This is a genomic window from Porticoccus sp. W117 (assembly GCF_030341905.1).
GTDB lineage: Bacteria > Pseudomonadota > Gammaproteobacteria > Pseudomonadales > Porticoccaceae > SCSIO-12696.
Genome location: NZ_JATAAF010000007.1, coordinates 1 through 57,671, shown reverse-complemented (window position 1 = coordinate 57,671; position 57,671 = coordinate 1). Strand labels below are relative to the sequence as shown.

The 57,671-nt window shown below is 53.1% G+C and carries 49 protein-coding genes (1 of these 49 running past the window's edge); 19 read left to right on the top strand and 30 right to left on the bottom strand.

Annotated elements, in window-relative coordinates; translation table 11 throughout:
• The 5 genes from QSV34_RS07110 to QSV34_RS07090 all read right to left on the bottom strand — a co-directional run.
• Nucleotides 1-388, bottom strand: partial view of an N-acyl-D-amino-acid deacylase family protein gene (locus tag QSV34_RS07110; RefSeq protein ID WP_289153240.1) — the 5' portion only. The gene continues 1,211 nt to the left of window position 1, outside the view; 388 of the gene's 1,599 nt are visible here — the first part of the coding sequence; its start codon is at nucleotides 386-388; the stop codon falls past the left edge of the window.
• 7 nt (nucleotides 389-395) lie between these two features.
• On the bottom strand, nucleotides 396-2,156 hold the full coding sequence (gene ggt, locus QSV34_RS07105; protein WP_289153238.1) for a gamma-glutamyltransferase: 1,761 nt from the start codon (nucleotides 2,154-2,156) through the stop codon (nucleotides 396-398).
• Between the two features lie 105 nt (nucleotides 2,157-2,261).
• The gene (locus tag QSV34_RS07100) at nucleotides 2,262-3,581 is read right to left on the bottom strand and encodes a type III PLP-dependent enzyme domain-containing protein (RefSeq protein WP_289153236.1); all 1,320 of its coding nucleotides are present in this window, start codon (nucleotides 3,579-3,581) and stop codon (nucleotides 2,262-2,264) included.
• 49 nt (nucleotides 3,582-3,630) lie between these two features.
• Nucleotides 3,631-4,830: a M14 family metallopeptidase gene (locus tag QSV34_RS07095; RefSeq protein WP_289153234.1), complete on the bottom strand. Its 1,200-nt coding sequence runs from the start codon at nucleotides 4,828-4,830 to the stop codon at nucleotides 3,631-3,633.
• Nucleotides 4,831-5,105: 275 nt separating this feature from the next.
• Complete coding sequence (locus QSV34_RS07090) at nucleotides 5,106-8,222, bottom strand: TonB-dependent receptor domain-containing protein (RefSeq protein ID WP_289153233.1); 3,117 nt, start codon at nucleotides 8,220-8,222, stop codon at nucleotides 5,106-5,108.
• Nucleotides 8,223-8,497: 275 nt separating this feature from the next.
• On the opposite strand from QSV34_RS07090, the gene QSV34_RS07085 reads away from it, so the two are divergent.
• Nucleotides 8,498-9,427, top strand: a complete 930-nt coding sequence (locus QSV34_RS07085; RefSeq protein ID WP_289153231.1) for a LysR family transcriptional regulator — start codon at nucleotides 8,498-8,500, stop codon at nucleotides 9,425-9,427.
• Nucleotides 9,428-9,506: 79 nt separating this feature from the next.
• On the opposite strand, the gene QSV34_RS07080 is transcribed toward QSV34_RS07085, so the two are convergent.
• The 4 genes from QSV34_RS07080 to QSV34_RS07065 all read right to left on the bottom strand — a co-directional run bounded on the left by QSV34_RS07080 (nucleotide 9,507) and on the right by QSV34_RS07065 (nucleotide 14,790).
• The gene (locus QSV34_RS07080) at nucleotides 9,507-11,024 is read right to left on the bottom strand and encodes a TAXI family TRAP transporter solute-binding subunit (RefSeq protein ID WP_289153229.1); all 1,518 of its coding nucleotides are present in this window, start codon (nucleotides 11,022-11,024) and stop codon (nucleotides 9,507-9,509) included.
• A 29-nt stretch (nucleotides 11,025-11,053) separates the two neighbouring features.
• Nucleotides 11,054-12,259, bottom strand: a complete 1,206-nt coding sequence (gene gltS, locus QSV34_RS07075) for a sodium/glutamate symporter (protein WP_289153227.1) — start codon at nucleotides 12,257-12,259, stop codon at nucleotides 11,054-11,056.
• A gap of 141 nt (nucleotides 12,260-12,400) precedes the next feature.
• On the bottom strand, nucleotides 12,401-13,780 hold the full coding sequence (locus tag QSV34_RS07070; RefSeq protein ID WP_289153226.1) for an FGGY family carbohydrate kinase: 1,380 nt from the start codon (nucleotides 13,778-13,780) through the stop codon (nucleotides 12,401-12,403).
• A gap of 14 nt (nucleotides 13,781-13,794) precedes the next feature.
• Nucleotides 13,795-14,790, bottom strand: a complete 996-nt coding sequence (locus QSV34_RS07065) for a D-cysteine desulfhydrase family protein (RefSeq protein ID WP_289153224.1) — start codon at nucleotides 14,788-14,790, stop codon at nucleotides 13,795-13,797.
• A gap of 79 nt (nucleotides 14,791-14,869) precedes the next feature.
• On the opposite strand from QSV34_RS07065, the gene QSV34_RS07060 reads away from it, so the two are divergent.
• Both QSV34_RS07060 and QSV34_RS07055 read left to right on the top strand, forming a co-directional pair.
• Nucleotides 14,870-15,139, top strand: a complete 270-nt coding sequence (locus QSV34_RS07060; RefSeq protein ID WP_289153222.1) for a DUF4160 domain-containing protein — start codon at nucleotides 14,870-14,872, stop codon at nucleotides 15,137-15,139.
• 41 nt (nucleotides 15,140-15,180) lie between these two features.
• Complete coding sequence (locus QSV34_RS07055) at nucleotides 15,181-15,423, top strand: DUF2442 domain-containing protein (RefSeq protein ID WP_289153220.1); 243 nt, start codon at nucleotides 15,181-15,183, stop codon at nucleotides 15,421-15,423.
• A 20-nt stretch (nucleotides 15,424-15,443) separates the two neighbouring features.
• On the opposite strand, the gene cysS is transcribed toward QSV34_RS07055, so the two are convergent.
• Both cysS and QSV34_RS07045 read right to left on the bottom strand, forming a co-directional pair.
• On the bottom strand, nucleotides 15,444-16,823 hold the full coding sequence (gene cysS, locus QSV34_RS07050; protein WP_289153218.1) for a cysteine--tRNA ligase: 1,380 nt from the start codon (nucleotides 16,821-16,823) through the stop codon (nucleotides 15,444-15,446).
• Nucleotides 16,824-17,003: 180 nt separating this feature from the next.
• Nucleotides 17,004-18,665, bottom strand: a complete 1,662-nt coding sequence (locus tag QSV34_RS07045) for a glutamine--tRNA ligase/YqeY domain fusion protein (protein ID WP_289153216.1) — start codon at nucleotides 18,663-18,665, stop codon at nucleotides 17,004-17,006.
• Nucleotides 18,666-18,898: 233 nt separating this feature from the next.
• Here QSV34_RS07045 and QSV34_RS07040 point away from each other — a divergent pair, with 233 nt between their 5' ends.
• The 3 genes from QSV34_RS07040 to QSV34_RS07030 all read left to right on the top strand — a co-directional run bounded on the left by QSV34_RS07040 (nucleotide 18,899) and on the right by QSV34_RS07030 (nucleotide 20,963).
• Complete coding sequence (locus tag QSV34_RS07040) at nucleotides 18,899-19,408, top strand: peptidylprolyl isomerase (RefSeq protein WP_289153214.1); 510 nt, start codon at nucleotides 18,899-18,901, stop codon at nucleotides 19,406-19,408.
• 74 nt (nucleotides 19,409-19,482) lie between these two features.
• Complete coding sequence (locus QSV34_RS07035; protein ID WP_289153213.1) at nucleotides 19,483-20,205, top strand: UDP-2,3-diacylglucosamine diphosphatase; 723 nt, start codon at nucleotides 19,483-19,485, stop codon at nucleotides 20,203-20,205.
• 47 nt (nucleotides 20,206-20,252) lie between these two features.
• Nucleotides 20,253-20,963 (top strand): tetratricopeptide repeat protein, encoded by a 711-nt coding sequence (locus QSV34_RS07030; RefSeq protein ID WP_289153212.1) that lies wholly within the window; start codon nucleotides 20,253-20,255, stop codon nucleotides 20,961-20,963.
• Nucleotides 20,964-21,083: 120 nt separating this feature from the next.
• Here the strand turns inward: QSV34_RS07030 and QSV34_RS07025 are convergent, their stop codons facing one another.
• The 5 genes from QSV34_RS07025 to QSV34_RS07005 all read right to left on the bottom strand — a co-directional run bounded on the left by QSV34_RS07025 (nucleotide 21,084) and on the right by QSV34_RS07005 (nucleotide 24,503).
• A complete protein-coding gene (locus tag QSV34_RS07025; protein ID WP_289153210.1) occupies nucleotides 21,084-21,752 on the bottom strand; it encodes a TIGR04283 family arsenosugar biosynthesis glycosyltransferase in 669 nt (222 codons plus the stop codon).
• Complete coding sequence (locus tag QSV34_RS07020; protein ID WP_289153208.1) at nucleotides 21,749-22,396, bottom strand: hypothetical protein; 648 nt, start codon at nucleotides 22,394-22,396, stop codon at nucleotides 21,749-21,751. Before QSV34_RS07020 ends, QSV34_RS07025 begins: the two co-directional genes overlap by 4 nt.
• A 67-nt stretch (nucleotides 22,397-22,463) precedes the next feature.
• A complete protein-coding gene (locus QSV34_RS07015; protein ID WP_289153207.1) occupies nucleotides 22,464-22,955 on the bottom strand; it encodes a paraquat-inducible protein A in 492 nt (163 codons plus the stop codon).
• Nucleotides 22,955-23,605 carry a MiaE family protein gene (locus QSV34_RS07010; RefSeq protein WP_289153206.1) on the bottom strand — a complete coding sequence of 217 codons (651 nt, stop codon included), beginning with the start codon at nucleotides 23,603-23,605 and terminating at the stop codon, nucleotides 22,955-22,957. The genes QSV34_RS07015 and QSV34_RS07010 overlap by 1 nt, the downstream gene beginning before the upstream one ends.
• Nucleotides 23,606-23,855: 250 nt before the next feature.
• Nucleotides 23,856-24,503, bottom strand: a complete 648-nt coding sequence (locus tag QSV34_RS07005; RefSeq protein ID WP_289153205.1) for a glutathione S-transferase family protein — start codon at nucleotides 24,501-24,503, stop codon at nucleotides 23,856-23,858.
• A gap of 262 nt (nucleotides 24,504-24,765) precedes the next feature.
• On the opposite strand from QSV34_RS07005, the gene acnB reads away from it, so the two are divergent.
• A complete protein-coding gene (acnB, locus tag QSV34_RS07000; RefSeq protein WP_289153204.1) occupies nucleotides 24,766-27,381 on the top strand; it encodes a bifunctional aconitate hydratase 2/2-methylisocitrate dehydratase in 2,616 nt (871 codons plus the stop codon).
• A gap of 104 nt (nucleotides 27,382-27,485) precedes the next feature.
• Here acnB and QSV34_RS06995 read toward each other — a convergent pair whose 3' ends face one another.
• Together QSV34_RS06995 and QSV34_RS06990 are read right to left on the bottom strand one after the other, a co-directional pair.
• Nucleotides 27,486-27,881 (bottom strand): hypothetical protein, encoded by a 396-nt coding sequence (locus tag QSV34_RS06995; RefSeq protein WP_289153203.1) that lies wholly within the window; start codon nucleotides 27,879-27,881, stop codon nucleotides 27,486-27,488.
• 47 nt (nucleotides 27,882-27,928) lie between these two features.
• Complete coding sequence (locus tag QSV34_RS06990; protein WP_289153202.1) at nucleotides 27,929-29,524, bottom strand: AbgT family transporter; 1,596 nt, start codon at nucleotides 29,522-29,524, stop codon at nucleotides 27,929-27,931.
• Between the two features lie 218 nt (nucleotides 29,525-29,742).
• Between QSV34_RS06990 and QSV34_RS06985 the strand changes: the two genes are divergently transcribed.
• Complete coding sequence (locus tag QSV34_RS06985) at nucleotides 29,743-30,786, top strand: sensor domain-containing diguanylate cyclase (protein ID WP_289153201.1); 1,044 nt, start codon at nucleotides 29,743-29,745, stop codon at nucleotides 30,784-30,786.
• Nucleotides 30,787-30,850: 64 nt separating this feature from the next.
• Nucleotides 30,851-31,324, top strand: a complete 474-nt coding sequence (locus QSV34_RS06980; RefSeq protein WP_289153200.1) for a J domain-containing protein — start codon at nucleotides 30,851-30,853, stop codon at nucleotides 31,322-31,324.
• 652 nt (nucleotides 31,325-31,976) lie between these two features.
• On the opposite strand, the gene QSV34_RS06975 is transcribed toward QSV34_RS06980, so the two are convergent.
• The 4 genes from QSV34_RS06975 to rlmKL all read right to left on the bottom strand — a co-directional run bounded on the left by QSV34_RS06975 (nucleotide 31,977) and on the right by rlmKL (nucleotide 37,392).
• Nucleotides 31,977-32,189 carry an RNA-binding S4 domain-containing protein gene (locus QSV34_RS06975; protein ID WP_289153198.1) on the bottom strand — a complete coding sequence of 71 codons (213 nt, stop codon included), beginning with the start codon at nucleotides 32,187-32,189 and terminating at the stop codon, nucleotides 31,977-31,979.
• Between the two features lie 2 nt (nucleotides 32,190-32,191).
• Nucleotides 32,192-34,798, bottom strand: a complete 2,607-nt coding sequence (gene ppdK, locus QSV34_RS06970) for a pyruvate, phosphate dikinase (protein ID WP_289153197.1) — start codon at nucleotides 34,796-34,798, stop codon at nucleotides 32,192-32,194.
• Between the two features lie 144 nt (nucleotides 34,799-34,942).
• Complete coding sequence (locus QSV34_RS06965) at nucleotides 34,943-35,173, bottom strand: glutaredoxin family protein (RefSeq protein WP_289153195.1); 231 nt, start codon at nucleotides 35,171-35,173, stop codon at nucleotides 34,943-34,945.
• A gap of 2 nt (nucleotides 35,174-35,175) precedes the next feature.
• Nucleotides 35,176-37,392, bottom strand: a complete 2,217-nt coding sequence (gene rlmKL, locus QSV34_RS06960) for a bifunctional 23S rRNA (guanine(2069)-N(7))-methyltransferase RlmK/23S rRNA (guanine(2445)-N(2))-methyltransferase RlmL (protein WP_289153193.1) — start codon at nucleotides 37,390-37,392, stop codon at nucleotides 35,176-35,178.
• A 182-nt stretch (nucleotides 37,393-37,574) separates the two neighbouring features.
• On the opposite strand from rlmKL, the gene rmf reads away from it, so the two are divergent.
• Nucleotides 37,575-37,781, top strand: coding sequence for a ribosome modulation factor (gene rmf, locus QSV34_RS06955; RefSeq protein ID WP_289153191.1), 207 nt, complete (start codon nucleotides 37,575-37,577; stop codon nucleotides 37,779-37,781).
• 21 nt (nucleotides 37,782-37,802) lie between these two features.
• Here rmf and QSV34_RS06950 read toward each other — a convergent pair whose 3' ends face one another.
• Nucleotides 37,803-38,858 carry a quinone-dependent dihydroorotate dehydrogenase gene (locus QSV34_RS06950; protein WP_289153189.1) on the bottom strand — a complete coding sequence of 352 codons (1,056 nt, stop codon included), beginning with the start codon at nucleotides 38,856-38,858 and terminating at the stop codon, nucleotides 37,803-37,805.
• 291 nt (nucleotides 38,859-39,149) lie between these two features.
• The gene (locus QSV34_RS06945) at nucleotides 39,150-43,982 is read right to left on the bottom strand and encodes an NAD-glutamate dehydrogenase (protein WP_289153187.1); all 4,833 of its coding nucleotides are present in this window, start codon (nucleotides 43,980-43,982) and stop codon (nucleotides 39,150-39,152) included.
• 239 nt (nucleotides 43,983-44,221) lie between these two features.
• Between QSV34_RS06945 and QSV34_RS06940 the strand changes: the two genes are divergently transcribed.
• The 6 genes from QSV34_RS06940 (at nucleotide 44,222) to QSV34_RS06915 (ending at nucleotide 51,632) form a co-directional block, all read left to right on the top strand.
• Nucleotides 44,222-45,220, top strand: a complete 999-nt coding sequence (locus tag QSV34_RS06940) for an AAA family ATPase (protein WP_289153185.1) — start codon at nucleotides 44,222-44,224, stop codon at nucleotides 45,218-45,220.
• 246 nt (nucleotides 45,221-45,466) lie between these two features.
• Nucleotides 45,467-46,408 carry a DUF58 domain-containing protein gene (locus QSV34_RS06935; protein WP_289153183.1) on the top strand — a complete coding sequence of 314 codons (942 nt, stop codon included), beginning with the start codon at nucleotides 45,467-45,469 and terminating at the stop codon, nucleotides 46,406-46,408.
• Complete coding sequence (locus QSV34_RS06930; RefSeq protein WP_289153182.1) at nucleotides 46,405-46,932, top strand: DUF4381 domain-containing protein; 528 nt, start codon at nucleotides 46,405-46,407, stop codon at nucleotides 46,930-46,932. The genes QSV34_RS06935 and QSV34_RS06930 overlap by 4 nt, the downstream gene beginning before the upstream one ends.
• Nucleotides 46,925-47,923, top strand: a complete 999-nt coding sequence (locus tag QSV34_RS06925; RefSeq protein ID WP_289153181.1) for a VWA domain-containing protein — start codon at nucleotides 46,925-46,927, stop codon at nucleotides 47,921-47,923. Before QSV34_RS06930 ends, QSV34_RS06925 begins: the two co-directional genes overlap by 8 nt.
• Nucleotides 47,916-49,805: a VWA domain-containing protein gene (locus QSV34_RS06920; protein ID WP_289153179.1), complete on the top strand. Its 1,890-nt coding sequence runs from the start codon at nucleotides 47,916-47,918 to the stop codon at nucleotides 49,803-49,805. Before QSV34_RS06925 ends, QSV34_RS06920 begins: the two co-directional genes overlap by 8 nt.
• 171 nt (nucleotides 49,806-49,976) lie before the next feature.
• Nucleotides 49,977-51,632, top strand: coding sequence for a BatD family protein (locus tag QSV34_RS06915; RefSeq protein ID WP_289153177.1), 1,656 nt, complete (start codon nucleotides 49,977-49,979; stop codon nucleotides 51,630-51,632).
• 39 nt (nucleotides 51,633-51,671) lie between these two features.
• Here the strand turns inward: QSV34_RS06915 and QSV34_RS06910 are convergent, their stop codons facing one another.
• Nucleotides 51,672-52,256, bottom strand: coding sequence for an HD domain-containing protein (locus QSV34_RS06910; RefSeq protein WP_289153175.1), 585 nt, complete (start codon nucleotides 52,254-52,256; stop codon nucleotides 51,672-51,674).
• Between the two features lie 164 nt (nucleotides 52,257-52,420).
• Between QSV34_RS06910 and QSV34_RS06905 the strand changes: the two genes are divergently transcribed.
• Nucleotides 52,421-52,666, top strand: coding sequence for a type II toxin-antitoxin system CcdA family antitoxin (locus QSV34_RS06905; RefSeq protein WP_289153173.1), 246 nt, complete (start codon nucleotides 52,421-52,423; stop codon nucleotides 52,664-52,666).
• Complete coding sequence (locus QSV34_RS06900; protein WP_289153171.1) at nucleotides 52,666-52,983, top strand: CcdB family protein; 318 nt, start codon at nucleotides 52,666-52,668, stop codon at nucleotides 52,981-52,983. The genes QSV34_RS06905 and QSV34_RS06900 overlap by 1 nt, the downstream gene beginning before the upstream one ends.
• 41 nt (nucleotides 52,984-53,024) lie before the next feature.
• Here the strand turns inward: QSV34_RS06900 and QSV34_RS06895 are convergent, their stop codons facing one another.
• The 3 genes from QSV34_RS06895 to QSV34_RS06885 all read right to left on the bottom strand — a co-directional run bounded on the left by QSV34_RS06895 (nucleotide 53,025) and on the right by QSV34_RS06885 (nucleotide 54,175).
• On the bottom strand, nucleotides 53,025-53,444 hold the full coding sequence (locus QSV34_RS06895) for a hypothetical protein (RefSeq protein WP_289153169.1): 420 nt from the start codon (nucleotides 53,442-53,444) through the stop codon (nucleotides 53,025-53,027).
• Between the two features lie 78 nt (nucleotides 53,445-53,522).
• Nucleotides 53,523-53,789, bottom strand: a complete 267-nt coding sequence (locus QSV34_RS06890) for a hypothetical protein (protein ID WP_289153167.1) — start codon at nucleotides 53,787-53,789, stop codon at nucleotides 53,523-53,525.
• Between the two features lie 89 nt (nucleotides 53,790-53,878).
• Nucleotides 53,879-54,175 (bottom strand): hypothetical protein, encoded by a 297-nt coding sequence (locus tag QSV34_RS06885; RefSeq protein ID WP_289153165.1) that lies wholly within the window; start codon nucleotides 54,173-54,175, stop codon nucleotides 53,879-53,881.
• Between the two features lie 481 nt (nucleotides 54,176-54,656).
• Between QSV34_RS06885 and QSV34_RS06880 the strand changes: the two genes are divergently transcribed.
• The gene (locus QSV34_RS06880) at nucleotides 54,657-55,811 is read left to right on the top strand and encodes an IS110 family RNA-guided transposase (RefSeq protein WP_289153164.1); all 1,155 of its coding nucleotides are present in this window, start codon (nucleotides 54,657-54,659) and stop codon (nucleotides 55,809-55,811) included.
• Nucleotides 55,812-56,594: 783 nt separating this feature from the next.
• Here QSV34_RS06880 and QSV34_RS06875 read toward each other — a convergent pair.
• Together QSV34_RS06875 and QSV34_RS06870 are read right to left on the bottom strand one after the other, a co-directional pair.
• Entirely contained in the window at nucleotides 56,595-56,939 is a 345-nt protein-coding gene (locus QSV34_RS06875; RefSeq protein ID WP_289153163.1) for a hypothetical protein, read from the bottom strand.
• Between the two features lie 83 nt (nucleotides 56,940-57,022).
• The gene (locus QSV34_RS06870; RefSeq protein WP_289153161.1) at nucleotides 57,023-57,439 is read right to left on the bottom strand and encodes a hypothetical protein; all 417 of its coding nucleotides are present in this window, start codon (nucleotides 57,437-57,439) and stop codon (nucleotides 57,023-57,025) included.
• Nucleotides 57,440-57,671: the final 232 nt, after the last annotated feature.

Below are 57,671 nucleotides of genomic sequence, written 5' to 3'. Positions count from 1 at the left end.
TGCCATTAAAGACTGTGGTAACACCCTGAGTGAGATAATTTAGGTTGGCGTTTTTGCCGTTGTCGCGCAAATCCGTGAAATCGCTGAGGCTGTGGGTATGGGGGTCAATCAGACCGGGGGCGACGACTTTACCTGCCGCATCAATGGTACGTGCCGCCACCAGGTTTTGGCCTTCAGGATCACCAACAAAAACAATGCGATCTCCTTTAACACCGATTGCTACCTGACTGGCTGGCTGGTTTTTGCCAGCATAGACATTGCCATTAACAATCAGGGTATCGAGGTTTAACGCTTCACTTTGCTTCTCTGGTGTACACGCACACAGGGCTAACAGAGTGGTGCACAGTGCCGCACAAGCCGCTTTTAATTTCGCCGCTTTTAACTTCATAGTTTCCTCACTGAGCCGCTACGGTACCCGCATCCGGGCGGCGGGGATCAGAGGCGCCATAAAAACGGCCATCTTTCCACATAATGGTTTGCACACTACCCATGGTCTGGCCTTTTTGCACTTTCTGACCTTTTTGCTTGAGCAGCTTGATGGTATCCGGGCTGTAACCCGGTTCCAATTCCAGCTGATCCGGCAACCACTGGTGGTGAATTCGAGGCGCGTGAATGGCTTCTGCCATATTCATGTTGTGGTCCATCACATTCACCAACACCTGCAATACGGTGCTGATAATACGGCTGCCACCGGGGCTGCCAGTTACCACAAACGGCTTGCCGTCTTTAAGGATCATGGACGGAGTCATGGAACTTAGCGGGCGCTTGGTAGGCTGAATAGAGTTCGCCTCGCCGCCCACCAGGCCAAAGGCATTGGGAACGCCGGGTTTGGATGAAAAATCATCCATCTCGTTGTTCATCAAAATGCCGGTGCCGGGAATCACAATTCCAGAGCCGTAGGAAAAATTCAGGGTGTAAGTATTGGATACCGCATTACCCTGGGCATCCATCACCGAAAAGTGGGTGGTGTCAGGGCTTTCGTAAGGCGCGGGGTTTCCAGGTTTGATTTCATCAGAAGACAGCGCCTTATCCAGTGAAATTTTGCCCGCCAGTTCTTTGCCGTAAGCTTTGCTGGTCAATCCCTTGATGGGCACCGGGTAATGATCCGGGTCGCCCAAATGCTCACTGCGATCCGCATAGGCCAGCTTCATCACTTCCGCCAGCAGGTGGGTAGCATCAGCGCTGCCCGCTCCCATTTCACCGATGGGGAAATGCTCAAGAATATTGAGCATCTGAGCAACATGCACGCCACCAGAACTGGTGGGAGGCATGGAAATCACTTCGTAGCCACGGTAGCTGGTGGACACCACTTCCCGCTCGGCCACTCTAAAATTGGCCAAGTCTTCCATGGTAATCAAGCCGCCATTGGCTTTCATATCTGCAACGATTTTTTCGGCGATTTTGCCTTTATAAAATTCTTCCGGGCCGTACTTTGCCAAGCGCTTCAACGACCATGCCAATTCCGGCTGACGCATTATTTCACCGGGCTCGTAAGGCACACCGCCTTTTTTGTAATAGGCTTTAGCAGTAGCCGCGTTGCCAGTAAGCCAGACTTTGCGCTTTTTCAGGTTCTCTGCCAGGTCGTAGGAAACCACAATGCCTTTTTGCGCCAGTTTGATAGAAGGCTTGATCACGTCTTTCCACTTCATGGTGCCGTATTTTTCAAGCGCCAGAGCCAGGCCAGCGACAGTGCCGGGAACGCCGGAAGACAAGTGGCTGAACTGAGCTTTTTGGTTGTCCACATTGCCGTCCGCATCCAGGAACATATCCCGATGTGCAGCAGCAGGCGCCATTTCCCGGTAGTCCAGGGCAATATTTTTATTTTCTTCTGCCAGGTGAATCACCATAAAACCACCGCCGCCCAGGTTACCGGCGCGGGGCAAGGTAACCGCCAGAGCAATGCCGGTTGCTACAGCTGCGTCGATGGCATTGCCACCTTTGCGCAGTATTTCTGCACCCACTTCACTGGCAATCATGCGCTGGCTGGATACCATACCGCCGGTGCCAATCACCGGGTGGTGGATGGTGTCGTAGCGAATAATAGCGGCGCTGTTGTCTACGTGGCTGCCTGCGCTGTTGGCAAGCGGAGAAAAAACAAGAAGAAAAGAAAGGATCAGAGAAAATTTGCGGGAAAACACTGCTCGGCGTTGAAGCATTATAGCTGTCCTGTGATAAACCTGTGGAATGACGACTTGCCCTTCACCCCTCGCACAGCGAAGGGTGAAGGCATCAAGAATATAAGGATGACAGGGTTACTTCAATTACCCAATGATCGCCATCATTTCTTCCACTGTCTGCTGACGACGGTACTGAACAAATTCGACCTGACCATCATTGATGGTATAGCCGTATACCGCCGCAGTGGGCAGGGAGTTGTAATAGAACGGATTGGAGAAGTAGTAGGCACCGGTGTCGTGCAACATGATGCAATCGCCGCTTTCCAGCTTGGGCATTTTGCGTTGGTGGGCCACTACATCACCGGCAAAACAACAGGGGCCAGCAACATCCTGTTCAACACACTCGCCGTTTTTGAAATCCCCTTCTGGCGTATAGGCAGAAAGACGCAGGGGCCAGGATTCCGGCATAAAGGTGGTGCGGGCAGCGATTTGCGAGCCTGCATGAGTTGTGGCGATATGACGCCCACCACTGTTTTTAGCGTATTCCACACGGGCCAGAATAGAACCGTTCTTGGCCATCATGGAGCGGCCGAATTCAGTTTTAATACGGAACTCACCGGTGAACAGGTCAGGAACATTTTCCTTCAGAAAGTCCGCGTATTGCTGGAAGGTAGGAGTCACCTTGTCGCTGTAGAAATTAACACGCAATCCACCACCAATATCGATGGACTCAATGCGCTGCTCACCGGCGCGCTCGTTCACTTCTTTGGCAAGTGCCACTACCTTGTTAAGTCCCTGAGCAATCAGGTCAAACGGACAGCCCTGTGAACCCACATGAGTGTGCACAGTTTTCATCCAGGGATGAGCCAGGTAATCCTGAATAATCTGCTCACGATTGCCTTCGTCTTCCAGAGGTACGCCGAACTTGGAGTGAGCGCCAGCGGTACTCATGGCTTTGATTTTGCCACTGCCCACCTGAGGGTTGATGCGGTAACCAATTTCACCGGTGTAATCATTCTGCTCTGCCATAATGGCGCGTACTCGCTCCATTTCTTCGAAGTTGTCGATATGCAGCGCAGCTCCCAGGGAAATCACTTCGCGAATAACGTATTCGGTCTTCGCTGGCTCATCAAAGACAATGTCTTTGCCGGTAAATCCAGCTTTCAGCGCTTGCTGCAGTTCGCCGGGGCTGGCCGTTTCCGCCAGAATCCCGCACTCACGCAGCAGGCTTAACACTGGTGTCATGCCATTGGCTTTAACCGCAAAGTGGTGGCTAAAGTGGCTGGGAAATGCCGCTTTCAGGTCGGCGGTGGTTTTGCGCACGCCCTCGATATTGATAAAACCTACCAGCGGCTTTTCAGGTTGCAGAAAGCCATTGGCAATAGCCGCTTTAGTCAGCAGTTCGTATTCCACATTGTTGGTGATAGCAGAACCGTATTCAGTTTCAAATTCGTGGTCGTTCATAAGTCCCCCTTGACTATAAAAATTGTAATCAAAAAATCGTTACTGACGGTTACTGCTTGCTCAGCAATAACTTCATCATTTCTTCTGCCGCAGCAACGGACTTTGTACGGATTAATTCTCGATCCGTATGATCGCCCATTTCGTAAGTTACCGCGGGTGCACCAAACGTTTTAAAAACGTAATTTTTGGAAAGAAACTTGGCAGGATTGTAACTGCCACCAGTAACTACCGGATGTTCTGGCAGGCGTTCATCTATCATTCCAATCCAGCGGAAGATGGTTTCCTCTGCGTCCGCTGGCTCGCTGTCTTTCAGCGTATAAATTACGTCTTTACCTGTGGAGTGAAAATCCACAAAAAAACGCATCCGTTCTTTTTCGGTATCCAAAAACCGTTGCAACTCGTTAATCACCACGCGGGTTTCTGCCTGTTCCATTGGCCCCCAGTCACGGTTCAAGTCGATGCCATTAACATTTTTGCGCCAATGACCGTGCTCAACACCATCGGGGTTCATATTAAACACGATCAACAGATTCACTTTGCTGCGAAATTCCTGCGCCAGCGGCGTATCCGCCATCAGAACATCGACAAAATGCAACATTCCCAAAGCGCCGGTAATTTCCGGGGGGTGCTGGCGGCCGGTCAGCACCAGAAAATCACCACTGTCTGAGCTATTGGTTTCCAGCTTATAGATAGGACGACCCTGCTCGCTACTCCCAATTTGGGTACGTGTAACAAACGGCTTTTGGGCCAGCAACAACTCCATTTGGTCGTAGTCATCGTTGTCGATGATTTCCTGACCGGCTACGTAAATGGGTGTCGGCCCAACATCGAGTCCGATGCGAACAGATTTACCTTCGTCCAACTCTACAACCTGATCTTGGGGAACCAGGGCCCAGGATTTTTTATCCAGGCTGGTTTTTGGGGCATAGCGGTGAGCTTTTTCAGTGTATTTCAGGGTCACTGAAATGCGCTGCTCACGATCGGAAGATACTTGGAAAGCGTACCAGGGGCTGTGGTGCGCCGGCAGAGATTCCGGCTCAATAGTTAACTCAAATTCTGTGGCACTAATTTGCTGGCAACCATCGATTCGCGCCATCTGAAAGTTATCGTAAAAGGCCACACCATCGTACTGACAAGCCGCTTTATCATCAGGTGGACTATTATCAGGCACACTGGCAACTTGCTCTTCATTACAGGCGGTCAGAAATACTGCTAAAACAGAGGCCAACAGAATCCGTATTACCAACACAAACCCACCTTTTACTAATCGTTATAAAAAATAAAAAGGGAGGAGAAACTCTCCTCCAAGCCTCGGATGGAAGCTAAAAGTATCCAAGACCTATCTTAGTAGTTGCTGGGAAACTTTCTATTATTAGTGTTTCTGATGGATATGCATTTTGGCTATGGTGGCCACCCCGGCTGCTACTGACTAATAAACAAGACTCTGTGCCAGCAACATTTACATAAGCAAAAAAAACCGGGAAGCAAATGCTTCCCGGCTCAAGACACTAAATACTATTTAGATCAGTCAAAAGTTTTTGTCACACTCAGTGAGAGGTAGCGTGCAACATTGGAGTGAAGTTCACCCTCGAAACCCAGGTCCTCAGCTGCAAGGGGTGGGTCTCTGTCAAACAGGTTATTGATGCCGAAGCGAACGGTACTGCCTTCGCCAAACAATCCTCTGTGGGTCACAGCCGCATTGAAGGTAGTATGGGATGGCAGGAAGTAGAAATCACCGTCTGCATTGCGTACCAGCGGCTCAAATACTTCTCCTACGTAGCTACCAAACAAGCTAGCTCCCCACACATCATCGTTACTGCGCCAGTTCACGCCGAGAGAACCACGCCATTCGGGGAAGAATTCCCTCTCAAGCTGGGAGCCTACTGCGGAACCCAAAGTAGCGGGATCAACACCTGCGGCTACGAGCAAATCACCGTCTGCACCTGGCTGCTGATCAAAGGTCTTCAGCTGAGCAGCGTTGAACTTGACATCAAAAGTACCGATATCGGTATCCCAGTTGTAGTTCACAGCGTAGTCGATACCATCGAACTCACGAGAGTTTACATTACGGAATCTCAGGAATATCTGCTCAATACGCCCCAGAGGGTTGTCGACGGTAGGTGCGCCACGAACAACATTGGGGTTAGACGAACCCTGACTTCTAAACAGAGCATCCAGTCTGGATTCATCTTCATCATCCAGACGACCCACTGTACCAGTGGCTTCGATCTTCCAGTAATCCAGGGTAATAGTCAGCCCATCAGCAGGGGTCAGTACAAAACCAAAGCTGGTGTTTTCACTCTCTTCTGGTTCAAGATCCGGGTTACCCGCAGTGGTCAGGGTGTAGTTACCATTTTCAACGCCCTCATTCAAATTCAACTGGCCGTCATTAATTGATTGCAAAGCAAAATCATCAACACCCGTTGTAATTGAAAGCCCTGGAACATTGAGCTGAACCAGGTTTGGTGCACGGAAGCCCTCGGAAAATGCAGAGCGGAACAGCAACCAATCAACCGGGCGCCAAGACAGTGCAATCTTAGGTCGAGTAATGCCACCAAAATCATTAAAGTCTTCATGGCGAACAGCGATTTGAGCGTCTAATGATTGTGCGCCTGGCACATCTGCCAAAATTGGCACCAGTAATTCAGCGTAAGCAGAAATAATTTTTCTGTCACCACCGAAATCCAAACGCACACTACTACCTGCAGCACTACTGAGGTTGTTAGGTATTACATTACCATCGGCGTCTGTAAGCACATTTAAAGGGTCAAAGTATGGTGTTGACCCATCAAACAGTGAATCGTTGTCTTCGTTCAACTCCTCTTCACGCCATTCAACACCCAAGGCAATACCTACATCGCCAGCGGGAAGGCTGAACAAGCTACCATTGGACACCTTGAAATCTGCCAATTTGATGGTAGATTTCGCCTGACGGTCAATTGAAGTCAGGAAAGGATCAATGCTTGACTGCGGGTTTGGTGTTGAATCCAGCGGACTTGCTGGGTCAGACGGATCCAAACCGGTAAAAACGTTATACGCGTCCGGGGTATCCAGCAAGAGCTGCTGTTGGAAGAGATTAATATTGATACGGTTTCTCGAAGTATCAGTTACATCTGCCTCACTGTACAAAAGCGCCGTATCGTAATCCCATTCACTGCTACCCAAAGTACCTTTAGAACCGATTAAAAATCGGTAGCTTTCCCCGGTTACTTCCACTTTACGTGGGCCAGCATCCAGTGCACGGTAATTGGCCAATTCAAATCCGAGACCTTCTACCGGAACCACACTGGGGTCCAGTCCAGCAATACGGTTGGGGTTTACGCGCCCATCATCAAACGTAACAGGGCCTAATGGGTTCCAGTAATAATCCGCCGATACGAAAGGACGGCGGCCGGACAATAGCGCAGCAGACTCCCACTGCCTGTAGGCTTTTGAGTAGTAATAGGCAACTTCACTATATACCTCATTACCACTTTCCAGTTCGTGATTCAGGAAACCAAAAACATTAAATCTCTCAACATCAGGAGAAATGGTGCGGAAAGTATTTCGGTTTTGACGAAACAGTTGACCTCTACCAACAGAATGATCGTCAAAGCAAAGGTCTTGGACGCCATCATTAATGGTTGGTGTAGTACCTGCGATTGTTAAGCACTCTCCCGCACCGGGGCCTTGTCGGCCAAGGGCATCCTGAAAACCAGAAACATCCGAGGGTCTTAAGCGTACCAAGCTATCAGTAGAACCATCATTAGGGTTAGTGAATGCAACAGTATCGCCGTTAGCATCAAAGAACCTCACTCTAGGCAATCCTGGCAGTCCTGAGCGCCCATCCAGGCGGTCGGCACTGGAGGTTACAAACTCTGCTGGTGCGCGGTTGAGGCCATTCGCATCAGCGGTGTAGTCTTTTTCAGTCGCAAGGAAGCCATTTTTCTTGGTAAAAGCACCGGTTAGCAACAAGTTAGTCGCACCGTCATTAAAGACAAAACCTTTGGCACCGCTGATGCTTTTCTCTGAACGGGAGGTATCTGTTTCATTACCGTACCGAACGGTAAGTTCACTACCTTCGTAATTATCTTTAAGAACGTAGTTAATTACGCCAGCTACGGCATCAGCGCCATACAGTGCAGCAGCACCGTCTCTAAGCACCTCAACGCGCTGTATACCACTTACAGGCAGGGTATTACTGTTTACAGAGGCAATGGGCACACTATCAAAACTACTGTTTTGCGTAATTGGGTGGTTCACCATACGGCGACCATTCACCAGTACCAGAGTATTACCCTCACCTACGCTACGCAGGTTTACCGAGCCCACATCACCACGTGCCGCATTCACACCGGTAATACCGCCACGAGAATCACCGAACCCGGTCGAGCCAATCTGCGGAATGGAACGAAGCAATTCATCACCTGAGGTAGCGCCGGTCAGATCAATATCGTCTGCATTCAATACAGAAACTGGCAAAGAGCCTTCAATATTGGCGCCTTTAATCTGCGAACCAACCGCAACAATTTCTTCATCAACTACCGCATCGTCTTCCTCTGCAAACGCCATGGAAAGCGGCGCCATAACCAGCAGAGAGCAGCAGGACGTAAGCCCGTTTGCAAACAGAGAGCTGAGTTTTGACTTTTTGGATATAGCCATCTTTATTACCCCTCATTTACTTCTTGATCTTGAAAGTTTGGTTTAAACCGTAAAAATTTGACGTTTCTAGACACGTCGGTACTAAATTTAGACAGAAACCAGCGCCTTTGCCACTAACACTAGTTAGCCCGCCTATAACCAATAGTAATAGAGAAGATGTCCTGGAAGACTATATGAATGAAGAAAACTTCCCCCTTAGGGGTAAATCATTGATTGACTAAACGCTTGAAAGGTATAACTATAGGCTATACACAATAACAATGACTTTCTAAAACATGCGTTTACGACACATCGAAGTATTTCATGCGGTGTATAACACCGGTTCCATATCTGATGCCGCCCGCCTTTTGCACGTATCCCAACCCTCGGTCAGTAAAGTGCTCAGCCACGCCGAGTTGCAACTGGGTTTTAAACTGTTTCTGCGCGTTAAAGGCAAGCTGGTGCCCACCTCTGAAGCGCACTCCCTGATTGAGGAGGTGCGCAAAATATACCAGCAAATCGGCACCATTAAAAAGACTGCCGAAAACCTGAAAGAACATACCCACGGTCATATCCGCGTGGTCTGCATGCCCGCACTGGGCCTTAACTTGTTACCGTTAGCTATTGAGCGCTTTCACGCCAAGTACCCACAAATTACCTTCGATGTGCAAACCAAACATTATGGTGAGCTGATTGACTCACTGTATGAGCACGAAAACGATCTCGGAGTAGTCTTTACCGACCGCGACCATCCAGGCATTGAATCACGACAAATCGGCTCCGGGGAGCTGGTACACGTATCCACTGATGGGGTAACCAAAGCAGACAGCGACAACCGCATTAAGCTGTCGGATATTTCTGCGGACAACTATATTTCGATCTTCGACAGTGGCCCTCTCGGTGATCTGCTCAACGAACGCTTTACCGAAGACAAACACCCAATCCCCAATGCGTTTATTCGCGCGCAAACTTACTATATGGCGAAAAGCCTGGTTTCCAGGGGCTTGGGGTATTCGATTCTGGATGAATTTACCGCCAATGCCCTGGGTATGGAAAACGTGGTCAGCCACGGTTTCACTCCACCCGTAGAGTTTGAGCTAAAGTGTTTCTACCACGGCAATCACCCACTGTCGAAAGCCTCGGAAGACTTTCTCGAATACATCAAAACTGCCTTCGAGGATTTGCACCGTCTCAATCAGGAGACGTTGCATAAAGGGCCTGCGTAAATACAAAAAGCAAATAGCCCGGCAAGAACGGCTCGCTCTTGCCGGGCTATTCTGATGAGAAAATCAGCAATCGGTGACGTCATTCACCTTTCGAGTAATACTTCTCCGCCACCGGATGCAAAGGAATAGCCACTCCGGAAAGTGCCTTGCTACGATCCAGACTGGCGCCACGCTCGCCGAAGGCGCTGAGTTCAACGGAACTGTCAAACAAACCATTGAGCACAGCTTCTACCTGAGCATCCGGAGTTTCCAGGTCCGCCACCAGTAAGGCAGTCACCGCCACGGTGTCGACCGGCGCGTCTACTCCGGGGTATGTGCCTGCCGGAATCTGGTGGGCCACATAACCATTGCGACCTGAGATCAGGCTATCAACCAACTGTTTGCCAAGGGGCAGCAACTTAATGTTTTCGCCAACACCGCGCATGTAGTTACTGGGGGAAGCGCTGGTCACAAACACCGCATCCAGATTACCAGCTACCAGTTCGGCAACCGAGATGCTTAATTCATAGGTACTGAAATCGCGGTAGTCAACGCCTGCCAAGGTCAGTATCTGCCGGGCATTGCCCTGAGTACCGCTGCCATCAGGGCCGATGTTGACGCGCTTTTCAGCCAAGTTCGCCAAGCTGTCGATACCCGCATCTGCGCGCACCAGTATTTGTACCGGCTCGGGGTACAGGCTGGCCAGAGCGCGAATGTACTCACTGCCATTGCGCTCAAATGCCCCGGTGCTGGTATAGGCAGCAATCGCCAGATCACTTTGAGTAATGGCAAAGCCGGTCAGTTGCTGACGCAACAGCGCGAGATTATCCCGAGCACCGGTGGAGGCCACTGCAGTCACCTTCACTGCCGCTTGCCCCATGGCTTTTTCAATACCCTCACCCAGGGCGTAGTAATCCCCCCCCTGAGTGCCACTTACCAGCGTATTGACGCCCTTCTCTTTCAGCACTTTCAAACTGGCTTCAGTGAGCAGTGAACGCATGCCGGAGCGCAGCGCGCTGCTCTCAACCGTCATGCCGCGCTCATCCAGGTCTTCAGCGACACTGGCCAATTCACCAGCGGCTCTTTGCTGCCAGCTGGTTGGCATCACTGCGTCGCGGGGATTAACGCTGGCATCGATCTCCGAAACCAGGCCCGGCTTGCCGGTGCTGGCCAACTGTTCAGACTCTGTACCAGCAGCGGATACTGACACCCAGGCGTCGTTGTCGTCGGCGTACACACTCAAGCCGTGAGCAGTAATCACATCGCCGCTTTGATTACCCTTATCAACCACCCCTTCAACACCTTTTTCCGCCGACCCCAGCACCTGATACAGGGTGGCGCGGTTTTGACCGCTCCAGTCGGAAAAGCGGTGGTCTTTCTGCAACTCAATATCGGCTTTGTAATAGATCGCAATACGGTCGCGGCTGTCGTTCTCCGCAGCTGAAAGCGGTTGGGAGCCGTAGCGGCGGAATTCAGTGACCTTGAACAAACCCTCGCCAAAGGTAGTGTCCAGGCGTTTTTGCAGGTCTCCCTGCAAGTTACTCACATCCGGGCCGCGAGAGCAGCCTGTCAAAGCAACGACAGCAGCAATAAGTGCGGCAACAGCAAATTTTTTCATGGTGTAATCTCGCCTTGTTTGTTACAGCCTTATAGTACGAATGGGAATGCCAGGAACAGCTGAATCACCAGTGCATTGGTGATATCAATAAAGAACGCTCCCACCAAGGGCACCACCAGGAAGGCCTGGGGCGACGGTCCGTGACGGTTCACCAGCGCCTCCATATTGGCCACCGCCGTGGGCGTTGCCCCCATGGCGAAACCACAGTGACCGCCGGCCATAATCGCCGCGTCGTAAGTCTTGCCCATCACCCGGAAGGTAATAAAGTAGGCAAACATCATCACCGCCATCACCTGCACAGCAATAATCAGCAGCATGGGCCCGGCCAGAGCCAACAATTCCCAAACCCGCAGCGACATCATTGCCATGGCCAGGAAGATGGACAGTGACATGGTGCCCCACAAGTCGATACAGCCATTGCTGATTTTGTATTTGCCGCTCAATTCGCACAGATTGGTGGCCACAACACCCAGCAGCAGCGGCATCAGGAATGACGGCAAGACCAAGCCGGCTGCCACAACAACGCCGTGCAACCAGGCACCACCGAGCATACAAGCCGCCAGAATCAACAGGGTTTCCATCATACGACGAGGGGTGACGATGTCTTTATCGTCCATGTCGTACGTCACCATGTCATCCGGCTCGATATGTTCTGCGGTAGGCTTCAGGTTGTGTTTTTTCAGCAGCCGCTCGGTAACCGGGCCACCGATCATGCCACCCAGCACCAGGCCGAAGGTCGCTGCGGCCATGGCGATTTCCAGCACGCCCTGCAGGTTGTAATGGCTGCCAAACAGAGCCGCATAAGTGGCGCCGTTACCATGCCCACCGGAAAGCGTGACCGAACCAATTACCAGGCCATAGAGCGGGTGCATATCGGCGGATGTCGCCATCAATACACCAATGCTGTTCTGGAGAATCAGCATCAGGGTGGCAACCCCGAGGAACAGAACCACTTTCGGCCCGCCCTTAATCAATAGCTTGACGCTGGCGGCCAAACCCACGGTGGTAAAGAACATCACCATCAGCGGGCTTTTCAAGCTCATATCAAAATCAAACTGAATATCCCACACCGAATAGGCAACGGCGGACAGCACCGAAAACACCAGGCCGCCTACCACCGGTTCGGGAATACTGTTGCGACTCAGAAAAGCCACTTTGTGGCAAAGCACGTAACCAATAGCGAGAATAATCAGCGCTATCAGCAATGTACCCAGGAGATTTACCGTAATGTCCATAGCAGATTATCTTTGTTGTGATATGTAGTTGTTTTTGCACCTACCCCGATGCGACCATCCATCCTAGCTCAGCGCTCACAAAGTCGCACTGCTCATTGGTTTAAACTTATAGCTCAAGGTTATGCGGGATTCAATCCGGTTCTACCCGTTCAGGGCAGATTCCAATGCTTTCTGCCAGCGATCAAAGCGCAATCTCGGCACATTATCAGATTGTGGCTGAAAAAAGGTTCCCGCACTGGGCCATTGGTGGTTGCCGGCGAGTAGCATCGCGGCACCGGCGGCGGAGGCCTCCACCACATCAGGCTTTATAACCACCTTTTGAAACAGGTCAGCCACAGATTGGCAAAACTGATCGGATTGAGACAGTCCTCCGGCCACCTTCAGCCGTTCAATGCCTTCACCTAGTGCCCCGGTTTCCAGAAAACAGCGGTACAGCAGAAAAACAATGCTCTCCTGCACAGCGGCCAACTTTTGCTGCGCCGACCCCTGACCAATAAAACGCGAAGTAAAATCAGCTTGCCAGTAAGGCGCGGCCAAGCCTCCTTCTCCATTTAAAAACAGCAGGTCGCCTTCACCGAGAGGAGCAATATTGTCCATGGCACATTCAAGCTGCCCGGCCATGGTTGCCAATGCCCGCCCGGCACCGTTTACGGTACCTTCTGCAATGTAGCCGCAATCCGGCAGAATGGTTTGCAACAAGCGTTGCGGGATGCCCTGCGGATCGCTGGTGGGTACACCAATAAAAGCACCGGTGCCCGCATTGATTACCGCCGTCTTGGAACCCCCCTGTCCGAGGGCAATAAAGGCGGTATTTTGATCACCACTGACAAGATTTACCGGCACTTTGTGGCCTTGCACGCGTAAATGACCCCAAGCCTCAGCCCCAGTACCAATACCCGGCAACACATCCGCAGGCACGCCAAAACTCTGTAACAAATGCGTATCCCAGGCTTCCTGTGCAATGTTGTAAAGCAGTGTCCGCTGGGCATTGCAGGCATCCACAAGAAAAGAATCTTCTTCCGTCAGCTGCTGAAGAATATAGGTACTGAGTGGGGCAATATACAGCTGTCCCTGCGCCAAGGCTTCCGCCACCGCTGGAACCTGGCGCAAACACCAGGCGATTTTACTGGCACCGAAATGGGCATTGGGAAACAGCCCTGTGCGCTGACGCACCTCATCCGGGCATAACTGCAAGGCACCAAGAAGCTGTGCCCCGCGGGTATCCTGCCAACTGATCACTGGCGTCAATGGCTCCCCGGTATCCTTACGCCAGCAAAGAAAGCTCGAGCGTTGAGTGACCAAAGCAGCACTTTTAATGGCTGAAGCATCATTGATTTGCGCCAGGCAGTGGCGCAGCGACTGGATTATTTCCGTTGGGCTTTGCTCTACCCATCCCGTTCTTGATGTATTAGTGGGCGTGCTGGTACTGACTGGTTGCTGGTGCAGATGAACCAACTCGCCACTTTCAGAAAAAAGTGCCGCCCGAGAACTTTGGCCACCTTGATCAAGTACCAGATACATAACGCTCCTGCAATCTAAGCCAACCCCAACTGCTCCCTCTGAGCAAACAGGCCAAACAAGCCACCGGTGTGCACAAACACCAGATCGCTACCCGCTGCAAAGCGGCCTTTTTCGATTTCGCTGAGCAGGCCGTGAAACGCCTTGCCGGTATATACCGGGTCGAGCAAAATGCCCTCCAGCTTGGCCAGGCGTTTAATGGTATCGAATACCGGCTGGGCGGCTACTCCGTAACCGGGCCCGATATAGTCGGCATTCACCGATACATTAAGAGCATCCAGCCAGGCAACATCTTCGAACCCGTAGCGCCTGCGCCAATCGTCAATATCTTCTTTCACTTTATTAACGAAATAAGCACTGTCATCAGAAACAGCCATACCAATGACCTGTAATTCCGGGCCAATGGCATCGGCGACACCAACGGTCAGTCCCGCCTGGGTGCCGCCGGAGCCAGAGGCAGAAACAATCGCCGCAGGTTTGATATTCGCCTGAGCAATATCCTCGGCCAACTCATGGGCACAACTGATATAACCCCACAGGCCAAGACCATCACTGCCACCGGTAGGAATCACCCAGGCTTTATTTCCCTGAGCCTGGTAATGACTTTTCCAATGAGAAAGGATTTCTGCCAGATTAGGGATGTATTCCCGCGGTGGATAAAAGCTGATTTCTGCGCCCGACAATTTATCCAGCAGCAGATTGCCTTCCGCCTCCGCCGGGCCGCCTCGTAAAACCAGATGTACCTTCATACCCAGTTGAGCACCGAGCAAAGCGGTAGCACGGCAGTGGTTAGACTGCACTCCGCCACAGGTAATCAAGGTATCGCAACCCTCTGACAGAGCATGGTGAAGAGTAAATTCCAGCTTGCGAACTTTATTGCCAGTAAGGCCACACCCGGTCATATCGTCCCGTTTGACCCAGATATTGCAGCCTACCTCAGAGGAAAGGCGCGGCAGAAATTGCAGCGGGGTATTGCGCTGGGCAAGAGAGAGTCTTTGCGGGAGATTGAGCATATTAAATACGAAGTGCGGTTGATCCTGTAGGCAGCAGAGTATAGCCTGTAATTCATTTTCTTAGGGAAGAGGAAGCGTTATGCCAACTATATCCATGTTTTACGGCTTAATTATCAGGATGTACTACTTTGATAACCAGCGGCACCATGCACCGCATATTCATGTTCACTATCAGGATGAGTGCGCAGTCATCGAAATACCCAGCGGAAATCTGTTGGATGGCAATTTGCCAAAAGCGAAACTTAAGCTGGTAGAGGCCTGGGTCGAGATACACCAAGAAGATTTAATGGCTGACTGGCAGCTTGCTATTAACGGTGATGCGGTTTTTAAAATAGACCCACTAAGATAGTTTGTAACTTCTTAAAGGCACTTATTCAAAGGAATTTACTCGTGACACCAGACGTTGTAAAAGTCGAGCCACTTGCGGGTTATCGCCTGAAAATATTTTTCGCCAACAACGAAGTCAAGGAATTCGATGTCAGCCCTTATCTGGATAAGGGCATATTCAAGGAACTGAAAGATAAAACCTATTTCAGCAAGATTCGCGTTGCCTTTGGCTCAGTCGAATGGCCAAATTCGCAGGACTTAAGCAAAGATACACTTTACCTGTTGGGTACAGAATATTGCAGCTAAACCCCTTGCGATAGTGGCGACTACCCCCGCCGCCACTTGGTACCTTCAGGAGAATCCTCCAGCACAATACCAGCAGCCTGCAGCTCATCGCGAATTTCGTCGGCGCGGGCAAAGTCGCGGGATTTTTTAGCATCTACCCGTTCGGCAATCAGAGCTTCAATGTTCTGCTCAGACAACCCTTCTTCACCGCCGCGAGACTGTTTAAACCATTGTTCCGCATCACCTTGCAATACACCCAGCATGGCACCAGCGGCTAGCAGGCGACTTTTGCTGTGGGCTTTTTCAGCACCTTCCGCTTTGTTTAATTCCCGCGCCATCTGATGCAATTCACTAATGGCCAGCGGGGTATTTAAATCGTCGTGCAACGCTGCCAGAAAAGCACTACCAGATAAATCCGCATCGACCGTTTCAACATCTTGTGCATCGCGCAGGGCACCGTACAAGCTATCCAGCACTTTCCAATTGCTGTCCAACATGTCGGCATTGAAATTCACATCGGAACGATAGTGGGCAGAAAGCAGCGCAAAGCGCAGCAGCTCACCAGGATATTCTTTCAGCAGCTCGTTAACCATGCGGAAATTGCCCAGGGATTTGGACATTTTCTCGCCGTCGATATTTACGTAACCGTTGTGCATCCAGTAGCGCACAAACTGCTGGCCACCGTGGGAGCATTGACTCTGGGCAATCTCATTTTCGTGGTGAGGGAAAACCAAATCGCGGCCACCACCGTGAATATCAATGGTGTCGCCCAAGTGCTTTTCAATCATCGCTGAACATTCCAGGTGCCAGCCAGGGCGGCCACGGCCCCAGGGGCTATCCCAACCTGGCTCGCTGTCACTGGACGGCTTCCACAATACAAAATCGCCAGCGTATTTTTTGTACGGCGCCACTTCCACACGAGCACCGGCCAGCATATCTTCCAGTGAGCGATTGGACAGTTTGCCGTAGTCGTCCATAGACTGCACCGCAAACAATACATGACCTTCCGCTGCGTAGGCATTGCCGGTGGAGATCAAGCGCTCGATCATGGCGATCATTTCCGGCAGGTGTTGAGTGGCGTAGGGAATAATGTCCGGCTCCAGGTTATTGAGCGCAGCCATATCCTCGAAGTACGCTTGGGCATAGCGGGCCGACAAGTCGGAAATATCCTCTCCATTCTCTGCGGCGGCCTGCATAATTTTGTCGTCAATATCGGTGATATTGCGAGCGTACGTTACCTCGCCGTACAACGATTTAAGTACGCGATACAAAGTGTCAAACACCACCACCGGGCGGGCATTGCCAATATGCACCCGGTTGTAAACCGTGGGGCCACAGACGTACATCTTTACCTTGCCTTCTTCCAAGGGGGTAAAGGTTTCTTTTTGGCCGCTGTGAGTGTTGTATATTTTTAAGGTCATTTTGAGTCCAACGCTTTGTTGGACGTTGGATGTTGGATGTTGGACGCAAGCCTCGCACTACGTCATCCCCGCGCAGGCGGGGATCCATACATCCGGCGAAGTAGCCAGATGGATTCCCGCCTGCGCGGGAATGACGATGTTTTGAATTACGTCAAACGTCCAACATCAAACGTCGAACGGCTATTTCTTCCAATTATCTTTCAAACCAATAGTGCGATTAAACACCAACTTATCACCGTGATCTTTCGAGTCTCGACAGAAGTACCCTTCCCGCTCAAACTGATAAGTGTGCTCCGCAACAGCCGCTTTCAGGCCAGCTTCACCTTTACAGCCGGTGAGCACTTTCAACGAATCCGGGTTGATATGATCCAGGTAGTTTTTATCACCACTGTCCGGCGCCGCTTCATTAAATAGACGATCGTACAGGCGAACTTCGCAATCGATACAGTCATTGGCATCCACCCAGTGAATAACACCTCGCGGACGAATTCCTTCCGGCGGGTTTTCGCCGACTGTTCCGGGAACAATAGAGCAGCGCAGCTCAGTCACCTCGCCCTGCTCGTTTTTAATAACCTCGTCGGCCTTGATCACATAGGCGCCACGCAAGCGAACGTACTCCCCCAACACCAGGCGCTTGAACTTCTTGCGAGACAGCGTGGTGTCTTCACTGAAATCGGCGCGGTCGATATAAATTTCTGAGCTGAATGGCAGGCTGCGCTCGCCCAGCTCCGGCTTGTTGGGGTGTGTCGGTGCGCTAAGCGTTTCCGCTGCATCCGCATTCGAAAACACCAATTTTACCGGGTCGAGCACACACATAGCCCGAGGCGCATTGTCGTTGAGGTCTTCGCGAATAAAGAACTCAAATTGCGCCATATCGACGATGCCATCGGTTTTCGCCACCGCCAAAGAATCACAGAAGTTGCGAATTGCCGCTGGAGTGACACCGCGACGGCGCAAGCCGGAAATGGTCGGCATACGCGGGTCGTCCCAGCCATCCACATGGCCGTCATCCACCAGATTCTTGAGCTTGCGCTTACTGGTCACTGTGTAGTTGATATTGAGGCGGCCAAATTCATACTGGTGAGGCTCGCTGGGCACAGGCAGGTTTTCAATAAACCAGTCGTACAGTGGTCGATTGGCGGCAAATTCCAACGTGCAGATGGAGTGGCTGATGCCCTCGATAGCATCCTCCTGGCCATGAGCAAAATCGTAGGCCGGATAGATATTCCACTTGTCGCCGGTGCGATGGTGGCTGGCCTTGCGGATGCGGTACATCACCGGGTCACGCAGATTCATATTGGGGGACGCCATATCGATTTTGGCCCGCAACACCATACTGCCCTCTTCCTTGTCGCCATTGCGCATGGCTTCCAGCAGGGCAAGGCTCTCCTCCACCGGGCGATCCCGATGAGGGCTGTTTTTACCCGGTTCGGTGAGGGTGCCGCGGTACGCGCGGGTCTGTTCCGCGTTCAGCTCGCACACATAGGCCTTGCCCTCTGTGATCAGGTATTTGGCCCACTCATAGAACTGGTCGAAGTAATCGGAGGCAAAGCGCACCTCGCCATCCCAGTCAAAGCCCAGCCAGCGCACGTTTTCCTTGATGGCATCAACGTACTCTTGCTCCTCTTTCTCCGGATTAGTGTCGTCAAAACGCAGGTTGCATACGCCACCGTATTGCTGAGCCAGACCAAAGTTCAGGCAGATGGACTTGGCATGGCCAATATGCAGGTAACCATTGGGCTCCGGCGGGAAGCGGGTCACCACCTTGCTGACTTTGCCCTCGGCCAAGTCTTTTTCGATGATTTGCTGGATAAAGTTGAGGGGTTTTGCGTCGTCTGACATTACTTGTACTCAAAGTTTACGTCATCCTGAGCGCAGCGAAGGATCTCGAGCTCAGTTAAAGCCACGAGATCCTTCGCTGCGCTCAGGATGACAGGATTCAGGCTGGGGATTATACGGCAGCCGCACCACTGTGTGTTAACAATAGCCCACACTCACCTGAAATTGCCTACTGAGCCCCCAGGCCTTACCATACGCCACTTTCCACCTACTCAACTTATCATCAGGAAAGCACCATGATTACCCTGCACACCAACAAAGGCGATATCGCCATTGAACTGGACTTTGACAACGCCCCCAAATCCGCCGCCAACTTCCTGCAATACTGCAAGGACGACTTCTACGCCGGCACCATTTTCCACCGGGTAATCAAAGGTTTTATGATCCAGGGCGGCGGTATGGATGCCGACATGAAAGAGCAAGCCACCCGCGACCCCATTGAAAACGAAGCGGACAACGGCCTCGCCAACGATGAAGGTACCCTGGCCATGGCCCGCACCATGGATCCCCACTCCGCCTCCAGCCAGTTCTTTATCAATGTGGCCAATAACGGCTTCCTCAACCACACCGGCAAGAACAGCCAGGGCTGGGGCTACGCGGTATTCGGCAAAGTCACTGACGGTATGGATGTGGTGAAAGACATCGAAGGCGTACAGACCGGCAACGCTGGCTTTCACCAGGATGTACCGACCGAATCCATTGTGATTGAGAGCGTGACTGTTTCTGACGAATACGCAGACAAATGAAAGATGTGAGATGAGAGGCGGGAGACGCAAGTGCGCCACCACGCTTCTCATCTCTCGTCTCCCATCTCACGATCATGACCACACTCTTTATCTCCGACCTGCACCTAGCCCCTGAACGTCCGGAAATCACCCAGGCGTTTTACGACTTCCTGAACGGCGAAGCCCGCGAAGCGAAAGAACTCTACATACTCGGCGATCTGTTTGAGGCCTGGGTGGGCGACGACGACCCATCGGAGTTTCTGGCCGACATCAAAAGGCAGTTGCGCAGTTTGAGCGACAGTGGCACCCATATCTATTTTCTCCATGGCAACCGCGATTTTATGGTGGGCAAACGCTTTGCCAAAGCCACTGGCTGCACCTTGTTGCCAGAGCACCATGTTATTGACCTGTACGGCGAGCGGGTTTTGCTGCTGCACGGCGACACCCTGTGCACGGACGACCTCGCCTATCAAAAGTTTCGCCGCAAAGTACGCAACCCTCTGGGCACCTGGCTGCTTGGCCGCTTGCCCCTGAAAAAGCGCCTGCAGATCGCCGCTGACTGGCGCAACAAAAGCATGAATGCCAACAGCAATAAATCCAGCAACATCATGGACGTTAACGGTGACGAGGTGGAACGGTTTTTCAACCAATTTGGGGTAAAAACAATGATCCATGGCCACACCCACCGCCCCGCGCGGCATCACCACGATGGCGGCGAACGTATCGTGTTGGGGGACTGGCACCATCACGGTTGGGTATTAACCGCCGATGAAAACTGTCTGGAATTGAGCAGCTTTGCCATATCGCCAGAGAACTGATGCGTCTTTACGAGGTCTGTGAATCACACGAATAAAGCAGACACTCCATGCATATCAAACACCTGTTGCTGACAATTTTTCTGCTGCTTACCTTCCCTGTTTCAGCCCTGGAAATAGCAGAAATTGAAGCGCTTTTTGCTCATAACAAAGTCTCCGAACTGCAAGCCCTGAAAAAATCCACCACCGACACTGGTTACCAAGCATTATTTCTGGATTACCGCCTGGCGGCAGCACTGATTCAAAATGGCGACAAAAAACCCGCCAAAACAATTCTTAATAGCGCCATTAAAAATGCCAAAGTGGCAATAAAAACTGCACCTGAATCGTTGCACAGTGAATATCAGGCGCTGCTGGGCGCGCTGTACGGATTGAAAATTATCGTTAAACCATTTTCCGCCATCGGCCTGAATCGCAAAGCCACCAAAGCGCTCAAAGCATCACAAGCACTGCAAGCCGAAAATCCACGGGCTCTGTTGATGTTAGGGGTTGCGAAATTCCAGACTCCAGCATTGTTTGGTGGCAGCAGCCAAGAAGCGCTGGCCCTGTTACAGCAGGGATTAAAAGCCAGCGAAAAGAATAGTCAGATAAATTGGGGTACCGTTGATTTGCATCTTTGGCTGGGGCGGGTTCTCAGCAAACGAAAGCAGCCAGATTTGGCGTTGACGCATTATCAAAAAGCGTTGGAGATTTCTCCAGATAATTACTGGGTAATTGAAGCCATGAAGGGCAATGGGTTTGATGCAGGTAAAGAAGAGTAATACATCGTCATTCCCGCGAACGCGGGAATCCATTTACCTCAGAAATTACAGACTTTAGTGCCATACACAATATGGATCCCCGCCTACGCGGGGATGACGGCAGGATATTATCGATACTCTCTATCTGTACTCCGCAAAAAACTCCAGCCTGGCTATCCGCCCCACTCTATCCCTCCAAAGAATGACCAAAACCCACCAAAACGCCCGCCACACACCAATCTGCTCAAATTTACGGGAATCTGTCACCAGTGTCTGAGCCAACTGAACCGGTTGGGTGTGCTCAAGTAATTTTTCGCTAAAGCGAATATCCTCCATCAACTCATCCGGGTAACCACCCAGTCGTTGGAATAATTTTCGGCGCACAAAAATACCCTGATCACCATACATAATTCCGGTTTTCCGAAAGCGGCTATTGTGCAACAGGGATATTAGTTTCAGCCCCCAGTGGGAGCCGGAAAATCGATGGTGGAATACACCGGCATCGTCACTACAGTTTTTAATAGCGGTCAAAGCATCAACAGGCAAAATGGTATCTGCATGTAAAAACAGCAGCCATTCACCACGGGCTTTGCGAGCAGCGGCGTTCATTTGTGATGCGCGCCCTTTGGGGGCTGCCATCACATCCAATGGCAAACGATCCATATAGCGGTGGGCAATCGCCACGGTATTATCCGTGCTGCCTCCGTCGCAAATGATTACCTCCGTTGACCCTTGTTGCGACAGCAGCGCTTCCAGCGTCGCAGGGAGAGCGCGCTCCTCATTAAGAGTGGGAACAATGACTGAAATCATACTGCCGCCTGCAACCAGCCAGGCAATGCACCTTGCACACTGGCCTGAAACTGCTGTTGGCTGGCGCCAAAATAATCAAACACGCCATCCAGTTCGGCAAAAATCTGTTCGCTCAGATGCAGATATTCCTGAGAAAGGCGCACCACGTCAGTAGCCTCCAGGCCTTCATCCGCAATCGCTCTATCCAGTTCCCGCAACCCAAACGTATGGTGGGCTACCTCTTGGTGAACAATAATATGGCGCAGTTTTTTCAGGCCCAGGCGGCGCTGCTCCATTTGGCTGTCGATGGCTCGTAGTACTGTTTCACCCATACCTTCCAGAACAATTTGCACGGCCAATACTGATTCCGCGTAACGACCATCTTGAACCGCCTGAACACAGCGCCGATACAGAGTTTCCATAGCCGGGGAATGAACCAGATTGCGCCGTGCTTTGGGAGCCACCCACAACATACCCGCCTGAATCGTTCTGGCATGAAACATTTCCTGACGGGATTGGGAGCGAAGAAATTTGGCGACTTTGGGGGATGACTCTGCCTTTAGCTGCGCCTGCAGTCGGGCACAATCGGCGGCCACCTCTTCCCCCCGCTTGAGAACTTGCAGCATGCGGGCAATTTGTATCGCTTCATCGGGGGCAAAATGCATCGGCGGAGTTCCGGAAAACAAGTTGCTATTGAGAGTACGCAACCATTCTCAGGTTCCCCACAGGCGATTATGAATGCCAGCGACTGACCCGGGCACTGACAACCATAATCAGCAGCACTCCACTGGTAAATAAATAGAGTCCAAGATGGGTATCGATATCCGCTATCACAGTGAGTTTGACACCCACAATCAGCATGGCCACCACAAACACATCCAGCATCGACCAGCGACCGTAGCGGTGCATCAATTCCAGCAGGCGGGCAAGGGTTTGGCCACCTTGCTGACGGCCGAACAACTCTTTAGAAAACAACAATCGCCCCAGCACGGCAATTTTCAGCAGTGGCAGCACCACACTGAATAGCACAATCAACACAAACAGAATCAACTGACCATCGCTGGCCAGCTTCCACAAGCCAGAGGCGATGGAGATGGTGTTGTCGAAAATATAGAACTGTTCAATAGTGGCCACAGGCAACCACAAACCGGCGATAAAAAAGCCCGCGGCAATTACCAGCAGCGCTTGCAACAAACAGCGTTCGCCACGGCTGGCAACGGCCACTACAGTGTCACCGGGCCGGAGTGGAAGCGGAACTCAGCATCGGGGGACTCAATCAACTCTTGCTCCTTGGCACGCACCCGTTGAACTCGCTCATCAATGCTCGCCCCTGCCACCTTCTCCGCCAGGCTCAGATAATCCTTGAAATGACGCGCCTCGGATTTCAGCAGGGAGTTGTAGAACTTTTCCAGCTCCGGATCCAGGTGGGGCGCCAGCTTGGCAAAGCGCTCGCAGGAACGGGCTTCGATAAAGGCGCCAATAATCAGGGTATCTACCAATTTATCCGGTTCCTGGGTGCGCACCAGTTTACGCAGTTCACCGGCATAACGCGCCGCAGACAGTTGCATGTAGGGAACCTGGCGATCTTTCATAATGGCCAGCACCTGTTCGAAATGGCGTAGCTCCTCCCTGGCCAGTTTGGACATTTTGTTGAGTAGTTCAAAACTGGCCACGTAGTGGCCTTTTTTCGGCGCAAAACCCTCAGCCGGTGAGCTGCCATACTTCCAGATCAGTGCCTGAGCCGACTGGGCCGCCTTGAGTTCGCAGTTGGCGTGATCAATCAGCAGAATATGGGGGTTTTGCAAGGCGGCTTCGATCCAGGCATCCGGGGTTTCACAAGGCAGGAAGTCGAGCAGTACATCAAGGTCGGTCATGGCGGTTATTGGCAAAGATAGCGGGTAAAAAGAAAGCCCGCAGTTTACCTGTGGGCTTAGGGAAATTACAGACTGCTTCGAGCCACTGGCTACGGGCCGCGAGCAGACCGAGTGGGTCTGTCATTCTGAGCGCAGCGAAGAATCTCAGTGTAACGATGTAGCACGAGATCCTTCGCTGCGCTCAGGATGACGGCACACACCATACTGCTCGTGGCCCGCAGCTAGCAGCTCGATGCTATTTGTTCGCCATCTACTTATTAGCTAAAAAGTCCGCCATCGCCACTCCATGGTCCGAATCTACCCTTTGCACCAACGGGCGCTCGGCAATCAACTCCCGCCACTCGCTGTAGCCTTCCAGCTGAAGCATCAAGTTCTCTCCGTATACTTTTTCAGTAAGAAAACCCGCCAGCATGCCGGTGTAGTAGGCAAAGATATCGGCGGAGGTAAACTGGTCACCGGCAATATAGGGGGCAAATCTAGCCACTCTCTGAACCGCTGGCAGGCCCAACTCCAGGCCATCCAGTGCCTCTTTGCGATGGTGATCGCTCAACTCACCACCAAACACCACATGGCTCAACAGTTTTCTGGCCGGCAGCTCCACATACAGCTCCATCAGCTGAATCAGTTGGCGTACAACGCCGGATTGATAGGGATCAAGAGGATACAAAGGCGGCTCCGGGTGCAGGTCTTCGATGTACTCCATCAGCGTGATGGTTTCGCTGAGAAAGCCCTGGTCAGTTTCCAGAAAAGGCACCTTGCCCCGTGGGCTTTGCGCCAGCAGTTCCGGCTGCTGACTGGGTACGGCGGTCAGCTCCTCGAATTCAACCCCCTTTTCCAGCAGGGTCAATTTCACCATATTGTAGTAGTTACTGATGGGTAAACCGTGGAGTTTGAGCATCTGAATTGTCCTTAGACTGGCAAGTGAGTGATCATAGAATTGACCATTCGCAAAGCGGATAATTCCACACTACCCAAGTCCGGAGTGACATAATCGGTTCTGCAATCACATCTACGCCATAGATACACTCTATATGGGCTATACCTTAGGCTAACTCCCCTGTTATAAAAACGCAGTTTTTAGTACTATTTGCGCCCTGTTGCAGGCTTCTGCGCCTGCCGGAGATAAAATTACCCACACCACCAGAAAGAGGAAGTCCCCAGTGCTTGAAGCCTATCGCCAACATGCCGCTGAACGTGCCGCTCTCAACATCCCCGCCAAACCCCTCAGCCCCGAGCAGGTTGCCGACCTGGTAGAGCTACTGAAAAACCCTCCTGCTGGTGAAGAAGACTTTCTGGTAGACCTGATCACCAACCGCGTTCCCCCTGGCGTGGACGAAGCCGCTTACGTAAAAGCCGGGTTCCTGTCCGCCATTGCCAAAGGCGAAGCCAGCTCCCCACTGATCGACAGCGCCAAAGCTGTTGAACTGCTGGGTATGATGCTGGGTGGCTACAACATCTCTACCCTGGTGGAACTACTAGACAGCGCTGATCTGGGCGAACTGGCCGCCACCCAACTGAAAAAGACCCTGCTGATGTTTGACGCCTTCCACGATGTGGAAGAAAAAGCCAGTAAGGGTAACGAAAACGCCAAAGCGGTGATGCAAAGCTGGGCGGACGCCGAGTGGTTTACCAGCCGCGACCAAGTGGCAGACAGCATCAAAGTGGCTATCTTTAAAGTCACCGGTGAAATCAACACCGATGACCTGTCCCCTGCCCCAGACGCCTGGAGCCGCCCGGACATTCCCCTGCACGCCCGCGCCATGTTCAAAATGACCCGCGACGGCCTGACTCCTGAAGAGCACGGCGTTACCGGCCCCATGCAGCAAGTGGCCGAAGTTCAAGCCCAAGGCCACCAGGTTGCCTTTGTGGGCGACGTGGTGGGCACCGGTTCCTCCCGTAAATCCGCCACCAACTCGGTGTTGTGGTTCTTCGGTGACGAACTGCCCGGCGTTCCCAACAAAAAAGGTGGCGGCATCTGCATCGGTGGCAAAGTGGCGCCGATCTTCTACAACACCATGGAAGACGCCGGTGCGCTGGTGTTTGAAGCACCAGTGGAAAAACTGGGCATGGGCGACGTGATCGAGATTCGCCCCTACGACGGCAAAATCCTTTCTGAAAGCGGCGAAGTACTGTCTGAGTTTGAACTCAAATCCGACGTACTGTTGGACGAAGTACAAGCCGGCGGCCGCATCAACCTGATTATTGGCCGCGGCCTGACTGCTCGCGCTCGCGAATCTCTGGGCCTGCCGGAATCCGATCTGTTCCGCAAACCCACTGCTCCTGTGGACAGCGGCAAGGGCTTTACCCTGGCACAAAAAATGGTGGGCAAAGCCTGTGGCGTTGAAGGCATCCGCCCCGGCACTTACTGCGAGCCGAAAATGACTACCGTGGGCTCCCAGGACACCACTGGCCCGATGACCCGTGACGAGCTGAAAGATCTGGCCTGTTTGGGCTTTTCCGCCGACCTCACTATGCAGTCGTTCTGCCACACCGCTGCCTACCCCAAACCCGTGGACATCAACACCCAACACACCCTGCCGGACTTTATTATGAACCGCGGCGGTGTGTCCCTGCGCCCCGGCGACGGCATTATCCACAGCTGGCTGAACCGTATGCTGCTGCCAGATACCGTGGGCACTGGCGGTGACTCCCACACCCGCTTCCCCATGGGTATCTCTTTCCCTGCTGGCTCTGGCCTGGTGGCCTTTGCCGCCGCCACCGGCGTTATGCCGCTGGATATGCCGGAATCTGTGCTGGTGCGCTTTAAAGGCGAAATGCAGCCAGGCATCACCCTGCGCGATCTGGTGCACGCCATTCCCTACTACGCTATTCAGGAAGGGCTGCTGACGGTAGAGAAGAAAGGCAAGAAGAACATCTTCTCCGGTCGCATTCTGGAAATTGAAGGTCTGAATGGTCTGACTGTAGAGCAGGCATTTGAACTGTCTGACGCTTCTGCAGAGCGTTCCGCCGCCGGTTGTACCATCAAGCAGAACATCGACGAGATCGCCGAATACCTGCGTTCCAACGTCACCTTGATGCGCTGGATGATTGCCGAAGGCTACGGCGATGTGCGCACCCTGGAACGCCGTGTTCGCAAGATGGAAGACTGGCTGGCCAACCCCAGTCTGATGGAAGCAGACGCCGATGCGGAATACGCGGCGGTGATCGAAATCGATCTCAACGAAGTCAAAGAACCCATTGTCTGCGCCCCCAATGACCCGGACGACGCCCGCCTGCTCAGCGAAGTGGCTGGCGACAAAGTGGACGAGGTTTTTATCGGCTCCTGCATGACCAATATCGGTCACTTCCGTGCGGCGGGTAAATTGCTGGAGCAACACGCCGGCGGTGGTATTTCCACCCGCTTGTGGTTGAGCCCGCCCACCAAAATGGACGAACACACCCTGATGGAAGAAGGCTACTACAACATCTTCGGCCGCTCCGGCGCCCGTATGGAAATGCCCGGCTGCTCCCTGTGTATGGGCAACCAGGCCCGCGTAGCTCCCAACAGCACTGTGCTTTCCACCTCCACCCGCAACTTCCCCAACCGTTTGGGCGACGGTGCCAACGTGTACCTCACCTCAGCGGAGCTGGCAGCCATCGGCGCGGTACTGGGCAAACTACCCACCCCGGAGGAATACCTGCAATACGCCGGTGATATCGACTCCATGGCGGACGACATTTATCGCTATATGAACTTCGACCAGATTGAGTCGTTCCAGAAAGGCGCTGAAGAAGGTAAGTTGATCGCTGCGGAGCAGATTGTGGAAGTGGCGTAATACGTGAGATGTTAAAAGACGAAAGCCCCGGTAGGTTACTGTCGGGGCTTCTTACTTTGTCATTCTGATGTAATGATAAATTTCTTGAACTCTATTGAGTTTCTTTACACACGGACTATATTGTGAAAATCAGAATCTTCATTGAAGATAGATGTAAAAAATATTAGACACTCATCATCTGCTTTCATCTTTTCTTGAAATAAAAGCACTTCTTTCAGTGAGCGCTCCTTAGTTAATTGAAAGACCCAACCAACTTCTTCGTTTGGATCATCTCCTTCATCAAAATATGCTGATGCACCAAGCATGTATTGACGACCTTTCCAATTTACATAGCTGTACCAACCCCAATCCTCTGCTTCAGGCACCGTTATTTCTAATTGACCCAATAACCGATCTTTTAACCAAAGGAGCAACGACTCCCCATAAATTGGATTTATCGGATTTTTTTGCTCTTTAGTAACATCAAACTTTGACGTTTCAAAACCACATGCAAAGTGCACTTCTCACTCCTTGATATTTAGACAGCCATTAATAATTGGAAGGTTCCTCAAGGCTGATAATAAGTCTCCGCCCCCGGCCCCACAGGCATGCCCAACACAAACACCCACAAATAAAACAGAATAGTCCAGCCCACAAAGAACACCATAGAGTACGGCAACATAGTAGCAATCAGAGTGCCCATACCCAGGTTCTTTTTGTACTGGGTGGCGATGGCCAGAATCAAGCCGAAATAGCTCATCATCGGGGTGATGATATTGGTTACCGAATCACCAATGCGGTATGCCGCCTGAATAGTTTCCGGGGCAAAGCCCACCAGCATTAGCATGGGTACAAAGATCGGTGCGGTTACTGCCCACTGGGCGGAGGCGCTGCCCAGAGACAGGTTGACCATGGCGCACATCAGAATAAAGAAGATAAACACTTCCGGGCCATCCAGGCCCATGGCCTGTAAGGCTGCGGCGCCTTTTACCGCCAAAACGGTGCCGAGATTAGTCCACTTGAAGAAGGCTACAAACTGAGCGGCGAAAAACACCAGCACGATATACAGCTTGAGGCTGCCCATGCTTTTCGCCATGGCGTCGATTACATCGCGGTCGTTTTTCATGCTGCCGCTGACTTTGCCGTAGGCAAACCCTGGCAGTGCGAACACCACGAAAATCATCACCACAATGCCCTTAAGGAAAGGCGAACCCGCTACTGCGCCAGTTTCCGGATGGCGCAAGATGCCGTCCTCGGGCACGATGGATAATGCCAGTAAACCGCATATCACCAGAAAGGTGATACCTGCTGCCTTAAGGCCTTTTTTCTCTTGAACAGTGAGCGATTCAACCTTCTGTTCACCCAGGTTGATAGACGCTTCATTGGGATCGTAAACACCCAACCTTGGCTCAACAATTTTTTCGGTAACAAACGCACCCAGACCGGTAATCAGAAAGGTGCTGATGATCATAAAGAACCAGTTCATTTCCGGGCCAACCACATAATTGGGGTCGATCATATGCGCGGCGGCTTCGGTAATGCCGGATAACAGCGGGTCGATGGTACCCAGTAACAGGTTGGCGCTGTAGCCACCGGATACCCCGGCAAAGGCCGCTGCCAACCCTGCCAGTGGGTGACGCCCTAAGGAGTGAAAGATCATTGCCGCCAAGGGAATCAGCACCACATAACCCAGCTCAGAGGCGGTATTGGAAATAATGCCCGCAAAGACCACCAGCACCGTTACCGTGCGGCGTGATGCATTCACCACCATGCCCCGCATCAAGGCCGACAGCAGCCCGGAGTGCTCGGCCACCGAAACCCCCAGCAACGCCACCAGCACCGTGCCCAGCGGTGCAAACCCGGTGAAGTTGGTGACTAACCCAGCCATAATGCGCTGCAAACCCTCGGCGTTGACCAGGGATATCACCTCAATGACGCCATCCGCTTCACGGCCTGCCGCCCCCGGTGGGCGCGGGTCGGCCACCGAGACTTCCAGATATCCCAGCAAGCCACTGAGCAAGTAAATAAACAGGGTAAACAAGGCAAACAGGCTGACCGGGTGAGGCAACAAGTTGCCCAACCACTCGACTACGCCAAGAAAACGGGCGAACCAGCCACCCTTGGGGACACTCTCATCGTATTCAACGTTGTTATTGGTATTCACACATCTACTCCATTCAATGGCTACTCAAGGGCAAATTAAGGCCACCTGACATAAGGAAGCGATAATAAGGCTTATTGTCACAGACTCAACCGGGCGCCCCCCGAATGCCTGCGATATGTCTAACTACTGATCAAAAATCACCTTATTGAGGGACAAGGGAATTAATTCGTCAAATATTTGACTATACTAAAAGCCTTTTATGAAACTGAACAATGCCAATGACCTTCCCTATTCCAGAAGACGAAGAAGCGCGCATTAAGTCGCTGGTGGAATATCAGCTGCTGGATACTCTGCCGGAGCAGGAGTACGACGATATCGTCAGGATGGCGGCGGAAATCTGCAACTGCCCTATTTCTACCGTTGCCCTGATTGATGCCGAGCGCAAGTGGCACAAGGCCAAATACGGCATCGACAAGGAGTTCGTGCCCCGGCATATGGTAATTTGTGCCCACACCATTGTGGAACGGGAAACACTGGTGGTGAATGACACCCACCAGCATCCGGTATTCAAAGACATCGGCATGGTAACTAACCCACCCCATGTGCGCTTTTACGCGGGCATTCCCATTATCAACCCGGAAGGCCATGCTCTGGGCACACTCTGTGTACTCGACAAACAACCGCGAACCCTCACTGATAGCCAGCAAGCCAGCCTGGAAGCCCTGGCGCGTTTTGTCAGTGCCCTGTTCGAACTGCGTCGCAACCTGCTGCGCCAGGAATTGAACAATAAGTTACTCAGAGAATGTCATGACGAACTGGCCAGGCTCAACGATGAATTGCAGACCATGAGCCTCAGTGACGAGCTGACCAAACTGTACAACCGCCGCGCCTTCAACCAGGAGTTAAAACGGGAAGCAGCTATATACAAGCGCCACAAAACACCTCTTTCCTTGCTGATGATCGACCTGGATAACTTTAAACAAATTAACGACAAGCAAGGTCATCAAGTAGGAGATGAGGCCTTACAGGAAATGGCAAATGTGCTGCAAGCCACCGTGCGTGAAGGTGACCTGTTAGCCCGTTATGGCGGCGAAGAATTTGCCATCATCTTGCCCAACACCGCCGAACAGGAAGCACAGGTGGCCGCTGAGCGAATCCGCAGCACCGTAGAACAACAACTGCCCCACATCCAATCACTCACCATCAGTGTTGGCATTGCCACCATGACCAAGGATATGGTCGACACTGTAGAACTGGTCAAACAAGCTGACGACGCCTTGTACCGCGCCAAACAAGCGGGCCGCAATCGAGTTTCTCTATAGCCTCTGAATGGCTATACCGATAGACTAGCCGCTGACAACGCCGAGCTGTTTAACGAGACTGTTCATGCATCGCCTGCTGATTCTGATTGCCACCCTTTTTGCTGCTTGGTACTGGTGGTCCAAATTCAAAGCCTGCCCGGATGAGAAGCGCAAAGGTTTCCTGCTGAAATCCGGATTCTGGGGGCTTTTGGGTATTTTGATCGTGCTCGCGGTTACCGGCCGGATGCACTGGATTGCCGTGGTATTCGCCAGCTTGGTGCCCGTGGTAAAAGCTCTGTTTGGTTTAGCGCTGCGAGTATTGCCCTTCCTCAATCTGCGCCGCCGTCCCAATACCCAGCAATCAACCCAGGCACCACCACAACAAAGCAATATCAGCGAACAGGAAGCCTGGGAAGTCCTCGGTCTGCAGCCGGGAGCCAGCAAAGAAGAAATCGTCAGTGCCCATAAAAAACTGATTCAAAAACTGCACCCGGATCGCGGCGGCAACGACTACTTGGCAGCGAGGATTAACCAGGCTAAGGATAAGTTGTTGTCTTAGCTCGCCTCAAAGTAAACAAGCTCCGTCATTGCGAGGAGCGAAGCGACGCGGCAATCTAGCGGTTTTTACTTCGTCGTTGTTTATTAGCTAATTTTTCAATGCAGGTTTCGCCCTGCTGGGCGACTGACTTTCTTTACTCGTGTAAAGAAAGATAAGCAAAGAAAGCACGCCCCAGCGCCCTTGGCCTTCGGCTCCCCCTCGCTCCTCCGGTGCCATGGCCGGGTCGCGCAGAGGGTACTTCCTGTACCCGCTGCACTGAAACGAACGTCCTGTCCGTTTCACCCTATGTCACCTCCGTCACTCGGCAAGGGCGAAGGGGATTTTTTGTCACTCCGTAGCTTGGTTCGTGCGTGGTTTTTGTTCCCCTTTGGAGTTGCCGAGCGCAGTGCAATTGGTAGGGAAGCGCGCACACTGATGTGCGCGTTAGGTCGATCGAGCAGGGATGCGAGTAAGACCGGCCCGTGGCAATTGTGCGGAGCGAGGGGAGCCCGCAGGGCCAACGGAACGGGGGTGCCTTTTTCTTGGCTACTTCTTTTGGGCAAGCAAAAGAAGTAGCTCGCCCAGCAGGGCGAAACCTTTGCTACAAATTATTCAAGCAACAACGACGAAGTAAAAGCCACGAGATTGCTTCACTTCGCTCACAATGACGGAGCTATTCCGTCACCCGCACGTCCTGCCCCTGAAAACTCACCACCTGCCCCGTGCGAATTTTACAGCGCTTGCGCAATTCCACTTCGCCATCCACCGTTACCTGGCCGTCGGCAATCAGCAGCTTCGCTGTGCCGCCACTGTGAGCAAGACCGGTGAGTTTGAGCAGGTTATGCAGCTCAACAAACTCCCGGCCTTCCAATTCAAACAGCTCCACGGCTAACCCTCTGCATCTTCAATTACCCAGGCCTGGGCAGCGGCGATGCGAGCAACCGGTACACGGAACGGGCTGCAGGATACGTAATCCAAACCGAGTTTGTGGCAGAACTGTACGGACACCGGGTCGCCACCGTGTTCGCCACAAATGCCGTATTTGATACCTTTCTTGGCACGTTTTGAATCCTTGATCGCCATGTTCATCAGCTTCGCCACCGCGCGTTGATCCAGAGATACAAACGGATCCTGTTCAATCAGTTTCTTATCCAGGTAGCTGGGTATGAATGTGCCCGCATCATCCCGTGAAAAGCCGTAGGTCATTTGGGTCAGGTCGTTGGTGCCAAAGCTCATAAACTCGACCGCAGGAGCCAGTCGTTTGGCTCCCAAACAGGCGCGTGGTGTCTCCATCATGGTGCCAATTTTGTAGGGGATGGAGAAACGCTGCTGGCTCAGTAGCTTGCGAATGCGCTGGTCAATGATGTCGTTTACCAGGCGAATTTCCCGCACATTCACTACCAGCGGAATCATGATTTCCGGCATTGGCCGGTAGCCCTGTTCGGCGGCTTCAATGGCAGCAGAAAAAATGGCATCTATCTGCATTTCGGTGATTTCAGGGAACACCACAGACAACCGGCAACCGCGGAAGCCCAGCATGGGGTTCACCTCATGCAAGCGCTGACTAATGGCTTTGATTTGCTCTTCCGACTTGCCGGTACTGGCCACCAGACCGTCGAGACTGTCACCGTCGTGGGGCAGAAATTCATGCAGCGGTGGGTCCAGCAAACGGATGGTTACCGGCAGCCCCGCCATTTCGCGGAACAACGCCAGCATATCCGCCTGCTGAAACTCCTGCAGTTTGGCCAGGTGTTGCCTGCGCTCATCCTCGCTTTCCGACAGCACCATGGCGCGCATCACATCGATACGATCTGCGCCAAAGAACATGTGCTCCGTGCGGCACAAGCCAATGCCCTGAGCGCCCAGCTCGCGAGCCTTGGCGGCGTCTTCCGGGGTTTCGGCATTGGCGCGCACTTTCAGGCGGCGATAGCGGTCGGCCCAGGACAGGATAGTTTGAAAATCCTCACTGGCACTGGCTTCTACTTTGGGAATATCCCCCAACATCACTTCGCCGGTGGAACCGTCCAGAGTAATCACGTCTCCTCGCTTGATCTCCAGACCGGACTCGGTAGTAGCGGTGCCAGCGCGGTAGTTGATGGTCAAACCACCACAGCCAGTAATGGCACACACACCCATGCCGCGGGCCACCACCGCCGCGTGAGATGTCATACCACCCAGCTCGGTCAAAATGCCCTGTGCCACTTTCATGCCATGAATGTCTTCCGGGGTGGTTTCACGGCGCACCAGTATCACCTGCTCACCGGTGGCATGGGTGCTGACTGCTTCATCCGCAGAGAACACCACTCGACCGGTGGCGCCACCGGGACTGGCTGGCAGGCCCGTAGCAACAGGGTCAGTTTTGGCTGCCGGATCGAGCATGGGGTGCAATAACGCCTCTACGTGCTCGGGGGCAACCCGCAACAGGGCTTCCTTTTCGCTGATCAGGCCTTCGCCCACCATATCTACGGCCACCTTAATGGCAGCACGGCCTGTGCGCTTGCCGCTGCGGGTTTGCAGCATGTAAAAGCGCCCCTGCTGGACGGTGAACTCAATGTCCTGCATATCCCGGTAATGTTGCTCCAGCAAAGCCTGGGTGCGATACAGCTCGTCGTAAACCGCAGGCAAACGTTCCTGCAATGCCTCTATGGGCTCCGGGGTACGTATTCCAGCCACCACATCTTCACCGGCGGCGTTGAACAAAAACTCACCAAAGAACATTTTTTCGCCAGTGGACGGGTTGCGGGTAAAGGCTACGCCGGAGCCGGAGTCATCACCGAAGTTGCCAAACACCATGGCTTGCACATTCACTGCTGTGCCAAGAGACTCCGGAATATTATTCATCTCCCGATACACCTGGGCACGGGGGGTATGCCAGGACAGGAATACCGCTTCAATGGCCAGCCTCAGTTGTTCATAAGGGTCTTGGGGGAAATCTACGAGGGTTTTGAATACAGCGATCACCGCCTGCCAGTCGTCGGCAGACATATCCACATCACGTTTCTTGTTGTTGGCTTTTTTGTAAGCGTCAATTTCATGCTCAAACAGCTCTCCATCAACGCCCAGCACCACATCGCCGAACATCTGAATAAAGCGCCGGTAAGAATCGTAGGCAAATCGTGGGTTGGCAGTTTTGCTGGCCAGGCCTGCAGCAATTTCGTCGTTCAAGCCAAGGTTGAGAATGGTGTTCATCATGCCCGGCATGGACACTGCCGCACCGGAGCGAACCGAGAACAGCAACGGGTTTTCCGGGTCGCCAAAACGCGCCCCCATTTGCTGTTCCACCAGCTCAAGGGCAACCCGATATTCCTGCTCCAACTGTTCCGGCATTTGGTTGCCGGACTCAAAAAACTCCCAGCAAGAGGGAGTGGTTATCACAAAGCCATAGGGAACCGGCAAGCCGAGATTGGTCATTTCACAAAGATTCGCCCCCTTGCCCCCCAGTAATTCCTTGTCGTCCTTGCTGCCTTCATTGAACAGGTAAACGCGCTTGGCCATAAGCCACCCCCATGGTGTTTATTTTGAATTTCGTCATTGCGAGGAGCCTTCTTTGTAAAGAAAGGCGACGTGGCAATCTCTCCCATTTTGGCAGTGACTTGCTGGAGATTGCTTCGCTGCGCTCGCAATGACCGGTCTATTGTTTCACTGATTAAGCCATTGATACAGCTGCTGCTGATCAAACGGCCAGTTAAGCTCGCGATCCCCCAGTGCCACAACCGGGATGGTTGTCCGGTATTTACGCAGCCAGGCAATATCACTGGTAATATCCCGCTCCACCAGTTTGTGTCCGGTGGCGGCAATCACCGGCCAGATCACCTGTTTGGCCTTGTCGCACAGAGTGCACTGAGGCCCGGTGTATAAAACCAGCTCCACCACTAACCTCTTTTACGAATGCGCCAGCAGTTGTGGATTTTCGGGTTGCGCTGAAAATCTGGGTCAATGGTGTCACGGGTGATGTCTTCACAATCGAGGAAATTGAGTACATCCCCATCCATCTGAAAGCGGCGGAAGTTGTTGGAAAAATACAGCTCACCGCCGGGAGCCAGCAGACGTACACACTGGCGAATCAGCAGGCCGTGATCCCGTTGGATATCCAGCACCCCCTCCATCTTTTTCGAGTTGGAGAAGGTCGGCGGGTCGAGCACGATCAAATCGTAGCGCTGCTCTCCCTCGGAGGCCTCTTGCAGCCATTTCAGGCAATCCGCTCGCTCCAGGCGGTGGACGTTCATATCCAGCCCATTGAGTTCAAAGTTACGCCGTGCCCAATCCAGATAGGTGGGTGACATATCGACACTCAGGCTGCGGCTGGCTCCACCCAGTGCCGCATGAACGGTAATACTGGCGGTGTAACAAAACAGGTTGAGTACGGATTTTCCAGCGGCTTGCTGGGACACCAGCTGGCGCAGCGGACGGTGATCCAGAAACAGCCCGGTATCCAGGTAATCCCGCAGATTGACCTCCAGCCGGGCATTGCCCTCTGTCACCACCCGCACAGGACTATCACTTTCCCGGCTGCCCTGCTCCCGGCGGCGGTACTGATCGCTGCCCTTCTGGCGTTTGCGCTGCTTGAAAAACAGCTGTCCTTCCGGCAATTGCAAGGCCTCCTGCAACCCCTGGCGAGCTTCCCGCAGGCGACGGCGGGCATCGCGATCATCGATGGTTTTGGGTGGGTCGTACTCCTGCAGGTGAACCGCATCCCCTTCATCACCGGAATAGATATCCACCGCTACCGCGTATTCCGGCATATCGGCGTCGTACAAACGGTAGCAGTGAATACCCTCCCGCTTTACCCAGGGTTTGAGTTTGCGCAGGTTCTTGCGCAGGCGGTTGGCGAACATCTGTGCGCCTTGGGAAAGGGTTTCGGGCTCTGCATCGGGTGCTCGCTCCTGGCGTTGGGCATTCACCTCGAACAGTAGCAACTTGCTGGGAATGGCGCCGTTGAACAGCTTGTATTGTTTGTGGGCGCGCAGGTTCATCTCCGGGCCCAGTTCCGGGTTGCCGGTAAAAACCGCCGCCTGCCAGCCGGGGAATTCCGCTTTTAGCCGCTCTCCCAGCAGGTAGTAAAGCTCGCGCAGTGCCTCCTGCTCTCCCAGCCGTTCCCCGTAGGGAGGATTGGTGATCAACAGACCCGGTGTCAGTACTTTGTGAGTGGGTTGTTTGAGTTCCGCCAGAGGTTTGTGGGTCACCCTGACCACATCGTCCACCTGGGCTTGTTCAACGTTGGCTTCAGCAGCCCTGACAGCGCGACCGTCCTGGTCATAACCGCGAATTTCGGGAATGTCTTTTTGCTCACCGTCGCTGCGCCGTTGGCGCGCCTCGGCCAATAGCAGTTGCCACTGGTTGTCGTCATGGCCCTGCCAGTTCACAAAGCCGTGGTGGTCGCCGGCCTCCTCCCGAAGCAGCCCTGGCGCCACGTCCCGCGCCATCAGTGCCGCTTCAATCAACAAGGTGCCACTGCCACACATGGGGTCGATCAGCGCGCCTCCGGCGGCGGCAATCTGCGGCCAACGGGCTCGCAATAACAGCGCTGCAGCGAGGTTTTCTTTCAGGGGGGCGGTGGTATTGGCAACCCGGTAGCGGCGCCGGTGCAGGCTGTCACCACTGAAATCCAGCGCTATGTGCAATTTGCTCTTGCCGCCTTTTCCGGAAGCCAGGTGCGCTTGTATCCAGATATCCGGCTGGCGCAAATCAACGTCTGGGCGATCATCGCCGCGCTCGCGAAAATAATCGACGATGGCGTCTTTGATACGGCGGGCACCAAACTGGGTATGAGTAATCTGCTTATTGCCTCCGCTAAAGCGTACGGCAAAAGTATTAGCGGAACCAAAGTGCTGCGACCAGTCAACTTTTTTTGCCCCCTCATAGAGGCTGTCGGCATCGTCCACCGCAAAGTGGCCCAGCTGCAATAACAGCCGGTTGGCCAACCGTGACCACAGGCAAATTCGGTAGGCCGCTTGCAGATTGGCACGGCACATCACACCGGCCACGGTCTCACGTATGTCGCTGGCTCCGAGCGTTTTCAGTTCTTCTGCCAACAATTGTTCGAGGCCTTTGGGGCAGCTGGCCAGCCATTCAAAATGTTCGCCGGTCATGTCTGCCACCGTTGAGAAGACGCTAGTCTTGCATTCCAAAAGGTCATAAAAATTCGTTTATTAAAAAAAATATATTCTTCGACACGAGCCGGATTTTTTGCTGTAGTAACAGGCCGCTTTCGACACAGAATGGAAAGCGGATTCCAGCGGTTCCACCTCAATCCCTGGAGGATCAAACGTCGATGAAAACACAGAAACGTGACTCTTCACACCGCGCTTTTTTGAAAGGCTACCAAGCTGGCTATGGCGGTAAATCGAAAACCTTTTGCCCCCATATTGCCGACACGTACAACGCCCTGGAATGGCAGCGCGGCTGGCGTGAAGGCCGTGAAGATCACTGGTCTGGCTACAATCAATTCACCAGCCACCAAAAGGCGGCAAACTTATAAATACTGGTTTTACACCTTGGGCTATGTGCCCTGACTAGAGCCTGCAACGAGGCTTTGGAAGCGGTTACAGGACGCGATTGCGTCCGCCGCTTCCCTTACCAATGTCGGACCCCGATAAATAAACCCGGTATACACCTGCACCAGGCTGGCTCCAGCCTCAATCTTTTCCACTGCGTCTTCACCACTGCCAATGCCACCCACACCGATAATCGGCAGCGCACCGTCCAGTACCGTGCTGAGCCGCGCAATGACTTTGGTGGATTTCTCCCTCACCGGCGCACCGCTAAGGCCACCGGCTTCTTCGGCCAGAGGTGAGTCAGCCACCGCATCACGGGAGATGGTGGTATTGGTGGCGATAACGCCATCGATTTTCTGCTTAACCAAGATCAGGGCAATGTCGTCGACACCTGCCTCGTCCAGATCCGGGGCGATTTTCACCGCCAATGGCACATAGCGGCCATGCTCATCCGCCAGACGCGCCTGGGCCTGTTTAAGGGTAGCCAGCAATTGGCTGAGTTGCTCACCAAACTGCAAGTCCCGCAGCCCCGGCGTGTTTGGGGAAGAGATATTTACGGTGATGTAATCGGCATGGGCATAGACTTTTTCCATACCGATCAAATAGTCATCCGCCGCCTTTTCCACCGGGGTGTCGAAGTTCTTGCCGATATTGATACCCAACACCCCTGAATAGCGGCGGCGTTTTACCCGTTCTACCAGATGATCCACCCCCAGGTTGTTAAAACCCAGGCGATTGATGATGGCATTGTGTTCCGGCAGGCGAAACAATCGCGGCTGGGGGTTGCCCGGTTGCGGCCGTGGCGTCACGGTGCCAATTTCCACAAAGCCAAAGCCCAGAGCCCCCAGGCCATTGAAATAATCGCCGTTTTTATCCAGCCCGGCGGACAATCCCACCGGGTTTGGGAAACGGATACCCATCACCTCCACAGGGGCTGATACAGCGGGTTTGGCGAGCTTCATCAGGCCCAGGCGTTCGCTGCAACCGATGGTATCCAGAGCCAGATCGTGGGCGGTTTCTGCAGGCAGGGTAAACAGGGCTTTGCGGGCCAGATCGTACATAGGGGTTTATCCTGAATGTAACTTAGCCCGGGTGGACCGCAGTGGAACCCGGGAAAGCATTTCAACAACGCCCCCGGGTTCCACTGCGCTCCACCCGGGCTACAAATTAGGGGTGGCAATTATCCGGTATGAATAACAGCTAGTCGACCGCTTTCTTGATATCACTTTCCTGAAAAGCAAGTAGGTCGGCCTTCAGGCCGTCAAGATAAGCGGCTAATACGCTTTACTTGACGCCCTGAAGGGCGACCTACAGAGGCGGCACGAAGCCCGTGGCTCGCAGCCCGGTACTGCCTACCCCGCCGTCAGTGCCTGGCGGGATGCGGTGCTGCGCGACAAGTCCTGCAGCTCACGCAGAGCCACCGAGTACATGGCAAAGTCCTGGGTGGTGGTAGAACGCAGTTCCTGTACGGTTTCCATCCAGCGATCCACCAGCTGCTCGTGCTTGTCGTGCCAGTCCTGAAGGATTTTCTTGATGTCCTTCTGCTGGCCGTACTCTTTCAACACAGCCTGAGTCAGCTCGCGGCGGTGGGTTTCCAGCTCATCCACAAAGGACTCACGGGCAAAGTCTTTCCAGCGGTTTTCAGGCCGCAGGGAAACAATTTGATCACCGAACCAGTCGAGGGAAAGCTGGTTGCCCATCAGGTGGTAGAGCTCAATCACGTATTCCACAGGAATACTGTTGTTGATGGACATTTCCGCCACACCCAGGGCGAAGTACAGGCTGTTGGAGCTGGCGGCCAGTTCCGCTGCCTGTGGGCTAACGCCATTGCTGGTCAGATTGCCGTGCAGGGCATCCCATTTTTCCTTGTGATCCCCCACCATGATTTTCGGCAGTACCTTGAGCACTTTTTCCATCTTCATGCGCATTTGCGGAACCAGCTTGGCCGGATCAAGCGAACCGCGCCAGTTGCGCAGAATCCAGCGAGTGGCACGACGGCCAAGGCGCATGTAAATGGTGATCAGTTCCAGCTGCAGTGCCGACGACACCTTGTAGTCCAGCGCTTCCAGATCTGCCCACACCTGCGGCAGCTTAAAGATATCGCGGACGATGGCGTAGGCCTTCAACACCTCACCGGCGGTAGCACCGGTGGATTCCACCTGACGCATGTAGAAGGTCAGGCCCATGGTGTTGATCAGCTCATTGGCCAACTGGGTGGCAATGATTTCACGCTTCAGACTGTGCTGGTGAATCTGCGGCAGGTACTTCTTGCGCATCTGCTGCGGGAACAGGCTTTCCACCGCCTGAGCCATATACTCATTGTCCGCCACGTCGGAGTCGATCAGGGCTTCTTTCAGCTCTACCTTGGCGTAGGAAATCAGAGTAGACAGCTCCGGGCGAACCAGGCCCTGGCCGCGACCATCACGCTCGCCCATTTCCTCATCGCTGGGCAGGAATTCCAGAGCGCGGTCCAGACGGCCTTTGGATTCCAGAGTGGTGATAAAGCGCCAGTACTCCGCCAGGTTACTGTTACAGTGGAACTCGGCAACACTAATGGCCTGGGTTTGCTGGTAGTTGTTGGCCAGTACCAGGTCGGAAACATCGTCGGTCATCTTCTCCAGGAAGACGTTGCGCTGTTTGGTGGTCAGGTCTTCGGTGGCCACCAGCTCGTTGAGCAGAATCTTGATGTTCACCTCGTGGTCGGAACAGTCCACACCACCGGCGTTGTCGATAAAGTCGGTGTTACAGGCACCGCCGTTCTGGCAAAACTCAATGCGGCCACGGTGGGTCAGGCCCAGGTTACCGCCCTCGCCGAATACCCGGCAGCGCAGTTCCTTACCGTTAACACGCAGGCTGTCGTTGGCGCGATCGCCCACTTCGTCGTGGCTTTCATCGCTGGCCTTCACGTAGGTGCCAATACCGCCGTTCCAGATCATGTCCACTTCGGACTTCAGCAGCTCGTGGATCAGCTCGGTGGGAGGCAGCTCGTCCTCTTCAATGCCAAAGGACTCCTTGATTTCCGGGGTCAGCACAATGGATTTGGCGCTGCGATCAAACACACCACCGCCCTTGGAAATCAGCTTGCTGTCGAAGTCTGCCCAGGTGGAACGAGGGGTATCAAACAAGCGCTGGCGCTCCGCGAAAGTGGCCGCCGCATCCGGGTTCGGGTCGATGAAGATGTGCAGGTGGTTGAACGCCACCTTGAGGCGAATTTTTTCCGACAACAGCATGCCGTTGCCGAATACATCACCGCCCATATCGCCGATACCAATAACGGTAAATTCGTCTTCCTGGGTGTTGATGCCAATTTCACGGAAGTGACGCTGCACAGCCACCCAGGCACCGCGGGCGGTAATACCCATGCCTTTGTGGTCGTAACCGTTGGAACCGCCAGACGCGAAAGCATCTCCCAGCCAGTGGCCGTATTCATCGGAAATGGCGTTGGCGATGTCGGAGAAAGTAGCAGTGCCCTTATCCGCTGCCACCACCAGATAGGGGTCGTCTTCGTCCCGACGCACCACTTCTTTGGGGGGCACAATTTCACCGCCAACAATGTTGTCGGTAACGTCCAGCAAACCGCGAATAAAGGTCTGGTAACAGGCAATGCCCTCCGCCATAAACTCTTCACGGCCGTTGGTTTTGTGCAAATTCTTGGCCACAAAACAGCCTTTGGAACCGGTGGGAACAATTACCGCGTTTTTCACCTGCTGGGCTTTTACCAGGCCCAGTACTTCGGTGCGGTAATCCTCCATGCGGTCTGACCAGCGCAAACCACCGCGTGCCACCTTGCCGCCACGGAGGTGCACACCTTCCATGCGGGGGGAGTACACGTAAATTTCAAACTCAGGGCGCGGCTTGGGCGCTTCCTGTAACTGGTGAGTGGCCAGTTTGATGGAGATATACGGTTTGTGATTGCCATCCTTGTCGTGCTGGAAGAAGTTGGTACGCAAGGTGGCGTTAATCAGGTTCAGATAGGTGCGCAGCACCTTGTCTTCACTAAGGTTAGACACCGCATCCAGGTCAGCGGATATCTTTTTGGTCAGGCGAGCGGCGCGCCCTTCCCCTTCGTGGGTCGGATCAAAGTAGCTCTTGAACAAGGCCACCAGATTGCGGGCGGTATCCAGATGCTTGGACAGGGTGTCGGCAATAAAGCGCTGCCCCAGGCTAAAGCCCAGCTGCTTCATGTAGCGGCCGTACATACGCAGCATGGCGACAGAACGCCAGTCCAGGCGAGCACCAATCACCAGGCGGTTAAAGAAGTCGTCGTCGGTTTCACCGGTCCAGATGGCGCGGAAGGCATCCTGGAAGTTATTGCGTACCGAGGGCACATCCACACCCACGCCCATGCGGAATTTCAAGGTGAAGTCCGACAGATGCACTTCGCCTTTACTGGTTTCAATGATGTAGGGGTGCTCACCCTGTACCTGGAAGCCGAGGTTTTCCAACAGCGGCACCATAGACGACAAATCCAGCGGTGTATCCCGGTGGAACACCTTAAAGCGCATCACGTCTTTATCCACAGCCGGCGGCTGATAGAAGCTCATGGCGATCTTGTTGTTATCGTCGATGGATTCCATCAGGCCGATGTCGCCGAGCGCAGCACGGGGGTCAAAATGTTCCTGATAAGACGTAGAGAAGCCGCTGGCGTAGGCACGACAAATACGCTGGCCTTCTTCTTCGCCGTAGTGGTCGATAACCGCTTCTCGCAAGTCATCGCTCCAATTGCGGGTAATCTGGATGATTTTCTGCTGCAGCTCCGCCACGTCGAGGGACTTGTAGCGGTCGCTATTGACCCGGAATATAAACTGGATTCGGGCCAGTACGGACTCTGACAAATAGGTGTAAAACTCTCGCTCCGTGGCACCCAGATGTTCCGCCAGCATATTTTCAATGCGGTGGCGCACGTCGGTGTTGTACAGGTCTCTGGGCACATACACCATGCAGCTGACAAAGCGCCCGTATACGTCGTGGCGCATAAAGAAGCGCACCTTGCGGCGCTCATTAATCTGCCAGGTGGCAATCATGTTTTTGTAGAGCTCGTCGTCCGAGCTCTGGAACAGTTCGTCACGGGGGTGTACATCCAGCAATTGCTGCAAAGCCTTGCCGTCGTGGCTATTGGGCAGCAGGCCGGAGCGCTCTATCACCCGCTTCACTTTATTGCGCAATACCGGAATCAGTGCCGGCTTCATGGTGTAAACCGGTGAGGTAAACATGCCCAGCAAGCGCACTTCGCCCACCGGTTTGCCGCTCTTGTTGAGCTTCTTCACCACAATGTAATCGGCGTGAACACTGCGGTGCACCCGCGAGCGTACCGACGAATAGGTAAAGCCCAACAGACCGTCGCGATCGTAGAAATCCTTAACACCGGGGTTCAGGGATTCCAGATCGGCGCTGGTCTGCTTGGTGCCGTGCAGACGGAACAGGCCAAGGCGCTCATCTTCCAACTCGGTAACCACCTGCTTACCCTTAACGGTCTTCAGGCTGTATTCCGAACACCCCAGAAAGGTGTAGTAACCACTGTGCATCCACTTGAGTAACTCAACCGCGTCGTCGCGGTCTTCAGCGGAAACCCCCTTCTTCAGTTCGGCGGTCTCTTCCACCAGGCGTTCTACGCGATCCAGCATGGGCTGGAAATCCTGAACCACCACTTTTACATCTGCCAGTACATCTTCCAGGCCGCTGGCCACTTCTTCCAGCTCCTCCTGAGAGGAATGCAGGTCGATCAGGAACATCATCAGGGCTTCCTGCTTGGTGCCCTTGGCATCGCCAAAGGCCACTGCCTTGCCCTTGGCATCCCGTTTTACTTTGGTGATGATGCTTTTGGTCTGGTGAATATTGATGCCGCGGTTATTGAGCTCAATACGCAGAGAGTCCACCAGGAACGGCATGTCGTTTTTCAACACATACACCACCGAGTGAGGGCTGAGCCAGCCATCCTCTTCCAGAGTGGGATTGAAGACGCGGATTTTCGGGCCTTCGCCGCTGTATTCCTGAATAAATTCCCAAGTAGAGCCCACAAAACCAGACAAGTCGCTGACCGGGGTGTTTTCGTAGTCTGACACCGGCAACAGGCTGAACAGCTTGTGGGTGAAAGGCAGCAGATGCTCCATATCGTAGTGGGCGTGGTCCTCTCTGACCTTTTTTTCTACCTGCTGATAGCGCTCGTGATCTTGAAACTTATTCACACCGTTCTCCTGAGTATTATTGTCTGGCCTGAATTTTAGGTGGAGCCCTCGACTCGCCTGGAACTTCTCGCTGTGCACATGCTCTTTTAGAGTCTTCTCGACAAGACACTCCAAATGTCGCATCACAGCAGGCAAACAAGCTGGCGAGTGAATTGATGGAAGTTTACAATCTTCCGCCCCCAGCCGCACTACCAAAGATGGTGTGCGGGTTATCAAATAGTAAATAACGGTATAGTTAAATGGAATGCACGCCCTCTTCTGGTTCACCAGACCTGCAACAGCCCCTGGCGGACTTGCGCCAATGGCTCAACAGCCAGATTGTCGGCCAGAGCCACCTTAACGAGCGCCTGCTGATCGCCCTGCTGGCAGACGGTCACCTGCTGGTGGAAGGGGCTCCCGGCCTTGCCAAGACCCGCGCCATCAAAACCCTGGCGGATGGTATTGAGGGGGATTTTCATCGCATCCAGTTCACCCCGGACCTGCTGCCCGCGGACATTACCGGCAGCGACATTTACCGCCACCAGGAAGGTTCTTTTCAGTTCCAGCCCGGCCCCATCTTCCACAACCTGGTTCTGGCGGACGAAATCAACCGCGCCCCGGCCAAAGTGCAATCGGCGCTGCTGGAAGCCATGGCGGAGCGGCAAATTAGTGTGGGCCGCAAAACCTACTCCCTGCCCAAGCTGTTTCTGGTAATGGCCACCCAAAACCCCATTGAACAGGAAGGCACCTATCCGCTGCCGGAAGCACAGATGGATCGCTTCCTGATGCACGTAATGGTGGACTACCCGGCCCCGGAAGCGGAGCGGGAAATCCTCCGCATCACCCGTGGCGAAGCCCTTGAGGAAACACAGCCACAGCCCCAGGTGGTCAGCGAAGACAACCTGCTGGCGGCACGCAAGCAAGTGGCGGCGCTGCATATGTCAGAGCAGGTAGAGGAATACCTGATACAACTGGTACTGGCCACCCGCCAACCGGATGCCTACTCAAAAGAACAGGGCAGCGACATCGGCGATTGGCTGGAATACGGCGCCAGCCCCCGTGCCACCATTGCCCTCGACCGCTGCGCCCGCGCCCACGCCTGGCTGCAAGGCCGCGACTACGTCAGCCCCGACGATGTCCGCAGCGTCGCCCACGACGTACTGCGCCACCGCCTGATACTCAGCTTCGAAAGCGAAGCCAGAGGTATCGATGCCAATCAGGTGATTGATAAATTGTTGGAAGTGGTGCCGTCGGCGTAGCTCCGTAGATGAGGTAGTAGTGATGCTTGGCTATGGAGTTCTTTTTGATGGGTCGCACGTCGCACGTCGCACGTCGCACGCTAAAGGCACCTTCGATATACAACAGCACTTTGCTGAAGGTTTTGGTGGCTACTGGCAGCGGATGATGGCATACAGCTTGATTATCTACAGCGTGCTTGGTTTTAGCGTGCGACGTGCGACATGCGACGTGCGACCGACTGATCAAACACCGCGGGCGACCACACCATGACCAAGCCCTCTACCACCGCCAACCAATTCGCCACCGCCGTCGCCAATATCGACGCCCTGGTGCAATTGCGCCACGGCATTGGCGATCTGACGTTTTTCCCTCGCAAAATTGTTGGCAGCCAGCTGGCTGGACAGGTGCGTTCCAGCTTTCGTGGCCGCGGTATGGATTTTGAGGAAGTGCGCCACTACCAGGCAGGGGACGATGTGCGCTCCATCGACTGGCGGGTAACCGCGCGCACGGAAACACCCCACACCAAGGTATTTCGGGAGGAGCGCGAGCGCCCGGTGTTGGTGATCGCCGATCTGCGCCGCGCCATGTTGTTTGGCAGCAAGCGCCTTAAGGCCAGCACGGTTTGCGAGCTGGCTACCGCCCTGGCCTGGGCCGGAATCGATAAAAACGATCGGGTGGGCGCCCTGCTGTTCGGCCCGCAGCAACAAATTACTGTGCGCCCCCGCCGCAGCCACCACAACGTGCTGCAGCTGATCCACGGCCTGCACGATTTGTGCTCACAACTGCCCGGCGCCGACAGCAATAAATTCACCCTGGCAAAGCTGCTGGAGGAAGGCCGTCGCATCGCCCACCCCGGCACCTCCCTGTTTGTGATCAGCGACTTCCACGACATAGACAATGCCAGCCGCGAACACCTGTACACCCTCACCCGCCACTGCGACCTCACCCTCTGCCAGGTATTCGACCCGCTGGAACGCCAGCTGCCCCCGGCGGGCACCTACCCCATCGTTAGCAATGGCGAGCGCCGCCTGCTCAACACCCGCAGCCGTCAACTGCAGCAGCGCTGCAGTGCCCTGTTTGACGACCACAACAAGCAATTGCAAAAACTCGCCGCACAGTTGGGTATGGGGCTGCTGAGGGTCAGCACCGATGACTCGGTGGTACAACTGCTGCGCAGCCACTACAGCAAACAGAGGCGCCGGGCATGAACGGCCAAACAGCGAATCCACTGGCGCAACTGCGGGACATCCACCTGCCGGAAGCTACAGGCTGGTGGCCGCTGGCGCCGGGCTTGTGGGCATTGCTGATCGCCGTGGCTGTGTTGTTGGCATTCGGTCTGTGGCTGTGGTGGCGCCGCTTTCGCCGCAACCGCTATCGTCGCTTGGCACAACGTATGCTGTCGCAGCACTTTGCGGATTTCCACAATCACCAAAACCAGAGCACCCTGTGCCAGCAGCTGGTCGCCACACTGCGCCGCTGCCTGCTGTCATCAGGCAACCAAACCTTGCGCCTGGCCAGCAGCCAACCCACGGCTCAACTGCTGCAGGCCCGTGGCCGCAAAGGGCAGCATTATTTCAGCCAGGAGTTAGCCTTTCAGGTGGAACAACAACTCTACGCTGGCGCACCGGCGCCTTTAAGTACAGCCACCACCCAGGAATTACAGCGCAGCGCCCTGCAATGGATTGCCGCCATCACAACCCTGCAATTTGGCGGGAGGCAGGCGAATGGCTGATTCCGCCACCCTGGTCTGGCAGTGGAGCTGGTTGCTGTGGTTGCTGCCCGCCCCCTGGTTGTATCGCGCTCTGCGCCCTGCCCTGGCCCAACAGAGCGCCGCGTTAACGGTGCCGGTGTATCAGCAATTACTGGATGCCGAGGCTGACACCCAGGGCCCCGCCCGCAAAAGCCCCTGGGCTTATTTACTGCTGGTTGTCGTCTGGCTTGGCTGTTTGCTGGCTGCCGCCCGCCCGGTGTGGATTGGCGAAGAAATTGAACTGCCCACCAGCGGCCGCGACCTGTTGCTGGCGGTGGATATTTCCGAAAGCATGAATGAACCAGATATGCCTCTGGGGCGAGATGTGCTGCGACGAATTCTCGCCGCCAAAGCGGTGGTGGGCCAATTTGTGGAACGCCGCAGCGGCGACCGTCTGGGTTTGATTCTGTTTGGTGGCCAGGCCTATCTGCAAGCGCCGCTGACTTTTGATCGCACCACAGTCAACCAATTGCTGCAGGAAGCGGAACTGGGCATGGCCGGCTCAGCCACCGCCATCGGCGACGCCATTGGCCTCGCCGTCAAGCAGCTTAAGGAACGCCCGGAAAATCACCGGATTTTGATTTTGCTGACCGATGGCTCCAACACCGCCGGCACTTTACAGCCTGTAGAAGCCGCGCAGGCAGCCGCACAGTTGGGCATTAAAATTTACACGGTTGGTATTGGTGGCGGTCGAAACAGTTGGTTTAGCCGCAATCAGGTAGACGAGAAAACCCTGCTGGAGATTGCCAACCTTACCGATGGCCAGTTTTATCGCGCCAAAGACGTGCAGCAGCTGAACAACATCTACCACCACCTGGATGAGTTGGAACCGGTGGAACAGGATGCGGAAACCCTGCGCCCCAGCAAAGCACTTTTCCACTGGCCATTGAGTGCGGCCCTGCTGGCCGCGCTGCTGTTGTTGGCGCGGCGCTTATTGTTGTCACAGGGAGCATGGAGAGGTCGCAATGGCTGAGTGGCAACAATTATTCAACGACTTTCACTGGCTGCGCCCTTGGTGGTTGCTGGCATTGCCCCTGGGTGCCTTGCTGCTGTGGCTGGGGCGCAACCGTATGGCACTGGGTGATTGGAGCAAAGTGATCGACCCGCGCTGGCTACCCCTGATGTTGGAATCAGGCGGGGAATCCAACTCCAACCAGCGCGCCCGCCTGTGGCTGTGGTTGCTGGCACTGACTCTGGCCTCCCTGGCACTGGCCGGGCCCACCTGGCAGCAACTGCCGCAGCCCCTGCACCGGGATCAAAGCGCCCTGGTGGTTTTGCTGGATCTGTCTCCATCCATGGCAGCGCAAGACATCAAGCCAGACCGCATCACCCGTGCGCGCTTCAAACTGCAGGATATCCTGCAGCAGCGCAACGAAGGGCAAACCGCATTGGTTGTTTATGGCGGCAGCGCCCACCTGGTGACCCCCTTAACCGACGACAGCGCCACCATCGTCTCACAACTGCCCGTACTGACCCCGCAGCTGATCAGCACCCCCGGCAGCAATACCGAAGCCGCTTTCGATCTGGCCCTGAAAACACTGAAAAACAGCGGTGTCAGCGGTGGCGACTTGTTGCTGATCAGCGACGGTGTGGCCGCCAGCGCACGCCGCTATATCCAGCAAACCCTGCGTGGCACTGGCCTGCGGCTGTCGATTCTCGGCGTTGGCAGCGAACAAGGTGCCCCCATACCCCTGGGGGACGGCAGCTTTGCCAAAGACAGCGGCGGCAATATCGTTATGCCCAAATTGTCGCGCCAACCATTGGCCCAACTGGCGCAAAGCAACGGCGGCCAATACAGCGACCTCACTGCCGACAACCGTGACCTGGAACTGCTGTTAGCGCATATCGACAACGTCACTCAGTCACCGCTGGGGCAACAGCGGGAACAATTGGAACGCACCTTTGACAGCTGGCACGACCAGGGCTACTGGTTGGCACTGCTGTTGTTGCCCCTGGCTTTACTGGCCTTTCGCAAAGGCTTGGTGGCCTGTTTGCTGCTCGCCCCGCTGCTGACTCTGTTGCCCAGCACGCCAGCACAGGCCGATGACAACACATCACTTCCAGAACGCCTTTCCCGTCAGCTACCAGACTTCCTCAAGACACCGGACCAGCGCGGCCAGGACGCTTTTCGCAACCAGCAATACGAACAGGCAGCGGAACAATTCCGCTCCCCCCAATGGCGCGGCAGTGCCGCTTATCGCCAGGGCGATTACCAGACTGCGCTGGAGGCATTCCAACAAGACAGTAGCGCCGATGGCCTGTACAACCAGGGCAACGCGTTGGCGCAACTGGGCGAGCTGGACAAAGCCATTGATGCCTACAACCAAGCGCTGCAGAAGAACCCACAACACCAGGACGCCGCCGCCAACAAAGCACTGGTGGAACAGCTCAAGCAACAACAGCAAAATCAGCCACAAGAGTCTGATTCACATCAGGACAACGAATCCGAAAAAAGCGAATCCAAGGACAGTGAAACCCAGGACGGCGAATCCCAGCAGCAGGATTCTGAACAGAGCGACTCTCAGCAAAATAACGAGGATAGTGATTCCTCTGATTCGCGAAGCGCTGATTCACAAGACTCTGAGTCGCAAAACTCTGAATCGCAAAATACGGACTCTCAAGACAAAGAACAGCAACAAAAGAGTGAACAACAAACCCCTGATGGCGAGCCGGAACAGCAGAGCGACCAACAACCAGCGCAAGACACATCCCAGCAAAACAGCGATGAAGAAGCCGAGCGCGCCATGGAGCAGTTTTTGCGCAAAGTGCCGGATAACCCCGGCGCCTTTTTAAAAGAAAAGTTTCGCCGCCAGCAACAACGGCAGCAGCCCCAGCGGCAGCCGGAGCGGTGGTGACCTATGTTTTGCCTCACCACAAAATTAAACCGTCATTGCGAGGAGCGAAGCGACGCGGCAATCTCCAGCCACACACTCCGAATAAAGAGATTGCCACGTCGCCTGCGGCTCCTCGCAATGACGGTGGAAAATATCCAGTATGCTTAATTCAAAGTTGATAACTAACCAACAATGACCTTTTTACTACGCCTTCTGCTCACCACCACACTGGCCGCATTTGCCGTCCAGTCAGCGGCCGCCACCCTCACCAGTTCCGTGGATCGCACCACCCTGAGCGCCAATGAGACCTTGCAATTAACCGTTATCTACCAGGGCGATACCCCATCCTCAGAACCAGACTTCGCCGTTCTCGACAGCAACTTTGAGCGAATATCCGCCCCCAGCCGCCAACAGAACTACAGCTGGATCAACGGCAAATCCGAGTCTTCCCTTACCTGGACCATCAGCCTGCACCCCAAGAGCAGTGGCACACTCACTATCCCCGCCTTTCAAGTCGATGGCGCAAGCAGCCGACCCATCAGCGTCAACGTCCGGCCCGCGGCCACCAAACCCGGCGAGCAAAACCCGGTATTTCTCGATGTGGAAGCGGACAAAGACAGCTTGTATGTGCAGGAACAGTTATTACTGACCTACCGCCTCTACCACGAAGTACCGCTGGCCAATATCAAACCAGGCTGGGGAGATATTGCCAACAGCGAAGTGCTGCAACTGGGCCACAGCGAATACCGAGCAACACTGGACGGACGCAACTACGAGGTGGTTGAATGGAAATTTGCCGTTTTCCCCAGCGCCAGCGGCACTCTGGACATTCCCGCGTTTCGCATTAACGCCTACAGCCCCAGCAGTATTCGTTTTCGCAACGGTCGCCGCTTCAGCCAGTTCAGCAAACCACTCAGCCTGGCCGTAAAGCCCCAGCCCGCCAACAGCGGCAGACACTGGTTGCCCGCCCGCAAAGTGGAACTCAAAGAGCAAGCCATTGACCCCAACAAGGAATGGCGCGTTGGCGAACCATTGACCCGCAAAATCACCCTCACCGGTATGGGCACCACCTCCGCCCTGCTGCCTGAAATCCCCCTGCCCGCCAGCAGCGACTTCCGCAGCTACCCGGATCAACCACAACTGGAACAGGCAGCAGGCAGTGACACAGTGGTGGCCAGCCGCACCGAATCCGTCGCTCTGGTACCCAACCAGCCGGGCATCGTCACCCTGCCCGCCGTAGAGCTGCAATGGTGGAATACCCAAAGCCAACAACTGGAAACCGCCCGCCTGCCAGAGCGAACACTGCAAGTACTACCGGCAGAAACCACTGCGTACACACCAACCGCTGTGCAACCACAAATCGCGCCCGCCGCACCCGTCGAGCAACAATCTGGCTGGTTATTAAAACTGTCCGTTGCGACCAATATCGCCCTCGCCATAATCGCCGTTGTTTTACTGTTGCAACTTCGCCGGCGAAAATCACTACCAACCGCTGAAAACAAGCCTGAAGAAAAGCAACAACTCGGCGATGAAAAAGAACTGTTCACCATCGTAAGGCGCCACGCCAAGGCCGGTGACATCAAACAAACTCGGGAAGCCATCCTGCAGTGGGCGCAGTGCTACTGGCCCAATCAAAGCGCTATCACCCTGGACAAACTGGGGCAGCTGAGCGGCGATCCGGAACTGCCCAAGCAACTGGTGGCTCTTGACCAGTCGCTCTATGGCGCGGTAAAAACAGAGGTGGATTTACAGTGGATTGCTACCCAGTTAAAACGCTTCCGGGCTCATGGTGGGACAGCGAATTCAGGAAAAGAAAAAAACGGCTTGCAGCCGCTTTATCCGGGGTGAGGCAGTGCTCTTAAATTTCGGAACTGAACTATTGCCTTGTCAGGAAGCATCCAGCCAACCCTGCTCAACAGCATGCTCTAGTTTTGAAATAAACCACCCGTAGATTTCCGGGTTCTCATTTTCAATAAACTGATGCATCTTTAACACTTGATTCTTGTGTATGCCGTTGTCCTGCCATGCACGACCTTCACTAGTAATGTTGTGAAGGAATGGCAACAGGCGATCAATGACTTTCAGTAATTTTGCTTCTTTGCTTTCACCAGCTTCTTGTTCTTCCCAAAGCTCAACGATATTTCCAATTGGGTTGCCCGAATGCGAAGCAATCTGCTTTACACTCTCACGCTCCTGAATGTGAGCATCGTCTCTGTGACTGCTATAAAGAAAGGTATCTCCAGCACCGATTTCGCCGAGATCATGGATCAATGCCAACTGAATGAGCTTCGGCACGTCGTAATCATCTTGCAATAGCTCTGCGAAAGCCCAACAAGCCATAGCTAAATGCCATGAATGTTCTGCCGAGTTTTCGACTCTCTCACCACCATTGATGTAGGTGCGACGATTCACCGACTTCAAGACATCTAACTGCAACATGAAATCTGATATTTCTGAAATTCTGTTGGTCAATTTTTGTCTCCTGGCACCGCGATAGACAACAGCTTTGGAGTGGTTATTTTTGCGCCAGCGTAACGTACAGCACAAAAACGAGCAACGGAAAAGCTGCCAGCTTGTTTGTCTTGTTAGATGCCTTACTGTAATCTATGCGCATTAACATACGCACGAGACTACACATGCAAACATTGTACGATTTAAACGCCCCCAAAAAGCCTACAAATCTCAGCATAAACAGTGACTTACTAGCAAAGTCTCGCTTGCTCAACATTAATCTTTCAGCCACTCTAGAACAAGCACTGAGAGCCAAGTTAGCTGAAAAAGAAGCCGAATCCTGGAAACAGCAAAACGCTAATGCCATTCGGGCATACAATGAGTTTGTTGAAGAAAACGGATTGTTCAGTGACGAATTCAGGACGTTTTAATGAGCCAGTTTGATGTTTACAAAAACCCAAGCAAAACAAGTAAAAAACACCTGCCTTACCTGCTTGATGTACAGAATAATTTTCTCGAAGATCTATCAACAAGGATAGTAATACCACTTGGCTTAAAATCTTCGTTCCGAAATGAAGAGATGGATAAACTTACACCAACAATTAGTTATCTTGATGAAGAGTTACTACTTTTAACCCCTCAAATTTCTTCTGTACCAGCTTCCATTTTAAAGAATCAAATAGGATCACTTGCACATATCAGATCGGAAATTATCAATTCATTGGATTTTGCTATTTCGGGCATTTAAGGCCCAAGGCAGCTGACGCGGCGGCAGTCAGCCCACTCTTGCTAAGCTTTTACCTTTAAAGCAATAAATGAACTAAATTCTTTATAACCTGGCATCATGTAGTCAACCATAACTATGACCCTGTTATCAGCCGAGTATAGCCAAAACAATTGCAAAGCATGTGATTCTTTAACCCTCATCCCTGAGGACCATTTGTGCACCTCTACTCTTTTTCCGGCTGAAATTTCTATAGCCTCATCTGTAAGAGTGTATTCATGGTGCAAGTACTTTAATAATTTGAAGCCAAGGTAACTGAGATAGCCAAAAAACAAAGAGCCGATAACGAAAATAAAAAAATTTCCGCCTATTCCCGCCGTATACTCACTGTACGCCCAGTATCCGCTAGCAATAGACATGAGTGGAAAGAAGGCTATTCCGAAATACAAGGCCGATATCAATACCTTCGAATTTTTATATTTCATACCACACTCCATATGAATCCGTGCACATGGACGCCGCTTGGGCGCCCAAGCGGCGCAGCCGCGGTGCACTACATCTTGTTAACTGTTTTTACGTGAAGCACTTTCTTCCTCTAAGAACTTGGACACTTTTTCAATAACTCGCAAAGCCTCAGGAACTTGATTTTCTGGCCTCAAAGAGAAGATCAGCTTCTCAAACTCATTATCTAAGGCATTAATTTCCCACTCGATTCTATTGGATTCAAGAGGAGCATCAGCCTCGTACTCTTGGGAGTTCAAATAGACACGAACTAAACGTTGAGCCTCTGCAACAGAGATTAAGCCTCTCGACAACTCAGTTCTAATCATTCGCATATCCTTCATATCAAACCAACGTCGCGCACATGGGCGCAGCTTGCCGGCGTCCAAGCTGCGAAGCTGCAGAGTGCTGCACTTTGTTAACTGCGATCTTTAGAGATATTTTCAACTTCACGCCAATTGATGATTTTTTCGGTAAATGGCCATGATTTTGCTATTGCCTTTAATAACCCAATTTCCTGAGCCGTTGCTCCTATAAAACAACCTAGAGCAAGAAGAAACAGACCAGCCTCGCTAACCCAGTAGAGAAATACCGCAATAGATGAAAATATAAGCCTAAATGTCAACTTGCCTTTCATCGCAGATAGTGAGTCAGAAATTCGTATACCTTTTTCTCTCTGCAAGAGAAGCTTTTGAGCTAGTTCATAGTCCTTCATTATGTACCCTGCTGTTAACGCCTTGCTAAGGGGCGGCGCACGCAGTGCGACGTCCCGCGGAGGGCCGTAGGCCCGGAGTGCACTTGAGCAACTGGTTATGTGCCAGACTTGGCACGTTGTAGCCCAGTACACCAAAACTATCAGTTAAGGCAAAACCCTGCTTTTTGATGTGAACGACCAAAACTGCTCCCTGCCCTACCTTTGAACGGTGCCACGAAGAACGAACACCCCGAATTTAACAATACTGACTTTACCTACTTTTGGGGCCACGTTGCCTCGGTGCCAAACCGTGATGTTTTGGTATTTCTTGGCACAAACCAAAATCCTGAATCTTGTGCAACAGCTTTTCTATTTTTATGACAAAAGCCTTAAAGGCACATAGACATTATGACCCCGAAGGTGGCTAGCCTCCGCGGGTCGTGGGTTAGCGTAAAGCCAGAGCCATACTGTATGTACTCATCCATACAATCGGAGGCTAGCCATGAGCAACCATAGCATAATCTTTGTCGGCCTAGACACGCACAAAGAGTTCACCGAAATCGCCTACTCCCTCAACAACCGACGCTCTCCTGTCCAGCACCTGAGACGTATCAAAACCACCAAACTCGCCATCTCAAAACTCTGCCGACAGCTGCAATCCAAATACCCAAAAGCCACTCTGCATTTTGTCTACGAAGCAGGCCCATGCGGCTATTGGGTATATCGCTTGTTGAGTCAGCTCGGCCACTGCTGTTACATCGTCGCCCCGTCGCTAATTCCTCGCAAACCGGGCGACCGGGTTAAAACCGACAAACGCGATGCCGCTTTGTTGACGCAGCTTTTGAAGAATCACGATATCAACCCCATCTATGTGCCCGAACCAGAAGACGAAGCCATACGGGATTTATCCCGTGCTCGTGAGCGCGCCATGAAGGATCTGAATGACGCTCGCTATCAGTTAAAGGCGTTGCTGCTGCGCAATAATATTCACTATGACGGGCGAGCCAACTGGTCCATGAAACATTTGCGCTGGCTCACCGAGCTGATTCTTCCCCACCAGTGCCAACAAATCGTGCTGCAGGAGATGATTCAAACGATCACTGAACGCATTGCCCGCCTCAAGCGGCTGGATAATGAACTCGCCCACCAGATCAAATTATGGCGTTATTACCCGGTAGTGAAAGCCATACAGGCCATGCGCGGTGTTCGCCTTTTAGTCGCCGCCGGAGTAATTGCCGAACTGGGGGATTTAACCCGTTTCGACCACCCCAGGAAGTTGATGAGTTATGTGGGGCTAACACCCAGTGAACATTCCAGCGGTGGACGACGACACCTGGGGGCAATCACCAAGGCCGGTAATTGCAGAGCAAGGCGGTTACTCACGGAAGGCGCTCACAGCTATCGGTACACGGCCAACATCTCTACCGATATGCAGAAGCGTCAGGAAGGGTTAAGCAAGGAAATTATCGATATTGCCTGGCAAGCGCAGATGCGGCTGTGTCGGCGTTATCGCCGGTTAATGCAGCGAGGTAAACATCGCAATCTGGTGATCGCTGCCATTGCGCGAGAGATGATCGCCTTTATCTGGCGAATATCCCAGGAAGTGGTGCTGAGCAAAGTCGACCCGAAAACCCGGTTGGCCAGGGTGCCATCATGATTTGGTTAGAGTTGATGCATTGGATCAAGCAACGGGTGTGGTGCAACCACCGACGGCGTTAGGAAGGCAGTGAACTCTGTTCATTGATCCACGAGCATAGACTGAAGACAGGCACCACGACGGAAAAAGTAAGGTTGGACAGGTTGATCAAACGATCAGCAACCCACGAATATCAGCATGTAAACCGACGACAGTACTTGCTTCATTCAGTGCATCGACTCACTTAATCGAAAGTAAAACAGGGCTTTGAAAAAACAGGCAGGGACAACTACGTTCTATTTGACATTCGGGGTCATATCAACGCCGTGCACACGGGCAGGCAAAGCAGCGCTTTGGCTGTCCGAGCGGCGCAGCCGCGCTGTGCTGCACCTGGTTATGTTTCACTTACACTTACCCTTCTTAATTGTTCATGCGGATTCCAATTAGATGGAGGATTTCCATCAAACCACTTCATTCCATGTGATATCCAAAAGTTTCTATGCCACTCATACATCCCCTCCTTAGTAGTATAAGGAGATGAATTACTGGCCTGCGATTCACCGGAAACTTCGCCTTCTTGTGAAACTACTCGAACATTAATAGTTCTTTCTTCCGGAACATCATCGTACCCAAACTCAAACGAGCAACAGCTACATATTTCATGGCTGGGATATGAAGGGTCGAGCTCTAGTCCATCCCAACCGCAAACTGGACATATGAAATTCATATTTTTAGTAAACATAACGCCGCAAACATGGGCGACGCGGAGCGGCGTCCATGTGCTTTGCCTGGTTATGTGTGAGACTAGCTAATAGCATAAAAGGGAGCCATATAAACCAAAAATGAACAAACCAAAAATAAAAACCCCAACGCAAGTTTGGTGCTACCGTTTTTAAAGCCAAAACTTTTGTATAAATAATATGGAACACCAATTGGCGGTAAAAAAGCACAAAGAATTTTTGCGCCAGATGGAGGGGAAATACTATGCTCAGACGCATGCAACACACACCAACCAAACATAAGAAACGCAATTATCAGTGCATGAGCCAAAGATATAGCATCTTGAACACTTGGATAAATTGCCTCCAATATGCCAGAACCTAGAAAGCTAAGCAGAAATACTGCTAAATATTTCTTCGAACTAGACATTATCCCGCCTACACATAACGCCGCGAACAGCCGTTTATTTAAGGTGCAACCTTAAATAAATCGGTTGCTTCGCTTTGTTACATTTATTTTTTTGCACCTAAAACTTGAAACTGATCTACAAACATTGCCTGGCTAATTATCCAAGTATTTTTTGGTTTGTAAAAATAGAACTCCCAAACAATAGGATGAACTTCATATTTAGCAACCGTAACCATACGAACAACGGATGGTGAAATCTCTTCATACGAAACCTTTTCAAAACCCAGATAATTACCGTAGAAAGCACCCAGAGAATTGATTTGCTGTTTTAAGACAGTAAGAGCTTGAATTTTCTGCTGCATGGTTGGGTTGTTTGAATATAGATTATCGATTGCCTGATCGGCTTTTCCTGCAGAAATCTCTGAGAAAAACTGATCTACCTGACTTGTCGGATTACCTTCATATCCTGTCGCATTGTTAGCGAACAATAAGACCGAGATTATTAATATAATATTTTTCATCTTTACTCCGATATAAAAATGTAACGCCCTGATAAGGGGCAGACAAACCAACGGTTTGGCTGTCCCGCGGAGGCTGCGTTTTTTGCAGCCGGAGTAAACTTGAGCAACTTGTATGATTGAAATTCCATTATTTCGTTATTGATTCTCAAGCGATAAGGTGAGGCCCAAGCCTGCGCACCAGGCTTTCAGCGTGGCAGCTCGATGCCGACTTGGTGCAGACAATGTCTAGCCC

What these genes read in the sequence shown, in the direction of transcription:
- ggt (WP_289153238.1), bottom strand. Translation starts at nt 2,156, where the DNA reads ATGCTTCAACGCCGAGCAGTGTTTTCCCGCAAATTTTCTCTGATCCTT.
- QSV34_RS07100 (WP_289153236.1), bottom strand. Translation starts at nt 3,581, where the DNA reads ATGAACGACCACGAATTTGAAACTGAATACGGTTCTGCTATCACCAAC.
- QSV34_RS07090 (WP_289153233.1), bottom strand. Translation starts at nt 8,222, where the DNA reads ATGGCTATATCCAAAAAGTCAAAACTCAGCTCTCTGTTTGCAAACGGG.
- QSV34_RS07085 (WP_289153231.1), top strand. Translation starts at nt 8,498, where the DNA reads ATGCGTTTACGACACATCGAAGTATTTCATGCGGTGTATAACACCGGT.
- QSV34_RS07080 (WP_289153229.1), bottom strand. Translation starts at nt 11,024, where the DNA reads ATGAAAAAATTTGCTGTTGCCGCACTTATTGCTGCTGTCGTTGCTTTG.
- gltS (WP_289153227.1), bottom strand. Translation starts at nt 12,259, where the DNA reads ATGGACATTACGGTAAATCTCCTGGGTACATTGCTGATAGCGCTGATT.
- QSV34_RS07070 (WP_289153226.1), bottom strand. Translation starts at nt 13,780, where the DNA reads ATGTATCTGGTACTTGATCAAGGTGGCCAAAGTTCTCGGGCGGCACTT.
- QSV34_RS07065 (WP_289153224.1), bottom strand. Translation starts at nt 14,790, where the DNA reads ATGCTCAATCTCCCGCAAAGACTCTCTCTTGCCCAGCGCAATACCCCG.
- QSV34_RS07060 (WP_289153222.1), top strand. Translation starts at nt 14,870, where the DNA reads ATGCCAACTATATCCATGTTTTACGGCTTAATTATCAGGATGTACTAC.
- cysS (WP_289153218.1), bottom strand. Translation starts at nt 16,823, where the DNA reads ATGACCTTAAAAATATACAACACTCACAGCGGCCAAAAAGAAACCTTT.
- QSV34_RS07045 (WP_289153216.1), bottom strand. Translation starts at nt 18,665, where the DNA reads ATGTCAGACGACGCAAAACCCCTCAACTTTATCCAGCAAATCATCGAA.
- QSV34_RS07040 (WP_289153214.1), top strand. Translation starts at nt 18,899, where the DNA reads ATGATTACCCTGCACACCAACAAAGGCGATATCGCCATTGAACTGGAC.
- QSV34_RS07035 (WP_289153213.1), top strand. Translation starts at nt 19,483, where the DNA reads ATGACCACACTCTTTATCTCCGACCTGCACCTAGCCCCTGAACGTCCG.
- QSV34_RS07030 (WP_289153212.1), top strand. Translation starts at nt 20,253, where the DNA reads ATGCATATCAAACACCTGTTGCTGACAATTTTTCTGCTGCTTACCTTC.
- QSV34_RS07025 (WP_289153210.1), bottom strand. Translation starts at nt 21,752, where the DNA reads ATGATTTCAGTCATTGTTCCCACTCTTAATGAGGAGCGCGCTCTCCCT.
- QSV34_RS07020 (WP_289153208.1), bottom strand. Translation starts at nt 22,396, where the DNA reads ATGCATTTTGCCCCCGATGAAGCGATACAAATTGCCCGCATGCTGCAA.
- QSV34_RS07010 (WP_289153206.1), bottom strand. Translation starts at nt 23,605, where the DNA reads ATGACCGACCTTGATGTACTGCTCGACTTCCTGCCTTGTGAAACCCCG.
- QSV34_RS07005 (WP_289153205.1), bottom strand. Translation starts at nt 24,503, where the DNA reads ATGCTCAAACTCCACGGTTTACCCATCAGTAACTACTACAATATGGTG.
- QSV34_RS06985 (WP_289153201.1), top strand. Translation starts at nt 29,743, where the DNA reads ATGACCTTCCCTATTCCAGAAGACGAAGAAGCGCGCATTAAGTCGCTG.
- QSV34_RS06980 (WP_289153200.1), top strand. Translation starts at nt 30,851, where the DNA reads ATGCATCGCCTGCTGATTCTGATTGCCACCCTTTTTGCTGCTTGGTAC.
- ppdK (WP_289153197.1), bottom strand. Translation starts at nt 34,798, where the DNA reads ATGGCCAAGCGCGTTTACCTGTTCAATGAAGGCAGCAAGGACGACAAG.
- rlmKL (WP_289153193.1), bottom strand. Translation starts at nt 37,392, where the DNA reads ATGACCGGCGAACATTTTGAATGGCTGGCCAGCTGCCCCAAAGGCCTC.
- rmf (WP_289153191.1), top strand. Translation starts at nt 37,575, where the DNA reads ATGAAAACACAGAAACGTGACTCTTCACACCGCGCTTTTTTGAAAGGC.
- QSV34_RS06950 (WP_289153189.1), bottom strand. Translation starts at nt 38,858, where the DNA reads ATGTACGATCTGGCCCGCAAAGCCCTGTTTACCCTGCCTGCAGAAACC.
- QSV34_RS06940 (WP_289153185.1), top strand. Translation starts at nt 44,222, where the DNA reads ATGGAATGCACGCCCTCTTCTGGTTCACCAGACCTGCAACAGCCCCTG.
- QSV34_RS06935 (WP_289153183.1), top strand. Translation starts at nt 45,467, where the DNA reads ATGACCAAGCCCTCTACCACCGCCAACCAATTCGCCACCGCCGTCGCC.
- QSV34_RS06930 (WP_289153182.1), top strand. Translation starts at nt 46,405, where the DNA reads ATGAACGGCCAAACAGCGAATCCACTGGCGCAACTGCGGGACATCCAC.
- QSV34_RS06925 (WP_289153181.1), top strand. Translation starts at nt 46,925, where the DNA reads ATGGCTGATTCCGCCACCCTGGTCTGGCAGTGGAGCTGGTTGCTGTGG.
- QSV34_RS06920 (WP_289153179.1), top strand. Translation starts at nt 47,916, where the DNA reads ATGGCTGAGTGGCAACAATTATTCAACGACTTTCACTGGCTGCGCCCT.
- QSV34_RS06915 (WP_289153177.1), top strand. Translation starts at nt 49,977, where the DNA reads ATGACCTTTTTACTACGCCTTCTGCTCACCACCACACTGGCCGCATTT.
- QSV34_RS06905 (WP_289153173.1), top strand. Translation starts at nt 52,421, where the DNA reads ATGCAAACATTGTACGATTTAAACGCCCCCAAAAAGCCTACAAATCTC.
- QSV34_RS06900 (WP_289153171.1), top strand. Translation starts at nt 52,666, where the DNA reads ATGAGCCAGTTTGATGTTTACAAAAACCCAAGCAAAACAAGTAAAAAA.
- QSV34_RS06895 (WP_289153169.1), bottom strand. Translation starts at nt 53,444, where the DNA reads ATGAAATATAAAAATTCGAAGGTATTGATATCGGCCTTGTATTTCGGA.
- QSV34_RS06890 (WP_289153167.1), bottom strand. Translation starts at nt 53,789, where the DNA reads ATGATTAGAACTGAGTTGTCGAGAGGCTTAATCTCTGTTGCAGAGGCT.
- QSV34_RS06885 (WP_289153165.1), bottom strand. Translation starts at nt 54,175, where the DNA reads ATGAAGGACTATGAACTAGCTCAAAAGCTTCTCTTGCAGAGAGAAAAA.
- QSV34_RS06880 (WP_289153164.1), top strand. Translation starts at nt 54,657, where the DNA reads ATGAGCAACCATAGCATAATCTTTGTCGGCCTAGACACGCACAAAGAG.
- QSV34_RS06875 (WP_289153163.1), bottom strand. Translation starts at nt 56,939, where the DNA reads ATGTCTAGTTCGAAGAAATATTTAGCAGTATTTCTGCTTAGCTTTCTA.
- QSV34_RS06870 (WP_289153161.1), bottom strand. Translation starts at nt 57,439, where the DNA reads ATGAAAAATATTATATTAATAATCTCGGTCTTATTGTTCGCTAACAAT.